Annotated in this window: 42 protein-coding genes and 2 riboswitches (2 of these 44 running past the window's edge); of the genes, 12 read left to right on the top strand and 30 right to left on the bottom strand. The window is 38.7% G+C overall.

Features of this window, described 5'->3' with window-relative positions; all coding sequences use genetic code 11:
* The 4 genes from hutH to ACFSFW_RS12160 all read right to left on the bottom strand — a co-directional run.
* Positions 1–1,005: the 5' portion of a histidine ammonia-lyase gene (gene hutH / locus ACFSFW_RS12175; RefSeq protein WP_388038605.1), read on the bottom strand. Its footprint begins 501 nt before the window's first position; 1,005 of the gene's 1,506 nt are visible here — the first part of the coding sequence; its start codon is at positions 1,003–1,005; the stop codon falls past the left edge of the window.
* Positions 1,006–1,356: 351 nt separating this feature from the next.
* Positions 1,357–2,511, bottom strand: a complete 1,155-nt coding sequence (locus ACFSFW_RS12170; protein WP_388038603.1) for a M20/M25/M40 family metallo-hydrolase — start codon at positions 2,509–2,511, stop codon at positions 1,357–1,359.
* Positions 2,512–2,527: 16 nt separating this feature from the next.
* Positions 2,528–3,781, bottom strand: coding sequence for an imidazolonepropionase (gene hutI / locus ACFSFW_RS12165; protein ID WP_388038600.1), 1,254 nt, complete (start codon positions 3,779–3,781; stop codon positions 2,528–2,530).
* Between the two features lie 90 nt (positions 3,782–3,871).
* Positions 3,872–5,596, bottom strand: a complete 1,725-nt coding sequence (locus ACFSFW_RS12160; protein ID WP_388038597.1) for an N-tau-methylurocanate hydratase — start codon at positions 5,594–5,596, stop codon at positions 3,872–3,874.
* 242 nt (positions 5,597–5,838) lie between these two features.
* Here ACFSFW_RS12160 and ACFSFW_RS12155 point away from each other — a divergent pair, with 242 nt between their 5' ends.
* The 3 genes from ACFSFW_RS12155 (at position 5,839) to menC (ending at position 8,827) form a co-directional block, all read left to right on the top strand.
* Positions 5,839–6,732 carry a LysR family transcriptional regulator gene (locus ACFSFW_RS12155; RefSeq protein WP_388038595.1) on the top strand — a complete coding sequence of 298 codons (894 nt, stop codon included), beginning with the start codon at positions 5,839–5,841 and terminating at the stop codon, positions 6,730–6,732.
* A 151-nt stretch (positions 6,733–6,883) separates the two neighbouring features.
* Positions 6,884–7,690 carry a GNAT family N-acetyltransferase gene (locus tag ACFSFW_RS12150; protein ID WP_388038592.1) on the top strand — a complete coding sequence of 269 codons (807 nt, stop codon included), beginning with the start codon at positions 6,884–6,886 and terminating at the stop codon, positions 7,688–7,690.
* A 21-nt stretch (positions 7,691–7,711) separates the two neighbouring features.
* On the top strand, positions 7,712–8,827 hold the full coding sequence (menC, locus tag ACFSFW_RS12145; RefSeq protein WP_388038590.1) for an o-succinylbenzoate synthase: 1,116 nt from the start codon (positions 7,712–7,714) through the stop codon (positions 8,825–8,827).
* A 389-nt stretch (positions 8,828–9,216) separates the two neighbouring features.
* On the opposite strand, the gene ACFSFW_RS12140 is transcribed toward menC, so the two are convergent.
* Positions 9,217–11,274, bottom strand: a complete 2,058-nt coding sequence (locus ACFSFW_RS12140; RefSeq protein WP_388038588.1) for a catalase — start codon at positions 11,272–11,274, stop codon at positions 9,217–9,219.
* A gap of 331 nt (positions 11,275–11,605) precedes the next feature.
* On the bottom strand, positions 11,606–17,020 hold the full coding sequence (locus ACFSFW_RS12135; RefSeq protein WP_388038585.1) for a pectinesterase family protein: 5,415 nt from the start codon (positions 17,018–17,020) through the stop codon (positions 11,606–11,608).
* Between the two features lie 564 nt (positions 17,021–17,584).
* Between ACFSFW_RS12135 and ACFSFW_RS12130 the strand changes: the two genes are divergently transcribed.
* The gene (locus ACFSFW_RS12130) at positions 17,585–19,249 is read left to right on the top strand and encodes a BCCT family transporter (protein ID WP_388038582.1); all 1,665 of its coding nucleotides are present in this window, start codon (positions 17,585–17,587) and stop codon (positions 19,247–19,249) included.
* 128 nt (positions 19,250–19,377) lie between these two features.
* On the opposite strand, the gene ACFSFW_RS12125 is transcribed toward ACFSFW_RS12130, so the two are convergent.
* The 6 genes from ACFSFW_RS12125 to ACFSFW_RS12100 form a co-directional block, all read right to left on the bottom strand.
* On the bottom strand, positions 19,378–19,920 hold the full coding sequence (locus tag ACFSFW_RS12125; RefSeq protein WP_388038579.1) for a cupin domain-containing protein: 543 nt from the start codon (positions 19,918–19,920) through the stop codon (positions 19,378–19,380).
* A 158-nt stretch (positions 19,921–20,078) separates the two neighbouring features.
* Positions 20,079–21,848: a putative bifunctional diguanylate cyclase/phosphodiesterase gene (locus ACFSFW_RS12120; protein WP_388038576.1), complete on the bottom strand. Its 1,770-nt coding sequence runs from the start codon at positions 21,846–21,848 to the stop codon at positions 20,079–20,081.
* 33 nt (positions 21,849–21,881) lie between these two features.
* A complete protein-coding gene (locus ACFSFW_RS12115; RefSeq protein ID WP_388038573.1) occupies positions 21,882–23,579 on the bottom strand; it encodes a methyl-accepting chemotaxis protein in 1,698 nt (565 codons plus the stop codon).
* Positions 23,580–23,883: 304 nt separating this feature from the next.
* Positions 23,884–24,372: a hypothetical protein gene (locus ACFSFW_RS12110; RefSeq protein WP_099364011.1), complete on the bottom strand. Its 489-nt coding sequence runs from the start codon at positions 24,370–24,372 to the stop codon at positions 23,884–23,886.
* A complete protein-coding gene (locus ACFSFW_RS12105; RefSeq protein ID WP_388038569.1) occupies positions 24,353–25,159 on the bottom strand; it encodes a DUF3100 domain-containing protein in 807 nt (268 codons plus the stop codon). Before ACFSFW_RS12105 ends, ACFSFW_RS12110 begins: the two co-directional genes overlap by 20 nt.
* A 1-nt stretch (position 25,160) precedes the next feature.
* Entirely contained in the window at positions 25,161–26,435 is a 1,275-nt protein-coding gene (locus tag ACFSFW_RS12100; RefSeq protein ID WP_388038566.1) for a M20/M25/M40 family metallo-hydrolase, read from the bottom strand.
* 286 nt (positions 26,436–26,721) lie between these two features.
* Between ACFSFW_RS12100 and ACFSFW_RS12095 the strand changes: the two genes are divergently transcribed.
* Complete coding sequence (locus ACFSFW_RS12095; RefSeq protein WP_388038563.1) at positions 26,722–27,918, top strand: DUF4085 family protein; 1,197 nt, start codon at positions 26,722–26,724, stop codon at positions 27,916–27,918.
* Between the two features lie 55 nt (positions 27,919–27,973).
* Here ACFSFW_RS12095 and ACFSFW_RS12090 read toward each other — a convergent pair whose 3' ends face one another.
* From ACFSFW_RS12090 to ACFSFW_RS12030, 13 genes are all read right to left on the bottom strand, one after another.
* Complete coding sequence (locus tag ACFSFW_RS12090) at positions 27,974–29,242, bottom strand: hypothetical protein (protein ID WP_388038560.1); 1,269 nt, start codon at positions 29,240–29,242, stop codon at positions 27,974–27,976.
* Positions 29,243–29,389: 147 nt separating this feature from the next.
* Positions 29,390–29,767 carry a permease gene (locus ACFSFW_RS12085; protein WP_388038557.1) on the bottom strand — a complete coding sequence of 126 codons (378 nt, stop codon included), beginning with the start codon at positions 29,765–29,767 and terminating at the stop codon, positions 29,390–29,392.
* Between the two features lie 40 nt (positions 29,768–29,807).
* A complete protein-coding gene (locus ACFSFW_RS12080; RefSeq protein ID WP_304218180.1) occupies positions 29,808–30,014 on the bottom strand; it encodes a helix-turn-helix transcriptional regulator in 207 nt (68 codons plus the stop codon).
* A gap of 163 nt (positions 30,015–30,177) precedes the next feature.
* A complete protein-coding gene (nagZ, locus tag ACFSFW_RS12075; protein ID WP_388038555.1) occupies positions 30,178–31,896 on the bottom strand; it encodes a beta-N-acetylhexosaminidase in 1,719 nt (572 codons plus the stop codon).
* A 136-nt stretch (positions 31,897–32,032) separates the two neighbouring features.
* On the bottom strand, positions 32,033–32,887 hold the full coding sequence (gene speE / locus ACFSFW_RS12070) for a polyamine aminopropyltransferase (protein WP_388038551.1): 855 nt from the start codon (positions 32,885–32,887) through the stop codon (positions 32,033–32,035).
* 312 nt (positions 32,888–33,199) lie between these two features.
* Positions 33,200–34,123 (bottom strand): type I pantothenate kinase, encoded by a 924-nt coding sequence (coaA, locus tag ACFSFW_RS12065; RefSeq protein WP_388038548.1) that lies wholly within the window; start codon positions 34,121–34,123, stop codon positions 33,200–33,202.
* 63 nt (positions 34,124–34,186) lie between these two features.
* Entirely contained in the window at positions 34,187–34,804 is a 618-nt protein-coding gene (locus ACFSFW_RS12060) for a YczE/YyaS/YitT family protein (RefSeq protein WP_388038545.1), read from the bottom strand.
* Between the two features lie 172 nt (positions 34,805–34,976).
* On the bottom strand, positions 34,977–36,143 hold the full coding sequence (locus tag ACFSFW_RS12055; protein ID WP_388038542.1) for an acetyl-CoA C-acyltransferase: 1,167 nt from the start codon (positions 36,141–36,143) through the stop codon (positions 34,977–34,979).
* A gap of 36 nt (positions 36,144–36,179) precedes the next feature.
* Positions 36,180–37,508 (bottom strand): MFS transporter, encoded by a 1,329-nt coding sequence (locus ACFSFW_RS12050; RefSeq protein ID WP_304220344.1) that lies wholly within the window; start codon positions 37,506–37,508, stop codon positions 36,180–36,182.
* 49 nt (positions 37,509–37,557) lie between these two features.
* Positions 37,558–37,977: a Zn-ribbon domain-containing OB-fold protein gene (locus tag ACFSFW_RS12045; protein ID WP_388038538.1), complete on the bottom strand. Its 420-nt coding sequence runs from the start codon at positions 37,975–37,977 to the stop codon at positions 37,558–37,560.
* Positions 37,974–39,140, bottom strand: a complete 1,167-nt coding sequence (locus tag ACFSFW_RS12040; protein ID WP_388038535.1) for a thiolase family protein — start codon at positions 39,138–39,140, stop codon at positions 37,974–37,976. The genes ACFSFW_RS12045 and ACFSFW_RS12040 overlap by 4 nt, the downstream gene beginning before the upstream one ends.
* Entirely contained in the window at positions 39,140–41,104 is a 1,965-nt protein-coding gene (locus ACFSFW_RS12035; protein ID WP_388038532.1) for an acetoacetate--CoA ligase, read from the bottom strand. The genes ACFSFW_RS12040 and ACFSFW_RS12035 overlap by 1 nt, the downstream gene beginning before the upstream one ends.
* 314 nt (positions 41,105–41,418) lie before the next feature.
* Complete coding sequence (locus ACFSFW_RS12030) at positions 41,419–43,218, bottom strand: PLP-dependent aspartate aminotransferase family protein (RefSeq protein ID WP_388038530.1); 1,800 nt, start codon at positions 43,216–43,218, stop codon at positions 41,419–41,421.
* Positions 43,219–43,315: 97 nt separating this feature from the next.
* Positions 43,316–43,427: riboswitch (SAM riboswitch) on the bottom strand.
* Positions 43,428–43,670: 243 nt separating this feature from the next.
* Positions 43,671–43,776, bottom strand: a riboswitch (SAM riboswitch).
* Positions 43,777–44,064: 288 nt separating this feature from the next.
* On the opposite strand from ACFSFW_RS12030, the gene ACFSFW_RS12025 reads away from it, so the two are divergent.
* The 6 genes from ACFSFW_RS12025 (at position 44,065) to ACFSFW_RS12000 (ending at position 50,356) form a co-directional block, all read left to right on the top strand.
* Positions 44,065–45,789 (top strand): sensor histidine kinase, encoded by a 1,725-nt coding sequence (locus tag ACFSFW_RS12025; protein WP_388038527.1) that lies wholly within the window; start codon positions 44,065–44,067, stop codon positions 45,787–45,789.
* A gap of 1 nt (position 45,790) precedes the next feature.
* Positions 45,791–46,576, top strand: a complete 786-nt coding sequence (locus ACFSFW_RS12020) for a response regulator transcription factor (protein WP_388038524.1) — start codon at positions 45,791–45,793, stop codon at positions 46,574–46,576.
* 110 nt (positions 46,577–46,686) lie between these two features.
* Entirely contained in the window at positions 46,687–47,994 is a 1,308-nt protein-coding gene (locus tag ACFSFW_RS12015) for an extracellular solute-binding protein (protein ID WP_304220357.1), read from the top strand.
* 226 nt (positions 47,995–48,220) lie between these two features.
* Positions 48,221–49,099 (top strand): carbohydrate ABC transporter permease, encoded by an 879-nt coding sequence (locus ACFSFW_RS12010; RefSeq protein ID WP_388038521.1) that lies wholly within the window; start codon positions 48,221–48,223, stop codon positions 49,097–49,099.
* A gap of 16 nt (positions 49,100–49,115) precedes the next feature.
* Positions 49,116–50,006 (top strand): carbohydrate ABC transporter permease, encoded by an 891-nt coding sequence (locus ACFSFW_RS12005; RefSeq protein ID WP_388038518.1) that lies wholly within the window; start codon positions 49,116–49,118, stop codon positions 50,004–50,006.
* A gap of 218 nt (positions 50,007–50,224) precedes the next feature.
* Entirely contained in the window at positions 50,225–50,356 is a 132-nt protein-coding gene (locus ACFSFW_RS12000) for a hypothetical protein (RefSeq protein WP_388038515.1), read from the top strand.
* A gap of 529 nt (positions 50,357–50,885) precedes the next feature.
* Here ACFSFW_RS12000 and ACFSFW_RS11995 read toward each other — a convergent pair.
* The 5 genes from ACFSFW_RS11995 to xylA form a co-directional block, all read right to left on the bottom strand.
* Positions 50,886–51,509 carry a YesL family protein gene (locus ACFSFW_RS11995; protein WP_388038512.1) on the bottom strand — a complete coding sequence of 208 codons (624 nt, stop codon included), beginning with the start codon at positions 51,507–51,509 and terminating at the stop codon, positions 50,886–50,888.
* Between the two features lie 215 nt (positions 51,510–51,724).
* Entirely contained in the window at positions 51,725–52,708 is a 984-nt protein-coding gene (locus ACFSFW_RS11990) for an aldo/keto reductase (RefSeq protein ID WP_388038511.1), read from the bottom strand.
* 91 nt (positions 52,709–52,799) lie between these two features.
* Complete coding sequence (locus tag ACFSFW_RS11985) at positions 52,800–53,855, bottom strand: aldose epimerase family protein (protein WP_388038509.1); 1,056 nt, start codon at positions 53,853–53,855, stop codon at positions 52,800–52,802.
* 135 nt (positions 53,856–53,990) lie between these two features.
* A complete protein-coding gene (xylB, locus tag ACFSFW_RS11980) occupies positions 53,991–55,490 on the bottom strand; it encodes a xylulokinase (RefSeq protein WP_388038506.1) in 1,500 nt (499 codons plus the stop codon).
* Between the two features lie 68 nt (positions 55,491–55,558).
* Positions 55,559–56,881 carry a xylose isomerase gene (gene xylA, locus ACFSFW_RS11975; RefSeq protein ID WP_304220371.1) on the bottom strand — a complete coding sequence of 441 codons (1,323 nt, stop codon included), beginning with the start codon at positions 56,879–56,881 and terminating at the stop codon, positions 55,559–55,561.
* A gap of 288 nt (positions 56,882–57,169) precedes the next feature.
* On the opposite strand from xylA, the gene ACFSFW_RS11970 reads away from it, so the two are divergent.
* Positions 57,170–57,671, top strand: the 5' portion of a protein-coding gene (locus tag ACFSFW_RS11970; RefSeq protein WP_388038885.1) for an ROK family protein. It continues 635 nt past the right edge of the window; 502 of the gene's 1,137 nt are visible here — the first part of the coding sequence; it begins with the start codon at positions 57,170–57,172; the stop codon falls past the right edge of the window.

Here is a 57,671-nt window from a genome sequence, read left to right as displayed (position 1 = left end):
AATCGGTTGACCATGAAAATGACCACCTGAAAGGACCCTTCCATCTTCCAAAACGATAGGATTATCCGTGGTTGAGTTAAACTCAATCGCCAATATTTTATCCACATGTTTGAATGTTTGCCACGATGCCCCATGTACCTGTGGAATACAACGGATAGAGTAGGCATCTTGCATTCTAATTTCTCCCTGAACGGTAGTACGCTTACTCCCCTCTAGCCATGAACGTATCCTAGAAGCTACGTTTTCAAGTTCTGGATGAGGACGAACTGCTATTAGAGCAGGATCAAAAGCTGAAATAACCCCTTGTAAAGCTTCAATCGTTAAGCATGCTGACATATCTGCAGCCATACCTAAACGTTCTGCTTCATTAAGAGCAATTGCTCCAACACCAGTCATCACCTGGGTCCCATTAATTAAAGCAAGACCTTCCTTAGCCTGAAGACTAACAGGTTCTAGGCCAGCCATTTTTAATGCTTCTGCACCCGGATACACTTTTCCCTCATATTCAGCTTTTCCTTCTCCGATTAACACGATTGCCATATGTGCTAATGGAGCCAGATCTCCACTTGCACCAACTGAACCTTTACAAGGTATAACTGGGTGAACACCTTTGTTTATCATGTTGATTAATAAATTTAATGTTTCCACCCTTATTCCTGAAAATCCCTTAATTAATGCATTTGATCGCAAGGTCATTATGGCTCTTACCACTTCTGTAGGTAAAGGCTCACCAACACCTACTGCATCTGCACGAAGAAGATTCAATTGTAACTTTTCAATATCACTCTTTTTAATTTCAATATCACTTAGTTTACCGAACCCTGTGTTTACTCCATATATAACCTTACCTTCATTAATCTGTTTTTCAATTCGAGAGCGACTTGCTATTACTTTTTCTAAGCTCTTTTCTGCAATTTCAACCTTAGCATTTCTATTAGCAATCTGTTCAATTTCTGTACGACCTAAGGTTTCCCCATCTAAGTAAATTACGTGATCTAATGACATTATGTCTCCTCCCTCAAGCTAGTAATAGACTTACAAATATAAGTACGAATGCGAATTTTAGAGATATCATATCCTTTGAGTTAAATAGACTCTACCATTAACTATCCGATAGATATATCTAATTTTTCATACTTTTCAATCATAACAGATAACTCTGGATAGAGGCCTAGGATTTTGGCTAACTTTAAAACAAACCAAAATCCTAGTTTATGCTGGTAGTAGTTTGTTCAAGGGGTTTGGAAGTTTGTGAAAAGACCAAGTCCCTAATTAATTCTATTAACATAAACTGTTATCAGAAAAATGTTGACTTGCGGAAATTTATAATTAACGTTTTGAACACACACCAATGTTTTATTTGTGTGATTCATACCATTCTTTTATAAGAGCTGCAGCATATCTTCCACCATTCATTAGGTTTTCCACACTAATATGTTCTTGGAAAGTATGAAGATTCTTAAACCCGTTACCTAATGTTAGACATTCCAATCCATTTTCGTTTAGAACATTTGTATCTGCCCCGCCAAGTGTTTGAGTGGTATATTTACTAACCCCAATTTCATCTGCTGCAACTAGAGCTGTTTTTGCTATTTCATGTTCTAGTGGAATATTAAAACCTAAATACTTCTTTTCAAATCTAACCGTTGCACTTCCCTTATATTGTTCTGCTGCCATTTCAACAGCTTCCTTCATGTGCTCCAACTGATTTTCTAGTCCTTCTTTATCAAAACTTCTAACTTCTCCAATTAGTTCTACTTCACCTGGAATGATAGAAGACATCGTTCCGCCCTTAATAACTCCAATGTTCGCTAAAACTTGATCATTAACCTTGCCAAGTTTCATATTTTTCAATGCATCTGCTGCAATAAGAAAGGCATTGATTCCATCTTCCGGATTTAAGCCGATATGAGAGTCTCTTCCTTTAATTTCACAGTAAATTCTACTGCTATATGGGCCTTGCAAAATAATCTGACCAATATCACCGGTACTATCAAAAATGAAGCCTTTCTTACTTTTCACCAACGAATAATCCATATATTTTGCACCGACTAGACCAGGTTGTTCATTTACCGTTAATATCAACTCAACTGGGCCGCATGGGGTACCAGTCTCTTGAATAACCCTTATACCTTCAATGTAAGCCGCTAGTGCTGCACGGTCGTCCGCTCCAAGTATAGTGGTTCCATCTGAATAAATAACCCCATCTTTTATGATTGGTTTTAACCCTTCTGTCGGCAACACTGTATCCATATGTGTCGATAAAAATAGTGGCTCAACACTAGAATCTGTACCTTCCCACCAAGCTATTAAGTTTCCACAGTTTCCGCCAAACTCCTTATGTGCCTCATCGAATTTTATAGAAAAGCCCAATTCCTCTAGTAATGGAACTAAGTATTGAGCCATTGGTTCTTCATTTCCACTAGGAGCATTGATTTTTGCTAATTCTAGGAAACTATCTAATAGACGTTTTTCATTTATCATGATGGCCGTTTTATTTCCGCTTGCCAATGTCTTCACCCTTCCCTCAATAATTTCGACTTACGACAGTCTTTCCTTTTTTTATAACTCGTTCTACTACATTACTTCCAAGACGATAAATTACATGCTCATATGTTGGAATATCCCATATTTGAATATCTGCTAGTTTTCCTTTTTCGATGGATCCACGATCATTATCAAGTAATAATGATTTTGCACCATTAATAGTAGCCGCGCGAATAGCTTCCTCTGGAGACATACCATATAATCTACATGCGAGGACCATTACAAATTGCATGGAATCAGTCCAGTTACCCGGATTTAGGTTCGTAGCTAATGCCACTGTTAAACCAGAATCTATCATTGTTCTTGCATCAAAAGGGCGTTTGTGAGCAACTGCAAAATCCAATGTAGGCATTAGAACACCAATTACGCCGGCTTCGGCCATTTTTTTCATTACATGGGGTGGCGTGTAATTAAGGTGATCTGCTGAGACAACTTTCATTTCTGCTGCAAGATCTGAACCACCAATATAAGAGTAGGCATCTGTATGAACTTTTGATTTGAGCCCAGCTTTTTCCCCAGCTTCAAGTAAACGGATCGTATCTTCCACATCAAAATGAGAATCTTCAATCCAAACATCATGAAAAGTTGCAAGATTACGCCTTTGTACTTCAGGAATCATTTCTTCTATTATCAAGTCAATATACTGCTCTTTTGTCATATCCGTCGGCCATCCATGAGCGCCCAAAAACGTATTTACAATATCAATATCTGAGTTTGCATTCACTTCTGCAGCGACTTCTAAGATTCTTAATTCATCTTTTGTACTTAAACCGTATCCACTTTTCACCTCAACTGTAGTAGTCCCTGCTTCAAGCATGCGTCTAACTTTTTGTTGGGTAGTTTCATAGAGTTCTTCTCTAGTTGCATTCCTCGTTTTATTGACAGAAACCATAACCCCAGTTTCTATTCCTCTTCGCTTCAACTCTGCTGGATCTGAAGTGGTCATTTTTGCTGCATATTCTTTCACACGTGAACCACCAAATACAGTATGAGTATGACTATCAACGAATCCAGGTGCGACCACTTTACCAGTCGCATCAATTATCTCTGCTTGCTCGAAATCAATATGTTGATTCACTTCTTCTTTTGAACCTACAGCAATAATTTTTTCTCCACGGATTGCGACCCAACCATTTGTTATTATTCCAATTGAATCTGCTTGATCACCTGTACAGGTTAAAACTTCATTTGCGTTAATAATCACTAAATCTGCTTTTTCTTTATGTTTTACCAATCGTTTTACCTCCTGTACGAAAAATACAATAATCTTTTAAAAGGAAAGGGGATATGCATTCATTGCTAACCCCCTTCTTTTTGTAATATTTTATTTATTTAAATCATCTGGACCAAATGTTGCTGTTGGTGTCCACCAAAGTGGGACTTTGATACTCTCATTAGTAAGCTTACCTTTACCATTAGCAACATCTTTCGCACTCTGATAACCAGCCTGTGCATGACGAATGACACCAATACCGGAGTCTACTGTCATACAAACTTCTAGTCGCATATCTGCTTCATCAGTACCATCAGCAATCATTGTAACCCCTGTATGAACAGCTTCTCCCATAGAGTAGTTTGCTTGTAATGCGATTAGATCACACATCCCTACAGCATTAAGTAGTCCATTTAGTACAGGCCAATCAGAGATTAAATCTCCGCCATCAGGCATGTTTTCAGATTCAAATGTCGGGTTAACGATTGAACCTGAGTCAAGGTTGTCACGAGAGAACGCAACAGGACCTTTCAACTCGCCACTCTTAACCATTCTATTAACTTCAAGCGCGAACTCTTTACGTTGTCCGAAACCTAAGTAACAAATACGAGCTGGTAAACCTTCAATTGGAATATGCTTCTTTGCTAGGTTAATCCATCTTGTTACTAGTAGGTCATCTTTGAACTTTTCCAGTACCATGTTGTCAATCTTCTCTAAGTCAGTTGGATCACCTGACATACAAATCCAACGGAATGGTCCACGGCCTTCACAGAATAGAGGTCGAATATACTCTGCAACAAAACCTGGAATTCTCATTGCTTCTTCTTCTGGCATCCCAGCATCACGACACTCCTTACGTAAGCTAGTTCCATATTCAAAAGCATGAACTCCATCATCAAAGAATTTATTTGTTACACGTAATTCACGAATCATTGTTTCTTGTGCCTTTTTCAAATAAAGCTGACGGTCATTCTTTCGTAACTCTTCAGCCTCGTCAACTGTATATCCAGATGGCAAGTATGAAATAGGATCATGTGCTGGAGTCATGGAAGTAAGAATATCAGGTCTGAATCCTTTTTCATATGCTTCCTCAAAAATATCTGCAGAGTTTCCTACAACTGCAATTCCAATGGATGTACCTTCAGTTGCATGCTTTTCTGCCAAAGCAATTGCCTCATCAAGACTATCAGCTAACACATCAATGTAACCAACTTCCATACGGCGTTTTATAATTTCAATATTGGAATCACATAAAATTGCAACACCGCCATGCATTGCCATTGCTCTTGTTTGGTTACCACCCATACCACCTGCTCCAGCTGTAAGCATGATTTTACCAACTAGAGAATCATTGTAATGCTTACGTGCAATAGCTGATAGTGTTTCAAATGTACCTTGGATAACTCCTTGTGTACCAATATATTCCCATGGTGCTGCAGTATATTGAGCAAAGATTGTTAGGTTCTTATCTTGTAAATCATAGAATGTTTCCCAAGAAGGTTTCATAATGTTTGTTGTTGCCATTACTACTACCGGTGCGTATTTATGAGTTTTAAATACTGCTACAGGCATACCTGACTGAACAACTAGTGTTTCATCGTCTTCTAATTCCATTAAGGATTTAACAATAGCATGATAGGACTCCCAGTTACGCGCTGCCTTACCAATCCCACCATAAATAACAAGTTCTTCTGGCTTCTCAGCATTTTCCATGTTATTTTCTAGCATTCTAAGAATTGTTTCTTGTCTCCATCCTTTACACCGTAGAGTATCTCCTCTTTGCGCCTTTACAGAATAAAGAATTTCTGGTTTTTCTTTAATGTTTTGCTGGATCATTGTAAAATCCTCCTTTGTTATAATTAGTATTTTTTAAGATGATATAAAATTTACAGTGTATCCGTTTTCAATTCTTAGTGGATAAACTGCACATCTAGCACATCATCCTCAAGAATTCATTCAGATTTACTTTTTTCTGAATTGTATTACTTTAATTAATATTCTAACCAACGTGTGCTATAATTTCTAATACATAATTACAATAAGTCTATAGTTTTAAACTATAGCCGATGGAGGAGTCTATGAAATTACAGCGTTTACTCTACTTCACAACAGTTATTGACTGTTCTACTTTTACTGCTGCAGCACAAAAATTACATATTTCACAACCATCTTTAAGTACTTCTATTAAATTATTAGAACAGGAGTTAGGGTTCAATTTATTAGATCGTGGCAAAGGGGAAATAAAATTAACTAAGGAAGGTAAAATTCTTTACCAAGAAGCCAAAAGATTATTAATCCATTATGAACGTGTTTCTGATGAGATGGAGCGATTAAAAAATAATGGACCTTTGGAACTATCAATCGGAATCATAGAGTCTTCTAAATTTTGGGTTTCAAAGGTTTTAGCTGAATTTAAAAAACATTTTCCTGATGTTTTTATAAGACTTTTGGAAGCACCCAGTTTAGAGGATGTAGAAAAAGCATTAGACTCCTTTGAAATACACCTTGCCATTACAAATCAATTCATTCACAAACAATACATCCAGTCAATTCCTTTATATGACGAACGATTAGTTGCACTTCTTCCACTTCAACATCCATTAGGATATAAAAACTTTATCACTATAAACGACTTAAAAGATGAAGATTTTATTATAGCTAAGGAGGGCTTTCAAACACGGACCGATATTTTAAATGCCTTTCAAAAAGCAGGCATAAAACCCAAAATACAATTTGAGATTGAAAGGTTTGAAACAGCTTGTAATTTAGTAGAGGAAGGACTTGGAGTTACCGTAGCACCTGAAAACTATATTAAATACATTAACAATCCAAATTTCCATTTCAAAAGAATTCACGATGGACTTACCTCAAGAACCGTTTATCTTGCAATTGATAACAATCGATACTTACCACCAATTGCGAATACGTTTATCTCACTCGTTAAGAAAAATTTCAATAAATTCGGCGTATAGAATATTAGCATATATTTTTACTTGTCACAGGCGATATTGGATAGAGAAAATTAGAGGGCACTCTTCTTCCAAAAAATTCGATAATTCTTTCTAAACATTTTATAATGATATACATGAGTTTAAATAGCTGAGTCGAAACAGGAGGCAAATGATGCAACAAGATATTTTATCTTCCATAATAATTAAAAACATAAAATCAATTGAAGAATTACATCAAGTTCATAAATTAGAATCGAGCGTTTGGAGTCCGGAGGATACGGTTCCTATTAGTCATACTGCAGCAACGATTAAGAATGGTGGGTTTATTTTAGGTGCTTTCTACGAGGAGCAACTGATTGGTTTTCAATATAGTTTCCCAGGTTTTGATGGGATAAAGCCCTACCTCGTTTCTCATAGTTTAGGGATTCACCCTGATTATCGCAAGTTAGGTATCGGTGAAAAACTAAAGTATGAACAACGGGAGTTGGCCGAGAAGATGGGGTATGATTTAATTTCGTGGACCTATGATCCTCTTGAAACAGTGAATGGTAATTTGAACCTACATAAATTAGGCGCCACGTGTACTGCCTATATTGAAAATGCATATGGAGAAATGACGGATGGCATGAATGACGGTCTTTCCACAGATCGTTTCGTTGTTGAATGGGCTGTAAAAAAGATAGAACGTGAAAGTGTAAACTATGAAATAAGCAAGTTACCGCTCTTAATTAATGTGGAATTTGAAGATGGCTCACTAGTTCCCGGGGATATTAATTTAGAAGAAAACAGCGATACTTTGTTAGTACCAGTACCCGGCAATTTTCAAGAAATTAAAAGTAAGAACTTCAATGCCGCCCTATTGTGGAGAGAAAAAACAAAACAGGTGTTTACACATTATTTAAAACACGGATGGGTTGTAACAGATTTAGTAAAGGATCCCGAGAAGAGAAATCAGTATATGTACCTTTTGGAAAAATAATATTTTATGAGGAGAATTGGCTTGGAAATTAAGAGTATTATTTTACGATATATGAGAATGCGATTGCTCCACCCTTTTAAAACGAGTGTTGGAACTATTACAGATAAAGACTTTATTTTAGTTGAAGTGAAGTCAAAAAGTGGCTTGTCTGGTTGGGCGGAAACGGTCTCTGATGCAATCCCCATTTACCACGAAGAAACAGTTAAAACGAATTGGCATATGCTTAAGGATATTTTAATTCCAACGCTCATGAAAACGGAGCTTAAACACCCGGATGATGTGTCAGAAGCTTTCAAAGACTTACGTGGAAACTACAATGCGAAGGCGGCCCTTGATGGTGCTATCTGGGATTTATATGCGAAGGAAAATGGTATTTCATTAGCCAAAGCCATTGGCGGCGTTAAGGATAAAATTGAAGTTGGAGTAAGTGTCGGAATACAAAAGACTGAAAAGGAGCTTCTCCAAAAAATCGAAGGCTTTGTTACAGATGGCTACAAGCGTATTAAGGTAAAAATTAAGCCAGGTTGGGATATGAATATTTTAAAAGCGATTCGCAAGGAGTTTCCGGAGATTCCGCTTATGGCGGATGCGAACTGTGCATATACCATAAATGATATTCCTTACCTCAAACAATTGGACGAGTTCAATTTAATGATGGTCGAGCAGCCCTTAAGCTATGACGATCTCATCGATCATGCTAGACTGCAACAAGAGTTGAATACCCCAATCTGTCTGGATGAGTGCATTCACACAGCCGAAGATGTTCGAAAAGCAATTGAGATTGGAAGTGGAAAAATCATCAATCTTAAAATCGGACGTGTAGGCGGAATCACAGAATCTTTAAAGATACATAAGCTTTGTGAGGATAAAAACATTCCGATGTGGTGTGGCGGAATGCTAGAAGCCGGAATTGGTCGGGCACATAATATCGCAATTACAAGTCTAGCAAACTTTACTTTACCAGGTGATACAGCCCCTTCTTCCCACTACTGGAAAGAGGATATTATTTCTCCTGAAGTTACGATGAAAGATGGATATATTGAGGTTCCTACTGGTCCCGGAATTGGCTTTGAACCTAACAAGGAAAAAATAGAGGATTTCATGCTCTATAGCGAAACATTTCATAATTACGAATAAGATCATTCAAAAGAGACAATTAGTGTAAATATTATCCACTTGTGTATCGTTTTTTAGTAAATAAGAGTTAAAAGCATACGTAAAAAAGAATTACGTATGCTTTTTTAAAGATTATCAGTTTAAATGCATTCGAAAAATCCAGATAATGGTAGAAATGATTTCAAAAGAGACGATATATGTAAAAATCATCCACTTGTGTATCGTTTTTTAGTAAATAAGAGTTAAAAGCATACGTAACAAAGAATTGCGTATGCTTTTATTTAGATTAGCAGTATAAATGCATTCACAAAATCCAAATAAAGGTAAACGCGATTTCAAAAACGAATAAATAGGGAAGAATGCTTCCACATTAGGAGGCATTCTTCCCTTTTGATGTTCTTTTGAATGGACTAAACTAGTTTACGATGCCAGAACCGATGCCCTTTCACCGCGTTAATAAACTCCCTCGTAAACTGCCCATTATCATTTGCCGTCACTACACCCGGTGCGTTTTCAATCCCATTCACTTCTAGCCACTTTTTCCCTTCGCCTGTTGCCCCAATCGGCTTATAATGTGTAAATGCTTCATGAATAAAGTGGGCTGCATCTTTATTAAATTTCTTGCTCGTTCTGCTTCCCCGCACCATATAAACCGCATCAAATAATACCGATTCAGTCGTTAAAAAGGTATGGTTAACCTTTAGCATCGTTCCGTCCGATCCTCTAACCATGCCTAGTTTTTCACTAATGATTTCAGGTTGTAATCCATTTTCCTTCATTTGCTCGAGTACAAAATTTACATTTGGCCCATTAAAATTGTCGGTTAGGATTACCGCAACTTTTCTAGTCTTAGGGCTAAACTTTGTGTTGAGTTGACTTAGTGCCGGAGAAGACTTGGTTACGTTTGACCCTCCGCTTTTTGGCGGATTCACACCTAGATAGTTCGCTATTTCTCTTGCCAGTTCAAGGTTAACATTCGCAAACATATCTACAACTTGCTGCTGGACAGATTGGCTCTCGACCTTGCCCAATTCAAACTGAAAGGCATGAGTAATATGTTCTTTTTCAGGTTTGCTCATGCTGTTCCAGAAAAGTGTTGCTTGTGAAAAGTGATCTTTAAAACTATCACTTCTAGCTTGAATTTTCCGACCTTCTACCTTCTCTTGATAGTGAGCAAACCCACCTTCTTCAACACTAGCCGGTGCTGGTGTGTTACCCGCTAAAGAATTTTTATGGTAACTTACTTTCCCCACATTAATTGTTTGGCGGTGAAATCCATCCCGCTGATTATTATGAAATGGACAAACTGGGCGGTTAATTGGAATTTCATGAAAATTAGGACCACCAAGGCGAATTAACTGGGTATCTGTATAGGAAAATAAACGTCCCTGTAATAATGGATCGTTTGTAAAATCAATACCTGGCACTACGTGTCCGGGGTGAAAAGCAACTTGCTCAATTTCAGCAAATGCATTATCTACATTTCGAAATAAAACCATTTTTCCAATGATTTTTACTGGAACATCTTCTTCAGGCCAAATCTTGGTTGCATCTAAAATATCAAAATCAAATTTAAATTCATCTTCCTCATTAATGATTTGGACACCCAATTCATACTCTGGGAAGTTCCCTTTTTCAATATTTTCCCATAAATCACGACGATGGAAATCAGGGTCCTCTCCTGAAATCTTTTGAGCTTCGTCCCAGACGAGGGAATGTGCCCCAAGTGTGGATCTCCAATGAAACTTAACAAAATGAGATTTACCGTTCTCGTTGACTAGTCGGAAAGTGTGAACACCAAACCCATCCATCATCCGGAAGCTTCTTGGAATCGCTCGGTCTGACATCAACCACATAATCATATGTGCGGTTTCTTGATTATTTGCGACAAAGTCCCAAAACGTATCATGGGCAGAGCTAGCTTGTGGAATCTCATTGTGAGGTTCAGGTTTGATGGCGTGTACCATGTCCGGAAATTTTATTGCGTCTTGAATAAAAAAGATTGGGATATTGTTACCCACCAAATCATAATTACCCTCATCCGTATAAAACTTGGTTGCAAAGCCACGTACATCACGCACCGTATCAGCAGATCCCCGCGAGCCAACAACCGTAGAAAATCTCACAAAAACCGGTGTTTTCACAGTTGGGTCCTGCAAGAACTTTGCTCTTGTGTACTGCTTCATGCTGTCATCGTATACTTGGAATTCACCATGCGCTGCAAACCCTCGGGCATGAACGACCCGCTCAGGAATCCGTTCATGGTCAAAATGGGTCATTTTTTCACGAAAATGAAAATCCTCCATTATGGTAGGACCTCGTACACCCGCTTTTAAAGAAAATTCATCATTTGACACCTTTAGCCCTTGGTTGGTCGTAAGTTTTTTTCCTCGGTCATCGACACGGAACTGTTCTAACTGCTCATCTTTACTGTTACTTTTCCCATTCAGCTTTCGCTCATCACTCAATTTAATACCCCTCCTCTCTCGTACCATCATATGAGTAGCCGAAACGGGTTATTCTTTATTACAACTACTGCCTGATGGAGATCGGATAAGGGTAGATATTCATAAACACTTTAAGGTGTCAGAAGCCACAAGTATTCCCGATAAACCTTACAGGATATAAACGAGGATATTATCAAAATCGAGGGTAACAAAAAAAGTGAAATGCCTGATTCATTTTGAGGCATTTCACTAAAAGTTTAAGAAAGAATTAGGTATCTTTACTCTTTATAGGCAACGTCTTGTTTAACTATCTTAGAAAGTATTTTTACAAATCAGTTGTCGACTCATATTATTAATTCAATCGTTTTCTTCTTTGGTACAAGTAGATTGCTACACCTGCAAGAAGAAATGCACCACCCAGCATCAGCCAATTATAGATAGAAGTTGCTGTTTTTGGAAGTTCCTTACCGTCTGAAGAATTGTTGGAATCTTTATCTTGCTTTTCTTGGCCGTCCTCGTGCGTACCGTCTTTGTCTTTGTCTTTATCTTTTTCCTTGTCTGAACCTTCTTGTTGCTTTCCCTCTTCACCATTATCATTTTCACCTGTTTCTGGTGTTTCTCCTGGTGTTTCTTCACTATCATCGTTGTAGACCACTTTCTCCCATTGCACTGGGGTCATCTGTATCTTTCCGGCACCTACATACGGGTACACCAAAGTGTATAGCGAATCTGCTTCATACAATTGATAATCGTTGTATGGTAAAGAGTTTCGAAATTCACTTACATTTAAAGTTAGTCCAGATCCAGTGTAATCAATGACCGATAACTCCTCCTTAACATCATCCAGTGTGTATAAAGAATTAACAGCATCGATATAACCCGCTGGGCTTGAACCATTTCCACTTAATAATGGTCTCATAACACCACTAATAGTAGAATTTTCAACTAAAACAGAAGCGCCTAAAGTAGAAATCGCACCATTACTTACGATTTTCTCTGCAACTGCTTCATCTGCTAAACTCTTTCTAAGTTCATATAACTCGGACGAGTCAATAATTGTATTGTATACATGACCGTATCCTCCACGAAGTCTTGGTATGCGATCCATAGAGTTCTTGTAAAAGTTGTTTGCTAGTGTAACCCTTAAATTAGATGTGTTTTCTTCTGTATCAGAAGCACCTACAAGATGAAGTTTCTTTTGACCAAATGAATACTCTCGAATCTGTTCCTTCGTCATACCATGTGTTGTAAGAAGCTCGTTATAATAAGGATATTGCTCTGGATTTGTCTCTAATTTCTCCATCATAACATCAAAGAAAGAGCCTTCACTTCCTGGTAAGAATTCACTCCAAGATATCGTAACATCGGTCGTATTTGAGTTACCGGCTTTCTTCACATCGATGATACCATCATATGCCTTATAGAAGGTTGAATGATCGATCCAAATTCCCGTACTTCCCTCTTGAACGGTGATATAATCCCAATCGTTTCGATCGTAGTCTCCCTTGCTAAATTCATCCCATTCCCAAAGTTCGTCAAAAACAAGGTTTCGAATAATAATATTACTTGAATTTGCGATATTGAAAGTGACATGGTTAAGTTTTGCACCATTTTGTGAGAAAATCGTTAGGTTGCTCATTCCATCAATATCGATTGTTGAAACACCTGCTTCCAATAGGGTCGGATGTAATAATGGCTGATGATTTGCCGGCTTAATGATGCCACTGTAATCCTTCATTACATCTCCAATTTCTATAGAGCCTAATCCAATATCTTTTGTCAGCTCGATTACACTTGCTTTTCCATTTGACTTAATTGTAAATAATGCATTTAGGAATTCTTCAGCTGATGATACTTTGTAATAATTTGTAGATGTTTCTAAAAGTAAACCTCCACCCGTAACACCTTGAGCTTGAGCATATCCTTCGAGTTCAAACTTACCTAATCCTGTATCATCTGTTGAATCAGGCTCAGCTGCGTCATTGACATACTCTTTTTCAACGAATTTTTCTTCCGTTTGAGTCTGGACATTTCCTACATATTCATTCTTAGAAGTAGCAGTGATTACGGAATGAGGATCCCATCCTAAGTAAGAAGGTGTTACCATCTCCTCAGCCTGACTCTTTGAAATTTGAGGTCTACCACTATGAATTGCAAACCCTCCACCATAAGAATAATATTCATAGAATCGAGCATTCACTGCAAGGTTCCCGCTCATATCCGCATACGGAGTTTCTTTATTTATGATATCACTCATATAGGTGTTAATAAATGTGGCTGCGCCATCTGGGCCCCATGGACGAGCTAACAAATATTTTGAACCCGATGCTCCTTCTTCTGCTGTGATTCTACTATTATAAAAAATATAGCCATATTTTTCGGCTTTATCTGTTCGAGGGGCAGAGACATACCCACTATTTTTATTTGCATTATAACGAAAGACAATATCTGTATCCTCAAATAGTGCTTGCGCCGAGCCATAGATAAAGTCTACGTTTCCAAGAATATGACTTTTATAGTAATACTGATGATTCGAATTCGCCATTAATGTATCTTGATAGCCTACTAGCTTCACATTAACAAAAGTACTTTCATCCGCATCTACCCGTAATGCATCTGCAGATTCATTTGATTTTGTGCCATCACCTAGATACTTATACGTATTTTCAAAGGTAAGATTTTCCGCTGAAAAGCCAGTTGCTGTTGACTGAATATAGGTCGCATTACGATCAGACGTACTACCTCCCTCAGGTGATAACACCGGATCATAGAATTGGAGATTCACCTTCTCTTGATCCTCACCTATTAAACTGATATATGGTGATGACACCCGTAAATGCTCAAAATATGTTCCTTCCTTAATTAATATTACAACCCTTTCTTTGTTATCGCTTGGTACTGAATTGACGGCTGCTTGTACAGTACTGAAAACTTTTACTCCAGGGATTTCTGTGGATTCTGCTCCTTCAATACCTGAATAGGCGGCATTAACCACCATATCGTAGTTTGTTAAATAGACAAAGTTAAAGGTTTTTCTTGTAACCCCTCCATCAGTATCTCTAAAGTAAAAATTCACATCATTTCGTCCTTCTTCCAATGAAACTAGGAAATCAAAGGACTCTTTAGCTTTTAAGCTGACTTCTTCAATTTCAACATCGTTAACCACTACTTTCATCTTACCTTTATTACCGACGACACCCTGAATGGTGGCCTTGTTCGTAAAGACCGTATCGTATGATTTTTTTGTAATAAAGATTTCAGTGGCCTTGTCTTCATATACGTATTGACCAGTACGTCCTGCAGTAGGTACTGATAATACAGGAACAGATGGATTACTCGAGTTAGAATCTGATTTTGCGATTACATAATAATAATACGGCGTCTCGTTGACTACATTTCTGTCAATATAACTGGGATCTGAAATTTCATCTATTAGAGAATACTCCGTCTGTTCTGATGTCTTTCTGTAGACCTCATAGCTATTTGCTTCTCCAATTCGGTCCCATTTTACTGTAAGTACCCTATCCCCACTCTCAATTGTGACAATAGGTTGGGTAAGTGGTTTTAAAATATCGATTGAAGCTGATACAACTGCAGGAGTCTTTTCATCTCCACAGATTCCAGAAATTCTAAACTGATAGTTACCACTTTCTTCAACATCAACCGTATAGCTTTTCTCAGTGACTCTGCTTGATAAAGTGGTATACGTTTTACCTCCATCAGTGGATAACTCTACAACATAGGCTCCATCACCGTCAGGGGTTTCACCACTCCAATTAACAGTAACCTTTGTTCTATCGGAAGAAACTACAGGACTTTCAACACTTGATACAGTTGGTGCAGTCCCAATCGGTTCATAGGCTTTATTTTGGTTATACAGCTCATTTCCATTATCATCTTTTAATGTCAAATTCGTTATTGCGGCATTAACATTGGCAAACCCAAATCCATATTTCACACTTGTATTTGCGTCTATATCAGCAATTTTAGAATAGTCTATGTCTACCTTAGTTGTTTCGGAATTTACAGTTGCTTCTGTATGCCAACCGTTTTCATCCTTCTTCGATAAAAGGTGAATAACATCACCAACACTGTATTTTATATCCATGCTTCCTGCGCTTGGATTTGACGGAGTTGTGGTTTTACTATAGACATTTCTAATTCTCCCATCTCCTCTAATTCCTACAGTGGCAATCTTAGAAATTTCGCTTGCATCCTCCATCATCCCAAAAAATAGACCATTATTACTTGAACTACCAATAGCACTTATTTTTATGTCCGCCTCAATAGTCGTTACTTTCTCTCTGCCATTAAATACATAGTAAGAAATTTTTTGTGGCTCACTGATAGTAGCTTCTGAATCTGAATGACCAACATATAATCTATGGCCTTGGGCTGTTACGTTTAATGTCCCATTTGGGTCGATTTCAGAAGGCATTGACGGTTGTTCGTTTGCTACTGGTGAACTTTCCACTGTTCCTTTATTTTTTACGGTTATGCTATGAAGATAGCTCTCTCCAGATGCAGCAACAGTGAATCTCAATGTTGTAGCATCACCGGTATAAGAATATGTAATGGCATCGTCATCCGTTTCCGATACAAATACATTTTTATCAAAAGAACCAGTTCCTCCTGGTGCTAAGTTTGTCACTTCAAGCTTTTCACCACTTCCATATCGACAAATATAAAAGATGATATCTGCGTCTCCAGCTACTTTTACATCAAAGTAATTTCCGTCATAGGCAGCAATACCGTGAGAATTATCATGCCAGTATGGATTATTTGACGAGCTTCCTTTAGCAATCTTTAAGAGCCCATTATCTGTTGTAAAAGACTCAATTGGTGAAGCTTTTGTAAACTCTGTTGGCACTGCCCCACCTGCTAAATCAAAAGTATATACATCACTTACACCCGGCGTAACAAAAGCACTCGTATCCTGAACCTTTATCTTGAATTCCTTTGGATTTGTAGTTTGATCTGCAAAAGTTGCAATAATTTCGTTCGTTTGATGATCAACTGCTACATTTTGCACCACATCTGGAGTTACATTCGTTAAGATAGATGTACCCAGACTTCTTCCTGCCAAATCCGTACTTATATAGGAATTTGCATTTGAAGAATAATATACGCTTCCAGAACTAATGCTTACAGTTGCATTCTCAGACTTTTTTGAAGCACCTGCTACATCTAAGGTTGTATCCCCAATTTTCATTGTGAAATCTTTTTTGCTCCAAGGCGTTATTTCTACTTCTTTAGATGTATTTTCAACGGTTATCGCATGGACATAACCACTTCCGTTAATTTTAAAATTCAACATGGTTGCATCTCCTGAATAGATAAAACTAGCTTGGTCACCGTCTGATGGGACCAGTAAATCCACACTCTCTGTAGAAAAAGCACTACCGGAAGCACCACCTGAAACATCTATCGAGCCTGAGTTACCATACTGACATAAAGTAAAAGTGATAATTGCATTTCCGGCAACCTTAATATCAAAACTGCTCCCATCATTTACAACAAGCCCATGCTTATCTCCATGATGGTACATTTTACCGGCCCCATTGTACCTTACTAACCCATCTGAAGACCAGACGGTATCTATTGGATTACTACTTGTGTATGACAGCAACTCACTAAAATCATAATGATAGGTTGTATCATTCATTGGAACATTTTCCGCTTTTACTACCATTGGTAAAGGAAAAGATCCAATAAGTAAAATTAAAGAAAGCATTATTGCAGTCAAGCGAGATGATTTCTTTTTCATATTTTTCCCCCATTACAGGCCTGTCCTACTCGCTCTCTTGAGATTAGGTACTAGCCTTAGTCCTTTAGATATTGTTTTGAACTCCTACCATAGAAAACGTTTACATTTCACCTTCATATTCACCCCCTATTAAAAATTTTATCATGATAGGTGCTAGGTAATTAGTCTTATAAACAAGGGATAATCATCTTCTCACATCAATATATGAAAACAAATATTCTATTAAAATAAAGAGTATGTTAGGTTCCCTTTCAAAAAGTTAAGTATAAAGCTATAACCCTCTACAACATTTATTATCTTTGAAAAATGAATTCAATCTACAATTATTGCTTTCAATTTAAAAATTGTGAGTATAATGCGTATTTATATTCGAGCGTGAATATTGGGGTTGATACTATTTCTAAAATTACTCATAGGTCTTTCAACCTATTCGTAATCCAGAAAGAGAGACAAATTCATCGTCCCATCTGAAACAATGAAACTGTCCCTTTATCCCTATCTGAGTATATTTCTTTTTTTGTTGCAAAAACTACCAAAAACAGTTTATTAAGGGGAGGGTTATGAATGAAAAACAGGATGATTGATTGGCCAACTTTTATTGGCGCATTTTCATTATTGTTGTTGGTTACGATTCCTCTCGTCCTTTTTCCTGAAAAAGGACAAGATGTGGTTAATGCTGCAAATACGTATGTGACTACTAACTTCGGTGTTCTCTATTTGCTAGTTGGAATCGTGATTTTCTTTTTTCTAATCTATGTTTCGTTTAGTGCAAACGGTCAGATTTTGCTTGGGGATAAAGGAGAAAAGCCCGAATTTAATGATTTCTCTTGGGCGGGCATGCTTTTTTGTGCCGGGATTGGCTCTAGTATTTTATATTGGGGAACAATCGAATGGGCTTATTACCTGCAAGGTCCTCCCTTCGGAGTAGAACCTGGCACAAAGCAAGCCATTGCATGGGCTACCACCTATGGGATTTTTCATTGGGGACCGATCGCATGGGCCATTTATACACTCCCAGCCTTACCAATTGCATACTTTTATTATGTAAGAAAAAAACCTGTCTTAAAAATTAGTGAAGCGACTCGGCCATTAATTGGAAGACTAGCCGACGGTCCTATTGGTACCATAATCGATATCTTATTTATGTTTGGTCTTATCGGTGGTGCTGGAACGACGCTTGCTCTAGGCACTCCGATGATTGCTGAAGGTATCTATCGTCTAACCGGCATAGATGTGAACATGACTGTTAAGACGATTATCTTATTATTTGTGACTGTCATTTTTGCGATTAGCTCTTATACGGGATTAAAAAAGGGAATTAAGGTTCTTTCTGATGTAAACCTATATCTTGCTTTCTTTCTTTTAGCTTTTATCTTTGTATTTGGTCCAACCCGTTTCATGTTAGAAACAACAGTAAATAGTATCGGACTTTTATTGGATAACTTCTTTCATATGAGTACATGGACAGAGCCGTTTAATTCATTAGGTCCATTTGAGTCGACTTCGTTCCCTGAAACTTGGACGGTGTTCTATTGGGCATGGTGGCTTGTCTATGCTCCATTTGTCGGTCTTTTTGTTGCTAAAATTTCTCGTGGACGTACCATCAAACAAATGATACTCGGAACAATGATCTATGGAACTATCGGAAGTATTTTATTCTTTGGTGTATTAGGAAATTATGCGATGCACCTGCAGCTTACAGGAGAAATGGATATTATTCATACATTGAATACAGAAGGAGCTTCTCCTGCTATTCTAGATGTAATCGAGAGCCTTCCGTTTTCGTGGTTTATGATTTTAGTCTTCACCGTTCTAGCAATCGTATTTCTCGCTACAACTTTCGATTCAAGTTCGTACGTGTTAGCGTCTGTTGTACAAAAGGAAGTTGAGGATGAGCCAATAAGGTGGAATCGATTATTTTGGGCATTTGCTCTTTGTATAATGCCTTTAACGTTGATGTTTATTGGCGGACTCGGTACCTTGCAAACCGCTAGTATCGTGGGTGGGTTCCCTCTTCTTTTTATCATGATCATGCTTGGTTGGTCATTTCTGAAAGCATCCACCCGGGATATCATGGCATCCGATTATTATGAGCCGAAGACGATTGAGCTGAATTACCGTAAAATTCTTGAGCGCTTGCGTCGAAAGAAAAAAGCAAAAGGGCAAGCATCTGGCGAACAAGAACAAAAGGGGCCAATCGATGCCCATTTTGAAGATGACAAAAAATAAATCTAGGGCAGAGCCCATTCCAGCTCTGCCCCGTTTTTAGTGGGACGGAGGGACAGGTCCCTCGACCCACTTTGTCCATCATTCGAGTCAATCGCTTAGGTGTGCCTAAACCGACAGAATCATTGATGCTAGTGTTCAGCTTCCATTGCATCTGCTTTTGTTTTATGGACGGTTCCAAATGGATGATTTGGTGGTGCATAAATTGAATATAGTTTTAATGGGATATTTCCTGTATTCGTTAGGTTGTGCCAATACCCTGCTGGTATAATAATGGCTGAATCGTCACTAATTTGTCTTACAAAGTCTAACTGATTTTTGTTTTTCCCCATTTGAACAATTCCATTACCTTGTTCAACCCGAAGGAATTGGTCCACATCAGGATGCATTTCTAAGCCGATATCTTCTCCAGGTTGTAAGCTCATTAATGTTAACTGCAGGTGAGTACCCGTCCAAATTGCCGTGCGATACGTATTGTTCTGCTTTGTAGCTTCATCGATATTAACTACAAACGGCTTCTTACCTTGGTCAGTGAACTGGCGCATTTCCCTTCCCATATGTGGGTGATGGTATCCCCAATAGTTCCAGTAATGCATAGGAACATGCGTGTAATATGGGTGGTGATGATGATGGTGATAATAATGATATGGGTGTCCATATGTTACATAACTCATTTTACTCAATATCCCTCCTCAAATTGCTAAAATATCCTATGCAAGAGAGATAGTGAATGTAACCCAAATTTATAGGATTCTCTTATCTTTCCATTTGGGACAATGTACCTGCGTCCCTAATACAAAAAGACACCTGCATTAGGTGTCTTTTTAGATAACTATATATTTGGTACTGGATTTTTTAAATATTGTTCGATTTCCTGAGAGGATAGGGGTTTGCTATAGAGGTATCCCTGCCCTTGGTTGCAGCCTTCGTCTAGTAAAGCCTGGAGCTGTGCCTGGTTTTCAATGCCTTCCGCAATAACTTCTAAATTAAATGCTTCCGCAAACGTGATAATTGCTTTCACGATCGCACGGCTACCTTTATCAGTTGAAATATCTTTAATGAAGGAAGCGTCAATCTTTATGATGTCTACTCGTAGCCTCTTAAGATAGCTCAACGAACTATACCCTGTTCCAAAATCATCGATTGAGATTTGAACGCCAAGGTCTCTAATTCTTCTTAATACAGGAGCAACATAGTCGATGTCTGCAAAAATACTCTCTGTTAGTTCTAACTCCAACCATTTCGGTTCGATATCGGTTTCTGTTAATATTTCCTTGATTTTTTCTACCAAGTTGGGCTGCTTGAGTTGCTGCACAGAAATATTGACAGATACCCTTAATGGGGAGAAGCCTTTTTGTTGCCAGTGTTTATTTTGCTCACATGCGCGACGGAGAATCCACTCACCAAGTGGGATAATAAGCCCTGTCTCCTCCGCGACGGGAATAAACTTAGCCGGAGAGATCACTCCCATTTCAGGATGATTCCATCTCATTAATGCCTCTAGTCCTACTGTCGTTCCTGTTATTAAGTCGATTTTAGGCTGATAATCGATTGTGAATTCCTCTAATTTAATCGACTTTCTTAATGCATTCTCAAACTCTATTCTTTCGAATGATCTTCTTTCCATTTCCTCGTCAAAAAATAGATAACCATTTCCGCCTCTTTCTTTTAAGGAATATAACGCAATAGCGGCTCGTTTTAAAAGGGTATCAGAATCGTGACCATGAAATGGGGACATTGCAATTCCCATACTACAAGAAATCGTAAACGAACGCTCCCCCAAAATGACTGTTTTTTTCAGGCTCTCGTTGATCTTCTCAGCTATTCGTTGAACCTCAGATTTACCAGAAACATTCTTGACCAATATTGTAAATTCATCCCCACCAAATCGTGAAAGTACATCAGATTCACGAAGGCACTGATTGATTCGATGAGGTATCTCCATTAAGATTAAATCCCCAATTTCATGTCCACACAATTCATTAATATTTTTGAGTCGGTCAATATCTAAAAAGATCACCCCATTTTGTGACTCGTGCACCCCATCATCTTGAGTGCCCTTTTTTAAATAATCTATAAACAGCCTGCGATTTGGCAAATCAGTTAATGTATCGTAGTAGGCTAGTTTGTAAATCATTTGTTCTGTTTTTTCCCGCTCCGCTTCAATTTCCTTACGACATGTTATATCATTCCGAATTGAAACATATTGATATGGTTTTCCTTTTTCATTTAAAAATGGAACAATAGTTGTTTCTACCCAATAATAGCTACCATCTTTTGCACGGTTCTTCACTTCGCCTCGCCAAATATTTCCCTTACCAATTGTGGCCCACATGTTTTTAAAAAATTCACGTGGATGATGGCCAGAGTTTACGATTTTGTGGTCTTGTCCTAATAGTTCTTCTCGTGAATATTGCGAAATAGTGCAGAATTGATCATTTGTATATGTTATTCTTCCTCTATTATCCGTTATCACCACAATCGAAGATTGATCAATGGCGAACTTTACGTCAGAAAGTTTTTTCATAATCTCTTTTATTTTTTGTTTTTCTTCTAGAGTTAATTTCTCTATGATCTCATTTTTCTCTAGATTCAGCTCCATGCCAGCATTCTCCCCCATTACATGTTTATCATCCTATAATTTGAACTTATTGACGATATCCTGTAATTCTTCAGCCATGTGTGCCAAAGATCCTGCGGATGTTGAAATTTCATCCATTGACGCCATTTGTTCCTCAGTTGATGCTGAAACTTCCTGTGTTCCAGCTTCTGATTCTTCGGCGATTTCTGAGATTAAGCGCATGGACTGTACCATTTGTTCAGCTCCTGCTGCCATTTGCTGAACGGCTGCTGACACTTCTTGGATTTGGTAAGTAACCTCATGTATGGATTCCTCAATTTGAGAAAAATTTGATCCCGCTGTATCAACAATTCCAATTCCTGATACAACTTCTTCTGTAGCTAATTCCATGGCTGCCACTGCTTTTTTTGTTTCTTTTTGAATATCCAGAATGAGTTCAGATATTTGGTTTGATGATTCAGCAGACTGCTCTGCTAGCTTTCGGACCTCATCTGCTACTACTGCAAATCCACGTCCATGTTCGCCTGCTCTAGCAGCTTCAATTGCGGCGTTTAGGGCTAACAGATTGGTTTGACTTGCAATACTAGTGATGACTTCAATAATTTTCCCAATTTCTTTTGATCGATTACCTAACCCTTTGATTACCTCAGATAATTCACTAAATGTATGATTAATTGAATTCATTTGATCTACTGCGGTTCTAATGGACTCCCCACCTTCTGAAGCCTTTTCAGCAGTATCTATGACAGAAGCCGAAACCTTTTGCGCATTACCAGCAATTTGACCGACCCCGATTGACATTTCATTTACAGTACGAGATGTCTCCTCTACGCTTTGAACTTGCTTATCAACGCCACTCGCTACCTGTTGCATCGTTGCTGCGATTTGTCTCGTTGCATCCTTTGTTTGTTCAGAACTGGCCGTAAGTTGCTCTGCTGAAGCTGCTAAATTATTGGTTGTAAAACTTACTTGATTAATAAGGTTGCGAAGATTATTGGTCATTATATTAAATGCAGCCGCCAAGTCTCCGATTTCATCTTTGTTTTTTATTTCAATTTGATCTCCTGTGAGATCGCCCTCAGCCACTTTTTTGGCATTGTTAATTAAAAGGGTAAGAGGTTTGGTTTTTCTTCTAATGATTAAAATCGTAATGACACACGCAAGTAACATCGGTAATAACCCGAGAATAAAACTATCAATGACAGAATCCAATGTCCGCTCTTGCACAATTTTCGCATCGAAGTCAATCGCGTTAATGGCGATGATTTCTTTAGTTGGATCATGGTCCTTAAAGATTGGCGCATAGCCAGTAATTCTTTCCATCCCACCAAACTCATAAATTTCTGAGTAATGAGGGTGTTTTGATTCTACTATCATTTTCACAATATCAGGATCCATGTGAAAAGGATCTCCGGCCTTGAATCCTTGCTGTTGCATATTACCATCAAGGGCCAAGATGTCTCCATCAAGGGACAAGATATATTGACCTTCAAAAATAGATTTATGAGCCGTTGTCCAGTTTAATTCTTCATTCAATTTTTCTGGATCCTTATCCCCTGCAATAATGGCTTCAATTTCAATTGGATTAATTAAACCAGTCGTTATATTTGCACAACCAACCGCTTCAATCCCGGCTGCCTCATATGTTTTTTCGTAACTTACAAGATAAGTAGAAACCGAGGTAATAATCATGGATAGTAAGATAACCACTACAATAATTACACCAAGCTGTCTAGTAAACGTTCTTTTCACTCGTATTACCTCCTTGATAATGTGATAAGTGCAATAGTTAAATCGTAAAGAATAATGAAAGGTCATATAATTGCTATGAGGTACTGCCGATTATAAAAGGAGGAAAGCCTCATACGATTACTATTTTATAAATAATATAAAAAATATCACAGCTATAATGTGACAAAAGTCACACTTCCATCCAACATTATGACCATCCTGTGAAAATTCCGGGACAGAGGGACAGGTCCATTGTCCCAAAATAAAAAAACTGCCTTTTTAGGCAGTTTTTGTTTATTTATTCTATTACTCTTCGAACTTTATATTACTTTCCAGCTAGTAATAAGCCAATTTCGGCTACTATTGTACTACCAATATACGTTCCACTAAAAACGAAAACAGCAACAATCGCAACTTTCCAAGAAGTATTTTTTAATTCTACTAAACGGTTTGCTACTGAAATTCCAGCAAAAGTAAGAATCGGTGTTGTGATGGAGAGGAAATCCACCGCTTGAATCGCTTGTACAAAGAAGTCAGAAATTAAGCACATCACAAGAGATGTAATTGAAACCCACCCCAATACCGGAAACTCCTTTAGAAATTTAATCGAACATGTATTTAACTTATTCGAAATAAAAATACCGATCATCGAGAAAACCCATAGAGTAAGCAATCCCACAATTGTCATCCCAGTAACAGCCATTGATTCAGGATTTTTTAAGTGTTTTATAAATTGTGTAAACATAATAAGTGCAAGACTTAATAAAACGATTAAACCGTACTTCACATATGAATTACGCAGCGCGTTTTGCATTTTTATCACCTCGTACAAATAGTTTATACATAAATTGCTGCAACGGAGCCGCAAGGAATACCATTGTAAAGGTTCCTAAGAAACTAGTAAGCAACTGACTCGCAGATGCATATGCTAAAATCGTGCTCTCCATATCCGGAACTTGTGCAACTAGAGAAGCAGAAGATGCACTCATCATACTTCCAGAGCCCATGCCAGATGCCATTGCTAAGGCCTCAACACGGAAACCCAGTTGTAACATGATCGGTGCGAATATACTGAAGAAAATTGTTCCAAATAATGTACCGATGATATATAAGGATAAAACGCCTCTTCCTTCATCAGAATTCAACGTATACTTTTCTGAGATATAAGCGAGTTCGCCTTCACGACCTATACCTAGAGTTGCTCCAATCGCTTCACGTCGTAATCCAAGCAGAAGTGCCACAGGCAGACCTAACAGAACTGTTCCAAGGTTCCCGATTTCCTGAAATAGGAATACCCAGCCAACTTGAAGAATTTCACCAATTTTTGGAGCAACATCTGCACCATATCTCGCCATAAGTGGAAGCATGATAAGAATCAAGTATTTTCCGGCAAAGTCTACATTCTCTTTACTGTAGACTTTTTTCCAAAAACCTTTGCGGAATAGATTCAAACCTAAAATCATCGTGATGATAATTGCAAATACTAGTGGTAATAAGCCAATTGAAAAGGATCCAAGTTTAACACTTTGAAATCCGATCATTTCAGCAGCCGTAATGACTATTAGTGCAAAAATAATGAGATAAATAAAATTTTTCTTCATATTAGTTTCCTTTCTTATCCATAATGATTTCATTAATTAACTTGATATAGTCTTCATAACTTCTTTTGTATAATTTTGAAGCATCAATGTTTCCATTCATTTGTTCAAAAACTTGAGCTATGAATCTAGGAAAAATCTCATAAATAAATTCAGGATCTATATCGATAAAGTCATCTCCATGAATCGTTCCTTTAAAGCCACTGTAACCAATCTGAATACTTGGAATCATGTAAGATAAATCGCCGATATCTCCTGCCGCACTAATTGGATCATCATTATACAGTACGTCAATTTCATTATTTTCTTCAAAAGCTTTCCATACAAAATCGGATAGATAACGGTCTTGTTTAAAAGGTAAATAGCCCATCTGTGTAGAAATTTCCACATCTCCTTGCAAGGCTAAAGCACTTCCTTTTGCTGCGTCATCGAGCTTCACTGCAGCTTCTTTCATGTATTCTGTTGATAGAGTCCGCAGGTCCGTCCCAACAGTAATAGCATTCGGTATCACATTTGTAGACATATCTGATTCCATCACAATCGGATTGATCCGTACCTTCTCCGAATCTTTAAGTTGTTGTCTGCTTAAGCCGACTGCTACGTTAAACAAGGTAGACATGTTATAAGCATTTTTCGAGGAAAAGGGATCAAATCCAGCATGCGTTGCTTTACCTATAAATTTATATTTTTTATACAAGAATCCAGCTAAATCACAGTTGGTGTTAATCGTACGCTTTTCAAATTCACCGCCAATTGCATGAACACAGATAGATAAATCTATATCATCAAAAACACCAAGTCTCATCGCTTCTGGCTTACCGCCATAATGAGTTATCTTATTTTGTTGAATGAGCTCATCACGATAAGCTAGATCCAAGTATTCCTCTGCAGGGACAAAGATAAAGGATATTTTATAATCAAATTCTTTGTACCTATTTGACTTCATAAAATAATTGTATAAAGCAAGTGCAATCCCAACTTGAGTATAGTGACCACAGTTGTGTGCAGCCCCTGTCTCTTTGTTCGCATACATGTGTGATGGTGCATAAACCGCGTCTAATTCTGCAATGAACGCTACGTGTAATTCCTTATCCTGGTCACCCAATGTTGTCTTAAAACCGGTAGTACTGAATTCCTCTATTTGAATATCAGGATTCATCTGTTTTAGACCATTAATAACCTTGCCTTTCGTTCTTTCTTCTTTATACCCTAGTTCCGGATGAAAATAGATGTCTTCAGCCAACTCTTTTATTGTTTTATATTGTTTTTTGAAAATCATAGATGATTCTCCTTTTTTTAACTGATTATTTACAGTTTATCTCACAACACTTCACAATCGTTTGTCCATTGTGTAATTTCCGAATGATGAGTATGTTGTTTTTTGTCGAAATTTAAGTTAAACACGAACATTTATTATTTTATTATAAACATTGTTCGATATCAACTGTTTTCAAGATTTATTTTTATGGTTAAAAGTGGATGATTTATGAGGGAATCATATATTTGACTCTCAAAACAGGAAAATCCTGTTATACTATTTTCATCAACTACCATGAGGTGAGACTATGTGGAACCTAACCAAGCAGGCGAAAGAGAAATTTTCAAAGTGTACGATCTTACCGATTCCTGAAACTGACGAAGAATGGGAAATTACTTTACGAGAGGCAAAAGAAGAAGGTGAAGATCTCATTAGTCATTTAAAGGAAGAGCTTGAGGAAATGAAAGAGGAATTGCTGCAAATCTTGCCAAGTCGCTTCATATCATATGTGGAAAACGGAACGTTAAATCAACCAACATTGCCAAAGTCTGTTCGTGAGGATTACTTGCAATGGATGCAAGAAGCGAGCAAGGAATTTGAGCAAGTATTAGATGCTGCGCATTCCAAAACGGAAAAGGCTGTTACTTATTTATCAGAATCGGTTCAAGATGTCTTTGAGGAAAGCTTGCATGATTCAACCATCGAGCGTATTGAACGTGAAAGGGATACACTTCATCTCTACATCAATACAGATGGTGGTTTTTCATCCAAAGCGCTGATTCATTTTACTTTTGAAAATGTGATGACTGAGGTATCCGATGTGCCGCTAGATGTCGGTCATTGGATCGTCTATTACGAACTTCAGAAAACAATTGATGGGTTTGCGCTCCGCGTGTTGTTTGAATGCCCAGATGCCGAATGGACGATTTCAATGAAGAATCTGGATGCTGAATATTACTATCGTCCAGCCCTATATACATTATTGAATAACGAAGAAAAAATGGCAGAGACTTCTTTTGAGGGTTATGTTGCACAACTAAATCCAGACCATCGCTATTGGCTGAACACACCAAATGTGACGTGCGCCATCCAGTCAATCTCAGAGTCTATCATACTAGAAAACGGAGAACTTGAATTTGCGCAAAATGAAATGGTCGTTACTGTAGGAAAGGATCGTTTTACGTATGACTTGGAAGAGTACAACCCAATTCAGTTTATTTATACGGACGTAAACGAGGATCCATATGCTCACTTAAGCGAACCTATAGCAGCGGAAGAAATTGAAGCAGCGGTACTAGGCAAGGATTTGGAACTACAAGTCCGGGCGTGGAATACGATGTATGCAAATCCTCACGAGTTTACTGAAATCATTAATCATGTTATGGCAAAAATGGAGATAACCGAGGAAAACGAAATGTTGGCAAGCGTTTATGCGAACTACTTTTTTGAATTAGATATTTTAACGGAAGACGTTATTGAAAAGTATCGCTCACTGATAAATTAAGAGACACAGGTTCCTCGTCCCAGTTTGGGACAAGGGACCTGTGTCCCACACTGTCTTATAATTCATCTAACGGGAGAACTTTTCCTGTTGATGCATGGACTGCAAATTGGCAATCTATTTTTCCACACAGGACATATTGGTTATGGTCAAAGTCATACACGTAGTATGGCTCTAATTCGAACTTTTCTTTGATTTTTTCATAGGCCTCATTCTTGCTTATAACCACTTTCTCGGGTTCTTCAAATTCATCAAACATCTCCAACATCATCTGGTTATCCTTATAATTCACAGCCTCAATATTTTCAGATTCAATCATGACATTTATTTTTCGCTGAAATACGCGTTGATCCTGCTTGTTCGCTCTTACTATCGCATGAATATACCCTGAATCGCGATGAAGTGATTTTAACATCCAAACTCCAGAATCACTAGGATATACCCTTCGTAAAAAATCTCGGACCTCTGTCATACATTTTTTTTGCTCTGCCTCTGTGATTGGTAGTGAATCAGGTGAGGGCTCGCCTAAAAATGCTTGTTCAGCCGTAACCTCCTCATGCCAAGTTATCTCTTTTCTTTCAAATGAAGAGTCCTCAATTGGCTCATCCCAATCCAAGGTTTTTTCTATTTTCATATATCCTCTAACATCCACGATAACTTCAAAAGGGATTGTGTCCTTTTGGTCGTTTCTTACATAGATTTCTTCTACCGCATAAGCAGAGATCAGTCGTTGTTGTTCCATTAACGGAGATTCAATCAACTTCACTTGTTCCTTCGCGATGTCCTCAATTTTTTCAAAGGCCAATGTAAATGGTTCTATTTTCACCATTTCCTTCGCTGGAAAATGACCATGCGCAGAAAACAAAGTTAGCCTACCATCTTGATCAAAGTTGACCTGAATCATTCCAGAAGGTGAAACAGCAATCCCATCAATGCATTCTTTAAAATGTAGCTCTCCCTCTTCTTCCTTATGTAACTGGAATTGCTGCTCAAACGCTAATCCTGTTTCCTGCTCAATCCATTTTATAATGTCATTTTTATCTGTGAATGTTACCCCGTTTGTGGCAAAGGTCTGACCCATCACAAAAATAACACTTTCAAAGTTACGACTCTTCACATCTATTGTAATTACTGCCGTTCCATCTGGATTTTCATCCTCGTACTCTTGTCCCACACAATGATTAGGAAACCATTCCATTGATAATGTATAAATCGTCTCATTAAAAATACTTACACTACGATTGAAACTATAAGTCTCTAAATAATAGTCCGATAATCCAAACTTCTCTCTTGTAAAATCAACTAACTCCTGAGTTCTTTCATCCATACTTATCACCTCCAACATATTGCGTTTCTATTTACTACGAATTACTCACCCATCGGTTTCACATTTTTCCAATTTAAGGTTAATAAAAAACTGCACTTGTTTAAGTGCAGTTAATAATGTTGAGTCGAGGCACCTGTCCATCTGACCCTAGTAAATTTTTGAATAAATGACAAAGGAGATAAACATCGTAGAGATTAGTAATGTTGTGAGGATGTTGATCAGTTGAGCAGCAGTTAACGCAATCATCTCAAATTGCAAACCAATGTTAAACGCAATAAGAAAAATCATCATCGCAAAAAACGATGCGAAAATACCTTTCTGCCGGATAAGTTTCATGCGTTCATCCTTTTGCTTAAATTGTGGATACAAGTATGCCAAACAAAAACTCATGACTGCCATAGCCAATGTCATATAAGCCATAGGTGCCGGAGAAGATTTGGCCATGATTCCAACAAATAGTAAAAAAACCGACATCACAGTAAACAAAATACCCAAAACAACAAATGGAACTCGCGAATTCCCCATTTTTTTCCTCCTTTAAAATGACTTCATCTAGCATAATTCCTTATTTATAGTCTTCTTCCTCTAAAAGAAAAATGTCTTCAACCTTCGTCTCAAAAACTTCAGCCATTATCAATGCTAAAGGAAGAGATGGGTTGTATTTTCCCTTTTCAATCGAAATAATTGTTTGCCTGGAAACACCCAATTTTTCAGCCAGTCGATCCTGCGAAAAACCGTGTTTTTTCCTAAACTCTGATACTTTATTTTGCAACCCATTCACCACCTCTTATATTTCCATCGTAATGTAAAGTTTCCTTTACATCAAGTAACCTTTACATATTTTTAGACATAAAAAAAGAAGGTTAGTCACTTGGACTAACTCATTCGCAAAATCACAATATAGATGCTCACTTTGGGACAAGTGAGCTGTCCCACTATGAAAGTTTGTCGAGTACTTTTTGTATTGATTGATTCAGTTTATTTATATTTACTTGTGTAGCCTTGGAATGGTCTAATTGATACTTTTCTTTCAATTGTAGGATTCTAATCACACTTTCATCGATTCTCTTTTCGGGTATTTCACCGTTTTCGACTGCTTTTTTAATTGCATTATGGACCTGAACCACACTGTTGTAGTCATGTGCCACCATGATAATATCACTACCGGCCTTAATTGATTGAACCGCTGCCTCACCAATATCGTAATCATTGGTGATTGCCTTCATGAAAAAATCATCAGTGATGACTACACCATTAAAGCCTAGGTCATTCCGTAAAATGTCCGTGATTATCGTTTTTGACATGGAGGACGGATAGGTCTTATCAAGTGCCGGTACTAAAATATGGCCAACCATCACCATATCTGCTCCTTCTTTTATGGCCTTGTGAAATGGAATAAATTCCAGACTCTCTAGCTCTTCACGCGTCTTTTCAACCTTGGGTAGCTCCAGATGTGAATCAACATGTGTATCCCCGTGCCCCGGAAAATGCTTGACTGCGGAAATAATAGACTGCGACTGCAGCCCTTTCATTGTTTGAATTCCTAGACTACTCACAATCTCAGGATTACTGCTAAAAGAACGATTACCAATTACCGGGTTATCCGGATTGCTATTAACATCGAGCACAGGTGCAAAATCCACATTAAACCCAAATGCATTGAGCTCATTACCAAGGGTTTTGCCAATTTCATACGAGAGTGTTGGATCATTTATCTCTCCGATTTCTAGATTTGTCGGAAAGTTGATTAATCCACCTGGCAGTTTCGAAATTCGGCCACCTTCCTGGTCCACTCCAAAAAACAAAGGTATATTACCTTCATTAGCCTGTTTGATTTGGTTCAAATAGTTCACGGTTTGTTTCGGAGATACTAAATTATCACCGTTAAAAATGATGCCTCCGACTTGGTATTTAATAATTAATTGGTTCATATTTTGGCTCATCTTTGTACCAGAAATCCCTGCAAAAATCAGTTGACCAATTTTTTTATCTAAACTTAGGCTTTCATTATCATCAACCGATTGTTGAAGGTTTGTCACGACAGAAATATGATGAACAGTTGGGTTAGGCTCTTGCTCCGTCTGCTTCGGTAAAATCCACTTTAACTGATAAGTAGGATTGACTTGATAAATGAAAATAACTTGGTTTACATTTTCATCCTGATAATATTTAACCTCATCTGGCGCACCTATCGCTTTTTGAATATTTTCTAATTGAATACCCATTAAATTCGGATCGTAGTAGCGGATATCGAAAGCAATCTTATTCTTAATTCCAATTGTTACTTCATGGTCAGGATACACTGCGAAGTCGCCAATCGGGCTTTTATCAATAGTTGGCGGTTCCCCCCATTGATTGTGTATTTCTTGGATGTTTGTCTGTCCTGCTATAAAAGGAGTATGCGGAACCTTCCCTGTTTTCGAAAGTGAAAAAATTTCCTTAACCTGTTCTAAGGAATCTGGTTTTTCTTCAGCCGTTCCCTCTGGCTGCGTCTCAGCTTCATTGTTTTCTGATTGCTGAGCCGCCTCCTCACTTGGAGCACTTCGTTCACTTTTCTGTTCGTTATCTTTTTCAAAAAACATATAAACGAAAGCAACCACTACAGCAACGGAAAGTATACCAATCAAACTCGTTAACATTCCTTTTTTAAACATAGGCTACCTCCCAGCTATTTTTTCTTCTATATAAATAGACTCTTTGAGCAGCAGAAACGTTACATGGGTCACAGGGACAGGTCCCGTGTCCCAAAACTGAATTAAAGAGGCAAGGATTCAGGCCCTTGCCTCTTTTTTATAGTTGTTCCCCAAGAAACTGCGGCAATGAAAAACAGCTTTCCACCATTTGCTCGTTCACATACTTTGTTTCTTTATTGCTGACTCTGCTTGGGTTTACATCAATATGCTTCTTAGATCCAATCGTGAAGCTCCACATTCCACCAGGGTAGGTCGGTACAACTGCCGTATACAATTTGGTCTCTTTGAAAAGTTCTGAGATTCGAGTATAGGACTGTTTCATTACGTCAGAATGGAAAATTGGTGATTGGCTTTGACAAACCATGATTCCATCATCTTTTAAAGCTTCATGTAAGCTTTGATAGAAGCTTTTTTCGAATAAAGCCTCTGCAGGTCCAATTGGATCTGATGAATCCACGATAATTAGGTCATACTCATTTTTCTTACTAGCCGCGAATTTTACACCATCATCAAAAATAAAATGAACACGTGGATCTGCTAGGCGACCTGATACCTCAGGTAAATGTTCGATACTAGCTTTTACCACAAGTTCATCAATTTCAACCATATCAATATGTTCGATTTCTACGTATTTAGCTACTTCCTTTGCAACACCACAGTCGCCACCACCAACGATTAATACCTTTTTCGGATTAGGGTGAATCGACAAGGGCACATGTGAAATCATTTCATTATAGATATGTCCATCAACCGAGGTCGTTTGGACAATACCATCTAACACTAACATTCTTCCAAAATCATATGAATTCAGTATCATGACATCTTGGAAAGATGATTGTTGTTCAAAAATAATATCTTTAATCCGATAGCTGATTTTTAAGTTGTCGTACTCATTTTCGGTGAGCCATAAATCTCCGTTTTCCTTAGATAAATAAGGTTTATTCAGTTCCATCATCATCCCCCACTCTACTCTTATTCTTCCAATATAAGAATAAGAAAGAACAATGTGCATGTCCAGCGAAGTGGGTCGGAGGTTCCGTGTCCCAGTCAACTTCACATAGGTTATCAGCCATAAAAATAGTTTATCAGCCGTATTTTTTCTTTATCGGCCATAAATTTTCAGTAACAGCCGTATTTTGAAATTAGCAGCCACAAATCTAAAAAACGCCGCGAGTGTCTATGCACTACTGCGGCGTAATATAGCGAAGCACCTGGGACAAGGGACCTGTCCCCGTGTCCCATGCGGCGATCCGTTGTGTCCCATTTAAAATTTCTTAAGGTGAACTTTTTCCATTATGTGGTCAGGGCCTTTTTTGAAGACGATGTCTGCACGACGACGTGTAGGGAGAATGTTTTCTCGTAAGTTTTTGGCGTTGATTTCCTCCCAGATGTCGGTTGCCTTCTTGATCGCTTCGTCTTTCGTTAACGAAGTATAGCGATGAAAATAAGACATCGGGTTCTGGAACGCCGTCTTTTGCAGTGTCAAAAATCTCTCAATGTACCATTTTTTGATATTTCTTACGTCCGCATCAATATAAATTGAGAAATCAAAAAAGTCGCTGACGAAAACCGAATGTGACTTGCTGACTTGAAGGACATTAATTCCTTCAACAATTAAAATATCCGGCTGCTTAATAACCTCTACCTTGTCGGATAGCACATCATACGTTAAATGGGAGTAAAGTGGAGCCTCCACTCTTGATTTACCAGACTTCACCTTCATCATAAACTCAATTAATCTTTGAGTATCATAGCTTTCGGGAAATCCTTTTCGACTCATCAAGCCCTTACTCTCCAAGGTTGCGTTTGGATATAAGAATCCATCTGTCGTAACTAACCCTACTTCTTTATGCTCGTCCCACCGTGATAATAGAGTTTGAATTACCCTTGCTGCGGTGCTTTTCCCTACTGCCACGCTACCTGCAATTCCAATAATATATGGAATTTTCTTAGCTTTATAGTCTAAAAATGAATTCGTTGCTCCCTGTAGCTGTTGTGATGCCTTTACCTTTAGATTGATTAAACGGGTCAATGGCAAATAAATTTCTTTTACTTCCTGAAGAGAGATTTCTTCGTTTATACCGCGAATGCTCTCGAGTTCTTCTTCTGATAGTAACAAAGGAGTTTTATTGCGCAATTCTGCCCATTTTTCTCTATTAAATTCAATATAGTTTGTTAACGGATTCATAGTTTTTACCTCTATTTTAGATTCATGTTCATTTTATCAGATTGTTACTTGAATTAATACGTTTTATAAAGAATGACTTGCGTTCGACACTTGCAAGATTTTCTTCATTCTATTATTAACCACTTGAATGATTTTACCTAAAAACAACGCAATCACTAGAGTCCCAAGCCCAACCGGTCCTCCTAAAAGAAATCCGAGAACAGCTCCTGTAGCTTCAATGCCCATTCTTACAATATTAAAACTCAACTCAAACCGATTGCAGAATGCCACCATCATTCCATCAATGGGTGTCTTCGGTAAACTCGCCTCCATATAAATGCCGATTCCAATTCCAGCGATAACAAGACCCACAACGAAACTGACAATTTGTAATTCCCAAGACGATGTAAAGTCTACATTCGCTAATACAATATAAAACCAGAAATCAACAAAAACACTTCGGATAAAAATGGGGATAACCGATTCGATACGCAATCTCTTTTTTTCTAGAATCCAGGTAATCAATATAAATGTCAACTGTGTCAAAATTGACCACGTACCAATCGTCAAACCTAAATGCTCTGTAAGCCCTACAGCTACGGTATCCCATGGCCCCGCTCCTATTAATGATCGAATAATAAATGCCATGCCTAGCGCGGTAAGAGTGAGTCCTCCAAAATAAATGCCTATACGTATTCCCATGCTGCACCTCGATATTAATGGATATTTCAAAATAATTATTCAATTATAACACTTTCATGAAAAATTGCACCCAAAAAAATAGGCATCTGCCCACCAAAAGGACAGAAGCCTTAAATCATTTCCTAGACTCTTATTTTTACATATTGAGTATTTTTGATATATAATGAAATACTTATTCTACTTCTATTAAAACGGCTGCTCCTTGGCCTCCACCGCCACACATAGATGCAATGCCTCGACCGCCACCGCGTCGTTTAAGTTCACGAGCAAGTGTTAACACAAGCCGGAATCCGCTAGCACCTAGAGGATGACCAAGAGCGATTGCTCCTCCGTTCACGTTAACGACATCTGAAGGAAGACCAAGCTCTTGCTGACTTGCAATCACAACACTTGCAAAAGCTTCATTAATCTCAAACAAATCAATATCTGAAAGGCGTAAATTTCTACGATCCAATAAAGCCCGTATTGCATTTGCCGGCTGGAGGTGCAAGGATGGGTCTGGCCCTGCCACAAATGACCAATCAACAATCGTTGCTAGCGGTGACTTCCCTATTTTTTCACATGTATCTAAACTAGAAATTAGACCTGCACTCGCACCATCTGACATCGGACTAGCGTTTCCAGGAGTAATCGTTCCCCCTTCTTCAAATGCTGGGGAAAGTTTTTGTAGCTTGTCAATGGAGGTTTGTGGTCGAATACATTCATCCTCGGTTAAATGCAGACCGGAAACATGAACTCCAACTATTTCATCCTTAAAAAATCCATTACTTTGTGCCCTAGCTGCCCGTAGTTGTGAGTGTAGTGCAAATTCGTCTTGTTCTTCTCGGCTAATATGTAATTCTCGATTTGTACGTTCAGATAACCCGCCCATTGATTGATCAGAAAGTGCACACCACAAACCGTCATTCAACGTATCATAGAATTCGACAGCACCCATCTTAACTTCTCGTCTAAGGTTAGATACATGAGGTGCATTTGTCATTGATTCAAATCCTCCAACAACAAATAGATCCCCTTCTCCTCTTTCTACACGGCGAGCAGCATCAGATACCGCTGCTAAACTAGCAATACAAACGCTATTTAATGTTAAGGCAGGGGTATGTATCCCAACACCAGCTTGATAGGCAACTTGACGCGCAGGGTTTTGACCTTGCCCAGCCTGTATGACTTGACCTAGTATAACGCCATCTGCATTAGCAGTTTCAGGAACACGGCGAATGAGCTCCGAAACTGCCGCAACACCTAGTTCAGTTGCTGTATTCTTGCTTAAACTTCCCTTAAACCGTCCAATAGGAGTACGAACTCCATCAATTAATACAGTTTTTTTCAACCAAATCACCCATCCTTTTAGTAGATTAATTGAAACTAAACTAAATTACTGGGTTAGTGAATCACGGTATGTTTCCCGTGCGAATAATGTTGCAACAATGCTTATCACACCTAGTGCGGTTAAATATAGAATGATCGGTAAGCTATGCCCATCATATTTTGCTAGTAACCAAGTCGCAATTAGCGGTGAAAATCCACCTGCTAGGATAGCTCCAATTTGGTAACCAATAGAAGCACCACTTAAACGAACCTTCGACCCAAAAAGCTCAGAGTAGTATACTGCCTGAGGGCCATAGACAGAGTCATGTATGACATTCAATCCAAGCACGATTCCTATTGTGATCCAAATGACCGATCCTGTATCCATCAGTGCGAAAAACGGAAAAATGAATAGCGTCGTTGCTATTGTTCCACCCAAATAAACAGGTTTACGGCCAATCTTATCTGATAAGTAGGACCACAGTGGCATGGTCACTAAACCTACTACAGAGGAGATCATGACTGCATTTAGACCAATGGAGCGATCGACATTAACTGTACCTACGAGATACGTTAGTACAAATACAGAATAGATATAAAATGTTGCGTTTTGAACTAATTTCATTCCAATCGTTAAGAATAATGGTTTCTTTTGGCTGCGTAGAACGGTAAGCACAGGCTTTTCCTCTATCTGCTTCTTTTCAGCCAGTTCCTCAAATACAGGCGATTCACTCACTCTTAAACGAATCCAAAGTCCAATGATGACAAGTATCGCACTTAGTAAAAATGGAATACGCCAACCCCAAGCAAGGAAAGCTTCATTTGACATATTGTTATTTACCATTGAGAAAACGAAGGTGGATAAGAGAAGACCAGCAGGAACTCCCATTTGCGGAAAGCTACCGTATAATCCTCGTTTTCCTTTTGGAGCATGCTCGACAGCCATTACCACCGCTGAGCCCCACTCACCTCCAACGGCAAATCCCTGTACAATGCGTAGAAGACTAATTAATAGTGGTGCCATCAATCCGATTGTTTGATAGGATGGGATCAGCCCCATTAAGAATGTTGCGATTCCCATTAATAATAATGAAAGGGTAAGCATTTTTTTTCGACCAATTTTATCACCAAAATGCCCAAATACCGCGCTTCCTAATGGTCGTGCTATAAATCCTGCAGCATATGATCCAAAGGCTGCTAGTGTACCATATAGAGGGTCGAACGTTGGAAAAAACAATGCGGGAAATACTAAAGCAGCAGCTGTACCGTATAAGTAGAAATCATACCATTCAATTGTTGTACCAATAAAGCTAGCCAAACCGACCTTACGATGTTCTTTAGAAAAACCTTTTTTCTCGGTGTTTATATCCTCCTGAATTACTGGAGCTGTAGACATCGACTTTCCTCCCTTTTTACGATGGTGTAATATGTCTTAAGGCCATTTTTCATTCCTTACTTTCGAAAAATGGCAACCAAACATCATTGCATTTTATATATTTAACCTTTAGTGGCTGCCCAATTTTTAATTCTTGATCAGAATCAACGAATAGATGTGTCAGCATCGATGGACCTTCTTCTAATTCAACAACCCCTAATACATAAGGTGTAACTGCTGCCCACCCTGGATGACCAGGTCTATGTACAATGCTCCACGTCTTTAACGTTCCTTCCCCTGAAGCTGGTTTCCATTCTAACTGGTTACTCCAGCAATGCGGGCAATGGGAACGAGGATAAAATACCCACTCACCACAATCACAGCATTTCTGTAAAATAAATTCCATACGAGCTACTGCATCCCAGAACGGCTTAGTGATAGGAGTTATAGTCGGACCTGGGACCATTAAATTTTCAAAATTCTCTATCATGATTCCACCCCCAAGATCAGAGCAGCTGCTTCACTCAATGTAGCTCCATTTCCAGTTATCAAAGCATGTCGTGCATTTGGAATTTGTCGCAAATCAGCTTCATGTCGTAATTGATGAACAGCTTCAATAATATGTGACATTCCACCTGCAAGATCAGCCTGACCAAATCCTAATTGTCCCCCGTGCGTGTTAAGTGGCCAATCGCCATCATGACCGAATGAATGCTCCTTCATCCAGGAACCAAATCTTCCAGGTGCACATAGACCAGCATTTTCTAATGTTTGTGCAACTACACTCGTATAGCAATCATAGATAGAAAGTAAATCCATGTCTTTTACCGATAATCCTGCTTGATCCAATGCTCTTGGAATCGCATAGCTTAGTGGAGCATTTTCCAATGCAGGGGCTTGGCTGACGGCTCTATGAGTGATTTTCTCTCCCGCCCCTAGCAAATAAACTGGAGGGTGTCCTCCCTTAGAGGCATTTTTAATGGAGGTAACAACGACCGCTGCGCCACCTGCTACAGGCATAACGATTTCAAATAAATGCAAGGGATCCACAATTAGCGGAGAATTCAATACGTCCTCAACTGAGGCTGGTTTTCCGTATGTAATGGCTTTTGGGTTGAGCTGCGCATTTTTTCGTGCCCAATGAGCAATGAGTGCAAAATCTTCTTGTTTCGATCCATACTCGGCCATGTGCCGTTGCTTTAACAGCGCATAAGAAGTGTTTGCGCCAGAAGCACCAAATGGAACGTCAAATTCACGAATTGGATTACGGTTTGGTGAACGTAGGGCTTTACCCTTTTCGTTGATATTTGCAAGCACGCATACAACTGTTTCACACATTCCCGCTTCTATTGCAGCTACCGCTCTCCATATCATTCCCGCACCTGTGGCACCTCCAAGATCAACTACATTTGACATTGTCGGCTCAAGACCAAGGTATTCCGCAACAGTAGCTGGCACATGCTGCGGAGTTTCGCCTACTTGAGGGCCAATTAATAAACCATCTATCTCGGCTTTGTCAATTCCGGCATCTTGAATGGCCAGTCTTACTGACTCGGCAATTAATGCAAGAGTTGTCACACCCTCGCTATAGCGGACTGGAGTAAGCTCTCCAATCCCTATAATTGCACCTTTTGGAACTCGGCGGTTAACCATTATACGAAACTCCTTTCAGACAAGCTGCTGTATTCTTCTAGGCATGCTGGGTTGGCAAGTGAGCCCCTGTTCTTTATTGGCTGTCCAAGAACAGTTGAACGGACTGCCCCTTCAACCTTCTTGCCGTTAATTGTATAAGGAATCTCTTTGACACTGTAAATACGTCTTGGCACATGCCGCGGTGAAGCTTTTTCCCTTACTTCCTTACGAATATGGTCTACTAATGTAGGGTCAAGTTTTCCGTCTTCAGTAACGACGCATAGCGCGATTTCCTCATCATTATCAACAGGGTAACCAAAAACGATTGAGTCCTGTACCTGAGGAAGTTGTTCCACAACTCGATAGATTTCAGCAGTTCCAATCCGGACACCGCCAGGATTAAGCGTAGTATCAGCTCTTCCATAAATGACCAATGTTTGCTCTATTGTTTGTTCAGCGAAGTCACCATGTGACCATATACCCGGACGCTCAGCAAAATAGGCTTTAAAATAGCGCTCATCTCCGTCCTCTCCCCAGAATGTAATTGGCATACTAGGAAAAGCCTTTGTACACACTAACTCCCCTTTTTCATTGATGACAGATACTCCTCTTTCATCGAGGACATCTACTGCCATACCAAGTGCTTTACAGGTAATTTCCCCTCGTCTTACTGGATGTACAGGAGAACCCATCACAAAGCATCCGATGATTTCGGTACCACCTGAAATCGAAGCCAACATAATATCCTGCTTAATGTCGCTATAAATCCAGTCATATTGTTCCGCCGATAAAGGTGCTCCACAAGAAAGAACACTGCGTAAAGAAGAAAGATCATGCTTCTGCCCCACCTGATAACCTGACTTCATCAAGGTGTCTAAATACTTCGGGCTCGTTCCGAAATGCGTAAGCCCAATTTCTTCTGAAATTTCCCAAAGGATTCCTATATTCGCCTTAGGGATTGGTGACCCATCATAGAGAAGAATAGCAGCACCGCTTGCTAATCCAGAAAGCAGCCAAGGATACATCATCCATGCCGTATTTGTGTACCAAAACAAGACATCTCCAACTTTTAAATCACAATGTAACTGATGTTCCTTTAAGTGTTGAATTAATGTACCACCGACTGAATGAACAATAGCCTTTGGCAGCCCAGTAGTCCCTGAAGTATAAAGGATGTAAAGCGGATGATTGAAGGGAACTCGGGTAAATTCCAGATGAGATGATTCATTTTGACATAGCTCCTGCCAGCTCATCACTTTCGTTTCTTGATTAATCGATATATCTGCATTCTCAGATAAAGTCACGATAGCGGAAACATCGTTCAGTACCTCACATACAACTGATATGTTATCTCGAATATCATAAAACTTTCCGTTATATTGATAATCCAAAGTTGCAATTAATACCTTTGGATGAACTTGCCCAATCCGATCGATAATCCCTTTTGGACCAAAGTCAGGTGAGCAAGATGTCCAAACAGCACCTAATGAAGCGGTTGCCAATAAGGCTACGAACGCTTCAATTCTATTTGTTACAACTCCTGCAACACGATCACCAGCACTTACTCCCAAACTCTTTAACCCAGACTGGGCCCGTGCCACTCTATTACGTAGTTCTCCCATGGTGATCGTTTGAGAGACGCCGTTTTCATCTGATTCAATAACCGCGGTTTGCCGATCGTCACCACGTAAAATATTTTCTGCAAAGTTAATTCTAGAATCCGGAAACCATTGTGTTCCTAGCATGCCACCATCGCTTGGAGGAACTACGACTCTTTCTCCCTTATCTCCAATAACATTTGCAAAGTCCCATACTGCTGACCAGAATGACTCTGGTTGAGCGACTGACCAGCGATGAAAGCGTTCATAGGGTAGGAGTGGAAAACCGACCTCTTGTGAAAACTTCATCAAATTTGACTGTGAGACCCAAGAGTCACTTGGCTCCCATAGAACCTTGGATTCTAGTAAGCTGTGTTGTGTTGTCATTATCTATTCCTCCCTCGTACTAAGAGAAGCATCATTCTTAGCACACGCCCATCCCTTAGTTCATGTTTTAATAGACTCTCTTTACAATCATCCCCTACCTATAGAGGTAGGGGAATTCTTCACAAATCAAATGCGCCTTGGCGTATTTGCGCCCGATTTTTTTCGAGCTTGCTCGAAAAGCTACCTCTGAAAAATCGTGGCATCCGCCGGAGGCTTTAACTTTATTCAGTCGGGGTTTGAACCCCCACTGAATTGGTTTCACATATTGCATTCATCCCCCACTTATCGAAGTAGGGGATGAATGCTGAATAAAGTTAAATTTCACAAGCATACGTCACAATTGCACCTCTGAGACGTTGTGCCTCCTTATAGGTACATCTGTTTTGAACAACCTCAAGACCTGCTTCTTTCGCAACTTCCACTGCCCTTGGGGAGATAACCCCTTCTTGTAGCCAGAATACTTTTGGTTGAATTTGTGCTGCTTCTGCCGCAACTCCAATCGCTGCCTCAGGACTACGGAATACTTGAACGATATCTACCTTAACCGGAATAGATGTTAAATCCGGATATGCCTGTTCACCGAGTACTTCTGTTTCCCTTGGATTAACTGGGATAATTTTATAACCTAGACGCTGCATTTTCCGTGCAAGTCGGTAGCTTGGACGAGCTGGATTACCACTTAGACCAACAACGGCAATTGTTTTTGCACGCTGAACTTCTTTTCCATCGACTTCTTCACGAATAAATGTTGATTGAAGTGCCCAACGTATGACTCCCTCATCATTAACCGCTGTTTCTCCTTTTTGCTCACCCTTTGACGAAATGCCTGTCGCTTCATAAAAAGCCTGGTCCAAGTCATTCACTAAATCACGGTATGATTCAATACCAACTGATAGACGGATCAGCTCTTCACTTACTCCTGTTTTGACTAACTCTTCCGCACTTAACTGCTGATGAGTTGTTGATGCAGGGTGTATAATAAGGGACTTGGCATCTCCAACATTGGCCACATGCGACCATAACGCAATGTTATTTATTACTTTCTTACCAGTTTCCCTACCACCCTTAATGCCAAAGTTTACGATAGAACCATATCCAGAACGCAAATATTTAGTAGCTAGTTCATGTGCTGGATGCTCTTCAAGACCAGGGTATGAAACCCAATCAACTGCAGGATGGTCTTTTAAGAACTTTGCAACTTTCAGTGCATTTTCATTATGCTTTTCGATTCTTAGGTGTAATGTTTCAAGACCCTGTATCAATAGGAACGCACTATGTGGGCTTAATGAAGAACCAAAATCTCTTAAAAGCTGAACTCTCAGTTTCGTACTGAACGCTAATGTTCCAAATTCATTTGCATACTTAATTCCGTTATAACTTTGATCTGGCTCTGTAAATCCTGGAAACTTTTCACTGTTCCAATTAAAACGGCCTCCATCAACGACTAACCCACCAATTGTGGTTCCATGTCCACCTATCCACTTTGTTGCGGAGTGAACCACTATATCAGCACCATATTGGATTGGTTTACAAACATATGGTGAAGCAAATGTATTATCAATAATGAGCGGTACTCCATTTTCATGTGCAATCGCTGATACTGCTTCAATATCTAATACATGCAAGCTTGGGTTTCCAATCGTTTCAGCAAAGACGGCCTTTGTTTGCGGCGTAATCGCTTTTCTAAAATTCTCAGGATCTGTTGGATCAACGAAATGAGTCTTGATTCCATATTTCGGAAGAGTAACAGCGAAAAGATTGTAAGTTCCGCCATATAAATTCGAAGCTGCTACAATTTCGTCTCCTGCTTGCGCGACGTTCATAATAGATAGAGCAATAGCGGCCATTCCTGAAGAAGTTGCTACAGCTGCGACACCATCCTCCAACAACGCGATCCGTTTCTCAAGCACATCAACAGTCGGGTTACCGATTCGAGAATAAATATTACCTGACTCATCAAGGCTAAATAGGCTTTGAGCATGATCTGTATTATGAAATACGAAAGAACTTGTTTGATAAATCGGCACTGCACGTGAACCAGTTGTCGGATCTGGGGATTGACCACCATGTAAAAGTATCGTTTCATCATCATAAGTATCATATTGTTTTGTCATTGTTTAAACCTCCAAGTTTAATTTTCTACAAGTTTGCTAGATAAGTACTGACTTTATGTAAATAAAAAGCCCCCTCAACATAAGAAGAGGGGGCCTCAACTTATCTTTCAGATGCATATGCACCTGCAGGAATTAGCACCTTTTCAAGCTTTCACTTGAAGGTTGCTGGACTTCATCGGGCCTGTTCCCTCTGTCTCTCTGGATAAGATTTTATATTCAAATGGCGTATTAACGCGTTAATCCTTCAATCATATAAAGTATTATAGAATACTTTATTTTTTCAGTCAATAAGTATTTTTAGAAAAATATATCTATTGCTAAGATTTTTTCTATTCTTTTTTCATTAATTATTGAATAATAAATGCTACTTCTTTCACTCTAAAATAAAAACCCCTTCTGAGAAATCAGAAGGGGCTCATGAATATACGGAAATAAATTCGCATTCGTCCACCTTCTCATCTCCGGAATAAAAATACTCCTCTGAACTTGGCACCGGGCATTTAAATGCTGGTTGCCGAGGCTTCGTAGGGTCAGTCCCTCCACCTCTCTTGATAAGAAGAATTGCTTTATTTAACTTATTAGTAATATTAAACAGTTTAGATAATTTAGTCAATGTTTTTTTGATGATAAAAAATTCTTTAATTACAATACATCAATAGAGTACCCTAGAATGCAGCCCTCTAACTTAGTCTAACCGATAAACAAATGTTTTCAATTCCTATAACAAATGATAAAATGGCACTAGTTCTTAGTTCCTGCATTTGCAACTTTAACATACCTTTTGATGATAGCGATTACAAATAAATACAAGATAATTAAACGAACGGAAAAAGAAAGGCGAAGCCCATGATCAAAAAATTGAAAAAGTGGAACACATTACGCAATCAGATCTTATTTATCTTCTTATTTGTCATGATTATCGTTCTTTTGATCGTCGGTCTATTAACATTAAGACAGGTCTCCACTCTTTTAAAAAGCAATGCTGAAAAACAAATCCACCAGGTTGCGATTGAAGCAAACGGTAGAATGGAATCTTTATACGAACAAATTAATATGTCATCAAAGCTCGTCATTACGGACGAGGGCGTCCAAACAATCCTAACGAAAATTTTTGATGGTAAAGAAATCTCATTCCAGGAACGTCAACAGTTAATGGGACATGTAAACCGAATTATGGGGAATACAGATGGCATCTTTTCGTTTCAAGTCTTTTCTGGGGAACAACAACGTGTTATTCCTCTTGATGATGACTTATTAAAAAATCGGGTAGAGAAAAAATGGATTGAAAAAGCTAGACTTGCAAAAGGTGGATTGGTTTGGATTGGAGATGATCCTCAGGATAAAAACAATTTCCTAGCCATCCGGAGGATTAGTCTAATCGAGCGCAGATATGTAAATGGCGGTTACCTTTTAATAAGCATAAACCGTGACCATTTTCAGTTTCCGACATCAAACAACCAATACTCCATTCTTTTGGACGAAAACGATGAGCCTATTGTTCAAAATTACGATGGAGATATCTCAGAAATCCTTTCAACTCCTAAGGGTACAGTTAAGCTCGAAAAAGGGGACTATATCGTAACAAAGAAAACTTCCAATCTTACAGGCTGGACCGTCCTTATTTTAACGCCCATTAGTGAACTTACAAAGGGGCTAGCTGGAATACGGACAGGCATCATTTTATCGGGTGTAGCTGGTGGTATCATTTTTATGATTTTTTCCTTATTTCTATCAACTGTTATCACAAGACCGATTGTTCATTTAACAAAAACAATGCAGCGCGCTGGCCAAGGTGCCCTAACCTTGAATCCAGATGTTTCATCTGTTAATGAAATCAATGAGCTAAACAGTACGTACAATCAATTAGTGAAGGAAACGAATCACCTAATCCGAATGGTCTATCAAAAGGAAATTTTACGAAGCAGAAGCGAATTAAAAGCTCTACAAGCACAAATCAATCCGCATTTTCTCTTCAATACCTTGGATGCACTTCATTGGTCACTTGAAGAAAAAAATGAAGATGAACTGTCTGAAGTCGTCATTGCAATGTCTGATTTGTTTCGATACACCATTACAAAAGAAACAGATGATGATTGGGTATTTTTAAAGGAAGAACTCAAACATATCGGTGACTACATGGAAATTATGAAAATGCGTTTTGGTGATCGATTGAAATGGAAGGTCTCTGTTCCACAGCAATTTGAACACACTCGAATACCAAAACTCATCATTCAACCACTTGTTGAAAATGCAATCTTACACGGGGCTGGAAATAAGGTCGGTGATAGTCTTGTTACTGTATCCATTGAATCAGTTAAAACGGATAGAATTCGAATATCCGTTCAGGATGACGGTCCAGGAATGGATCAAGATCGAATCAATCAAATAACAGAATCTATGAAAACTGGCGGTGTCGCTTCTACAAGAGGAAAGGGCATTGCCATTTCAAATGTATATAAACGATTAAAACTCTATTACAACGAGAATTTGCATCCCGAACTTTTAATAGAAAGTGAGCCAGATAAAGGAACACGAATTTCATTTGAAATTCCAATAAATGGGGGAAATTAGAATGTTTATCAAAAATATCGTGATTGTTGATGATGAACCAAGAACTAGGCAGGGCTTGCAAAGGACGTTGGAAAGTTGGAATAATGGTGAATTTCATATCCTCACTGCGCAAAGTGGTGAGGAAGTGTTACAAATTGCAGAAGAGCAAAAGATTCATATATTGCTTTCCGATATACGTATGCCAGAGATGACAGGACTTCAGCTATTAAAAACGATTAAAGAAAAGGGAATGTCTCCTGTCGTTATTGTTATATCCGCTTACTCGGAGTTTGAGTATGCCCAAGAGGCGCTTCGTCTTGGAGTCGTGAACTATCTTTTAAAGCCAATAAGCAAAACTAAATTAATTGAGGCGGTTGAAGAAGCGCTTCAGATTTTGGAAAATCAGTTCAGAGTAGGAATGATCGAAAAAGTTGTCGATAAAAAAATCATCGAAGCCTCAACGAAAATTGATACAACAACAGATACAATTCGCGAGGCCATTACCTACATTGATCGTCACATCAAGGATGATATTAACCAAAAAGACGTTGCAGCTCATGTCCATTTAAACCCTAGTTACTTTAGCGTGTTATTTAAAGAAGAAGTAAAATTGAATTTTAGTGAATATGTAACAAGACGCAGAATTCAACGCGCAAAAGAACTTCTCCTTTCCACCAATCACACCATCAATGAAATTACTGAAGAAGTTGGCTATAAAACTGCTAAGTATTTTATTAAGATTTTTAAAGAGTATGAAGGTATGACACCAACCACATACCGAAAAACAAGGAATGAAAGGGCTTTCTAAAAATAGTAGTATTTTTCCCAATCATCGTTCCCTTTTTTGATAATTCCCGTGATGGTAGACTTTAAGAGTAAGGCAAAGAGGGTAAGACAAATTAAGGGGGTTTTTGATCAATGAAAAAGAAAGCGTTTGCTACTGTGATGTCGATGGCATTAGCTGGTGGATTAATCTTAGGAGGATGTTCTTCATCAGATGATACTGCTAAAGATTCCAGTGGATCTAGTAGTGATAAAACCGTTGTGAAAATGATGCACTTATGGCCTGAAGGTAGCTCCAATGCGCAGTTTACAATAGTAGATGATATTATCAAAGCTTATGAGGAAGAGAACCCAGATGTAGACATTCAAACTGAAATTTTAGGTAACGAGCAATACAAAGAGAAAGTAAAAGTATTATCTGCTTCAAATGAACTTCCTGACGTAGGTATTACGTGGGCTGCTGGTTATATGAAGCCTTTTGTTGATGGAAACATGTTCGCTCCACTCGATGATATCGTTGAAAAAGATAAGTTCGTAGCTGGCACATTGGATGCCTTCTCAGTTGAAGAAAAAACATATGCTTTACCTTTAGAATTAAACATTACTCCAGTTTACTACAATAAGGAAATCTTTGAAAAATATAATTTAGAAGCTCCAAAGACATATGATGAGTTCTTAAACGTTGTTGAAACACTTGTTGATAACGGCGTTACTCCTATCACTTTAGGTAACAAAGACCGTTGGACTGGCTCTATGTGGTACATGTACCTTGCAGATAGAATCGGAGGGCCTGAAAGCTTAAACAATGCAATCAATCGTACAGGTAGCTTTGAAGATCCAGCACTTGTAAAAGCGGCTGAGGAAATCGAAAACCTTGTAAATATGGATGCCTTTGTTAAAGGATTTAATGGTCTTTCAAATGATGAAGCAAAAGGATATTTCATGAATGAACAAGCAGCTATGTACTTAATGGCAACTTGGGAATTACCAAACTATACAACAACACCTGATGTCGATCAAGAATTCAAAGATAAAGTTGGATACTTTAAGTTCCCGACCTATGAAGGTGGCAAAGGTGACATTGATAGCTACGTAGGTGGTCCTGGTGTTGGTTTATTCGTTTCTGAACAATCAAAAGTAAAAGATGAAGCAAAAGAATTTGTTTCTTACCTTGTTGATGAGTGGGGTAAGCGCTCAGTTGTTGATGCTGGTGTAATCCCTGCAACAGTTGTTGATACATCTAATGGCGACCTTCACCCAATGTACATTGACATTCTTAACGATTTAGGAAAAGCTTCAAACTTAACACTTTATGCTGATGTTCAAATGTCCGCTGGTGTGGCTGATGTTCACTTAAATCAAATTCAAGCATTATTTGGCGGTCAAACAACTCCAGAAGAATTTGCAAAAACACAAGAGGAAGCTCTTGCTGCCGAAAAATAATTGTGGCTTAAAAGAGAGGGCATATTGCTTGTAATATGCCCTCTTCTTTATCCCGCATTAACGGGCAGTATGAACCTCATTCGAAGCTTTAGTAGAGAACCAAGACGGTTCGGTGAGGATAACTGCCCGTAAAAGCCCGATTGGTTCAACTAACAATTAGCGGGGGATGAAGAAAACCCCCGCTAATTGAAGTTTCACTTTATAGAAAGAAAGGGGCAAAACCATTATGAAAACTGTGATGTCGAATAAGTTCGTTATCGCCCTTTATACACTCCCGGCTTTACTTCTCATTCTAGTCCTTATTTATATTCCAATTGCTTTATCAGGTTACTACGGTCTCATGGATTGGGACGGAATTGGGGAAATGACATTTATCGGATTAGATAACTACATTACTTTAATTCAGGATAAATTATTCTGGTCGAGTACCTGGCACTCATTTTTACTAGCAATCTTTTCAACAGCCAGCTTACTTTTATATTTAGCTATTTCACTTGTTTTAGCTAGCAAAATCAAAGGTTCTGACCTTTTACGAAAAGTTTATTTAATACCCATGCTATTATCTTCTGTTGCGATTGCCCAACTATGGATGAAAATTTTTGACCCAACAAACGGTATGGCAAACAAATTGCTTGAGTTCTTCGGCGTTGAAAACACACCCATCTGGTTAGCAGATCCTAAGGTAGCACTGTATGCAATCTTCATCCCAATCATTTGGCAGTACGCAGGATTTTACATCTTGATCTATTATGCAGCTTTGAAAAATGTTCCTGACGAAGTCATCGAAGCAGCAAAAATCGATGGGGCTAGCCCATTTCAAATTGCCTATAAAATCAAACTTCCACTCATCTCTGGCGTTTTCAAGGTAACAATCATGCTAGCAGTTGTGGGTTCATTGAAATATTTCGATCTAATCTATGTTATGACCGGAGGAGGACCAAACGGAGCAAGTGAAGTTATGGCCTCATATATGTACAAAGAAGCATTCAAACTAAACAACTTTGGATACGGTAGTGCCATTGGCTTTGGCCTATTAGTGATCTGTCTTGTCATGACATGGGTAACATCACAATTAACGAAATCTAAAGACGATGTTCAATTTTAAGGGGGAGTGAATCAAAATGAGTGAGGTTCGTACACAACAAGTAACACCAAACCTTTCCACACAAAAGCCAAGGAAATCCTTCTTGAACAAAATTGTATTTGGATTTCTATATCTCTTACTAGGTACTTTTGCTATTATTCAAATCTATCCATTGGTTTGGTTGGTGTTCTTTTCCCTAAAAACCAATAAAGAAGTTTTCGGCATGTCTCCCTTCTCTTTACCACAAAGCCCTCAATGGGAAAACTATACGAAAGCTTGGACTTCCGGAAATATCGGTGTCTACTTCTTTAATAGTGTTTGGATTACTGTGCTATCAGTTGTCCTAACAATCATTCTTGCTAGCTTTGTAACATTTGCAGTAACACGAATGCACTGGAAACTAAGCGGCCCTGTTCTTGGATTATTCTTAGTCGCCTATATGATTCCGTTACATTCTACTATAATTCCACTGTTTAAAATGTACAACAGTGCGAACTTAATTGACAATCCAATATCAATCGTATTATCCTATACGGCATTTAACTTGCCATTGACTATCATGATTTTACTAGGGTTTTATAAAACATTCCCTCGCGAAATTGAAGAAGCTGCGGTTATGGACGGATGCTCAGTACATCGAATCTTCTTCCAAATTACGCTGCCAATGACGGTTCCTGTATTATCAACAACCGCCATTATCAACATGATCTACAACTGGAATGAATTTGTGTTTGTAAATACTTTTATCAGTTCTGATAAGTGGAAGACACTAACAGTGGGAATCAACAACTTCGTTGGTCAGTATTTAACAGACTGGGGCGCAATCGGTGCAACACTCGTTATCAGTATCGTGCCGATTCTACTAGCATTCTTGTTCTTAAGTGATAAGATCGTTGAAGGCATGGCAGCTGGGTCTGTGAAAGGGTAAGGTTATGAGTAAGGACAAGGATTGGGCTTGCGGCCTTCGTAAGGGATATGCCGCAAGCCTGCCTGAAATATGGATGCAAATAGGCTTGGAGATTCAAATAATAAAAGACAGATAGGAAAGGTTGTACCAGAATCCTCCTATCTGTCTTTTTGTTATTGGGGGACTTTGCGTTTGGAGTTAATACGGTAGGAATTAGGCGGATGAAGGAGTTTACGCTATTGAGCAATCTTAATTGGGCGTTCATGGGCTCTATGAAGAACTCTTTCTTAGGTAACTCCATGCGTTCAGGCTTTCATGGGCTCTATGAAGACGTTTTTGCTATCATTCTAGTTACGGTGGGTCCTTCATAACCTTGATGAAGGACTTTAGCTTAGACAACCTCATTCGTTTGGGACTTCATGACCCTTATGAAGTCCTTTTTCTATCAATCTATTCACTTTCGGTCCTTCATAACCTTTATGAAGGACTTTAGCTTAGACAACCTCATTCGTTGGGGACTTCATGACCCTTATGAAGACCTTTTTTCTATTAATCTACTCTCATTTGGTCCTTCATAGACGCCATGAAAGGGATTCAGCATCGGCTTCTTGCCTCTTTTCCTCTTCATCGAAACTATGAAGAGGATTCAACATCAATCTACCGCTTCTTTTCCCCTTCATAGACACCATGAAGAGGATTCAACATCAATCCAACGCCTCTTTTCCTCTTCATCGAAACTATGATGAGGATTCAACATCAATCTACCGCTTCTTTTCCCCTTCATAGACGCCATGAAAGGGATTCAGCATCTGGCCAACACTGCTTTTCCCCTTCATCGACACTATGAAGAGGATTCAGTAATCTTCAACTACTTTCTTACCCACAATAAGACTTCTTCCATCATCCTAACTGTTCCTTCTTCCGTTCCGTCTTTTGAAAAGTACGGTAGCATGCGGCCATGATGATTGCTGCGGATAGGCTTCCCCCGAAGAAAAAGCCCAATCCAGGGATATATTTTACGACAAAGAACACCATTACCAAACTAATAACCATCACAACGTTTTCAAGTGGATTAATTAGCATTAACAAAAATGAGTTTTTAATCATATGGACAATCTTAAGTTCATAGTGGACAAACACTGGGAATATGTACAACAACGTCATTACTGCGGCAAAAATAAACAAATAAATTGGGATTTGAATGGCACGAACAAAACTTCCACTTAAATTCCTTATAAAAAACAAGTCCAGTACAATCAAGACTCCAACTACTACGAGGATCAACCCTAGACCGTTACTTTTTATAAACTCAGCTTTATAGGTACTCCAAAATGTACCAAAGACTGGAATATCAGTATCTCCCAATAACCATTTGCGAACTACCGCGAACATGGCCACCGTTGCTGGAAAGAATCCCAAAACAACCAGACCCACTAACGAGAAACCAATCCAAAGTACATTTAGATACGCGAATTTTGAAATCCACAATGTAGCCGCATAGGCTCGGTTTGCTGTTTTACTCATCAAATCCCTCCGACGTCGACAAACACAAAATTATTTCAATAAAATTTTATCACAATCTACTCTTAAAATCCTTTAATAGCTCACTAACAGTAACAAATCGATAGCCTTGTTTTTTCAATTCCTGAACCAGCAACCGAATTGCTTCAACAGTTTGAAATCGATCACTTTATCGTTCAACCTCTCTCTAAAAAAAGAACGAGGCTAAGCTCGTCCTTTTAATATGCGCCTCTGATGAACTCTTTTACATGTTCATGATAATAACGCTGAATCTTTTCTATTTCTTCTTTTGTAAATGGCTTTTCTTCAAGCGCTGACAGGTTATTTTGAACTTGTTTTACATTTTTAAAGCCAGGAATTATACTTGTTATTTCTCTTTGGTCTAATATCCAACGTAGCGCTGCACTTGCCATCGAGTTACGTCCAGTTGCAATCCACTTTAACTGGTCCGCAAGTTCAACACCCTTTTTAAAACCAAGACCGGCAAATGTTTCCCCAACATTAAATGCTTCCCCATTTTCATTAAAACGCCGGTGGTCATCCTCTTCAAAGACATGATCAGCGGTAAATTTACCAGTGAGCAGCCCGCTAGCAAGTGGCAATCTTACAAGTAGTCCGACTCCTTTTTTGTAGGCCTCCGGAATTAACTCTTCCAATGGCTTTTGACGGAACATATTAAAAATAATTTGCAGGCTCTTCACATTTGGATTCTCCAAACAAATAAGCCCTTCCTCAACTGTTTCTACACTTACTCCATAGTGACGAATTTTCCCTTCACGTTGCAAGCGGTCGAGTACTTCAAAAACACTTCCATCTCGTAAAATATCTGTAGCCGGGCAATGAATTTGATACAGATCAATCGCCTCTCGATTTAAACGTCGAAGGCTGTCTTCACAATATTTACTTACTTGTTCATAACTGTAATTTTGGGGATCAAAGATGTCACCTTGACGGCAGAACTTAGTAGCAATATGAATCTTATCTTCCTTGCCTTTCGTTGCCTTGGCCAACAGCACTTCACTGTGCCCGTCACCATACACATCGGCTGTATCAAAAAAGTTTACACCTTGATCCATTGCAAATTCCAAAGACTTAAGTGCTTCAGTATCACTCGTTTTCCCCCAAGCTCCGCCGATCGCCCAAGTACCAAAGCTAACTTCACTAATTTTTATTCCAGTGTTACCTAATTCACGGTAATTCATTTTTACATCCCCTTTCATTATTGTTTATCCTTTAATATCATCTTATTGACCATTATTTGATGGTTAAAACATGCCCTATTCGTATCAGAGATCACTTATTAAAACTCTCTTTTCCCGCTACTCCGAACTTATATTTAGTGACCGAAGAATAAGACTGACCTTTTTCGAGAGTAATGGATGGAAAGTGAGAATGATGAATGGCATCAGGAAATGCCTGTGTCTCTAAGCATATCCCTAAGTATTGTCTGGAAGGAACACCTCGGAAATTCCCTTCAGATTGCAGGGAATTGCCTGAGTAAACAACAACAGCAGGTTCATCTGTTTCTATCGTTAAAATTCGGCCACTTTCTGGATCCTTTAATAGAACTTCGTTTTCATGGTTATTATCGAGAATGAACGGATCGTCATAGCCATTTCCTACAAGAACGTTTTGCGGATGCTGAGAATTTGTCCCCGATTTAATAACGTTTTCATTTCTAAAATCAAATGGTGTATTTTCGACATTTAAATAGTGACCTGTTGGAATAAATTCATGATCCAGTTCAAGAAATTGATTGCTTTTTATGGTTAAGGTATGGTCTAATACATCCCTTTTCAAATCCCCGCTTAGGTTAAAATAAGAATGGTTGGTAAGAGTTAATAGCGTTTTTTGATCGGATTGAGCGCCATAATGAATCGTCAGCTCGTTTTCGTTGTTTAGCGTATATATCACTTCTACGGTTACATTTCCTGGATACCCTTCTTCACCATCTGGGCTTACATACGAAAAACGAACTCCGTCTTCAAGAGTTTCCGCATTCCATACAACCTTGTTAAACCCGTTTATGCCTCCATGAAGATGATTGGAATTGTCATTTTTCGCTAGATTATATGTATTTCCATCAAGTTCGAAAGAGCCATCTTTTATTCGACCTGCCACACGTCCACAGATAGCACCCAAAAATGAGGAATCCTGTATATAATCGTTGAGTGTGTCATGGCCGAGAACGATATTTTCAAGAACTCCATTTTTGTCCGGAACGTTGATTTTCGTGATTATACCGCCATAATTTATGGCCGAAACTTCTATGCCGTGATCATTAAGCAGTGTAAATGAAAAGATAGGTTGGTTATCAATTTGACCAAAACTTTCTTTTTTAACTTTCATTTTCAACTTCCTTCCTACTACTAGAAAAGTTATGGTTGGTCCTGTCGATTTCCAGTTTTTAGATTGGTAGTCAATACACTTCAATAGGTTTCATTTAATTGGGAAGTGGGACAAGGGACCTGTCCCACTGTCCCATTATTTTCTAAAGGCTCTTAGTTGTTCGTTGAGTGCTTTTGTTTGGGTATAAACTTGTTGATAGATGGCAAATAGTTTTTGATACGCTTCCACATTTTCTGGAATTGGTTCATACGTTTTTGAAGTTTGCAGGAATGTATCTGCACATTCTTTTAATGATTCAAACCATCCACTGCCATATGCAGCAAGCATGGCTGCTCCCATTCCAGGACCTTGTTCAGATGTTAATTTCTCTATTTTCGCGTTAAAAATGTCCGCCTGCATTTGTAGCCAAGTTTCGTTTTTCGCACCGCCGCCAATTGAAATAATTGTATCTATCGTTTTGCCACTATTTCTGAAAATCTCAATCGACTCGTTTAAAGAAAATGTAATTCCTTCAAGGACTGCACGAGCAAAATGCTTTCGTTCATGGGCTGTATCAATGCCAATGAAACTACCGCGGATATTTGAATCAGCATGTGGTGTTCTTTCGCCCACAATATACGGCGTAAATAGTAGACCGTTGCTGCCTGCAGGCACTTGATCGACACCCTCTAAAAATTGATCAAAAGCCTCTTCTTTTGCAAACGTATCCTTGAACCAACTTAGGCTGTAACCTGCCGCAAGAGTGACACCCATTGTATAATACGTGTTTTCTTCACCATGATTAAAATAGTGAACCTTACCTTCAAAATCAAGGTCATTTCGTTCTTCATAAGACAACACCACACCTGAAGTTCCGATACTACAGAGAGTTTTGCCTTCTGATAAAATTCCTGAACCAATGGCACCACAAGCATTATCCGCACCGCCAGCAAACACCTTAGTGGCCTTAGATAGACCTGTTACTTCAGCAAATTCAGGGATTACCGTGCCAACAAAGTCGTGTGACTCCACTAAAGGTGGACAAAATTCTGGCACAAGTCCAAATGCCTCTAATACTTCCTGACTCCATTCACGTTTTGCCACATCTAACATCAATGTCCCGGCCGCATCTGAGTACTCCATGTGAATGGCACCTGTAATATGATAACGTAAATAATCCTTTGGAAGCATGAACAGATTAGAGCGTTCGAATATTTGCGGCTCATTTTCTTTAACCCATAGAATTTTCGGCAAAGTAAAACCTTCTAATGCAGGGTTCTTTGTTACTTCCAATAGTTTTTCCTTACCAAAAGTCTCATAGATTTTCTCACATTGCTTTGTCGTTCTTGTATCATTCCATAAAATTGCGTTTCTCAACACCTGATTTTCTTTATCTAGTAAAACGAGTCCATGCATTTGTCCAGAGAAACTAATTCCTTCAATATCATTTACGTCTCCATCGAACCCAGCAACAAGTTCTTTTAGACCTGCAGTTGTCTTTTCAACCCATTCTTCCGGATTTTGTTCACTATAACCTGATTTTTCAATAATAAGAGGATATGATTTCGATACCTCACCAGCCACTTCACCGTTTTGATTTACTAGTAAAATTTTCACAGCGCTTGTTCCGAGGTCCACACCGATTACATATTTCATCCGTATCATCCTTTTCTACAAAAATGTGCTGGAGTAGCATACATCCAGCACATCTTGGTTTCTATTCATTAAGCATTTAAAGTTTCTAGTAGATATTGGTTGATTAACGCTTTTAAGCGTTCTGTTCTACCTGATGTATTTTTAATTTCAGTTAATCCAAGTGCATATGCTTCTAGCTCACGGAAGTTGGTTTTTCCTTCTACGATATCTAAGCCAATGCCTTTCGTATAACTGCTATAGCGCTCTTCTACAAAGTTATCAAGCACTTTATCTTCGATTAGTTTGTTAGCCACTTTTAAGCCCACTGCAAAAGCATCCATACCTGCAATATGTGCGTGGAAAAGATCATCTGTATCAAATGAACCTCTTCTTACTTTTGCATCAAAGTTTAATCCACCTTTGCCAAGTCCGCCATTTTGAAGAATTTCATACATGGCTAATGTGTTTGTATAGAGGTCTGTTGGGAATTCATCTGTATCCCAGCCAAGCAATGTATCCCCTTGGTTTGCATCAACTGAACCAAGCATACCATTAATACGAGCTGTTCTTAACTCATGCTCAAATGTATGACCAGCAAGTGTTGCATGGTTTGCTTCAATATTGAACTTGAAGTAATCTGTTAGGTCATATTTTTGTAAGAATGCTAGACCTGTAGCTACGTCAAAATCATATTGGTGCTTAGTAGGCTCTTTTGGTTTTGGCTCAATTAAGAATGGAACATTTAATCCGATTTCCTTCGAATAGTCAACGGCCATGTGGAAGAAACGAGCTAAGTTGTCCATTTCAAGCTTCATATCTGTGTTTAAAAGTGTTTCGTAACCTTCACGGCCACCCCAGAATACATAGTTTTCTGCGCCAAGTTCTTTAGCAACTTCTAATCCTTTTTTCACTTTCGCTGCAGAGTAAGCAAATACATCTGCATTTGGAGAAGTTGCAGCACCATGTGTATAGCGTGGGTTTGTGAACATATTAGCTGTGTTCCAGAGTAATTTTACTTTGCTAGTCTTCATGTAATCTTTAATCATTGCAACAATGACATCAAGATTTTCATTTGTTTCCTTTAATGTGCTTCCTTCTGGAGAAACATCAACATCATGGAACGCAAAGAAAGGAACATCTAATTTATCAAAAAGTTCAAATGATGCTTCAACACGAGCTTTTGCTAAGTCTAACCCCTTAAGGTGATCCCAAGGACGTATTGCAGTCCCTACACCAAATGGGTCTGTTCCATCAGCGGTAAATGTATGCCAGTATGCAACAGAATAACGAAGAATTTCCTCCATTGTCTTGCCATTAATTTTTTCTTCTGGGTTGTAATATTTAAATGAAAAAGGATTCGTTGATTTAGCGCCTTCATATTTAATTTTGTTAACTGAATCGAAATAAGCCATCGGGTTATTCCTCCTAGTATTTTAATATTTCAATAGAGTTTTTTAAATGCGATCAAAAGCTCGTCATCTTTAAGCAAGCTTTTATAATCAGATTATAGCACCGCTTACATAGTTTGTCTATACGATAAACTAAGTATGTCGAAAATTATTTTATTTTTTGTTTAAGTTAGCATATTTTAGTCTCTAATCCCCTATTTATACTAAGTTTTACATTCGTATATTCACCATACTAAGTTTTATGATAAAATAAATACAATACAACATAAGGAGTTATAATCATTGAGAACGATGACATGGAATCAACAGGTTGTTAAAAAAAATAATAAAGCACTCGTCTTACAATTAATTATGGAAAATGAGCCAATCTCACGTGCGGACATTGCTCAGATTTCAGGCTTAAATAAAACAACAGTTTCAACTTTGGTTACTGAACTATTAGAGGAAGATTTACTTTTTGAATCAGGACCAGGTGTCTCTAGTGGAGGACGCCGTCCCGTTATCCTTCACTTCAATAAGGACGCCGGTTATGCAATTGGAATCGATATCGGAGTGAACTATGTGCTATCTGTCCTTACCGATTTAAAAGGGACTATTTTAATTGAAAAAAGTCAAACATTGAGCCGTACTACTTATGCGTCAATCATGGATATTTTACAAAACATGATTCAGTCGTTAATGGATGAAATGCCAAAGAGCAGGTACGGAATTGTCGGCATCGGAGTTGGTGTACCGGGAATTGTTAATAATGAGGGGGCCGTCCTGCTAGCACCGAATCTTGGATGGAGTAATA

It is taken from the genome of Ferdinandcohnia salidurans, assembly GCF_042680725.1.
Lineage (GTDB): Bacteria > Bacillota > Bacilli > Bacillales > Bacillaceae_L > Ferdinandcohnia > Ferdinandcohnia salidurans.
The sequence above is the reverse complement of the archived record's forward strand: the minus strand, read 5'-3'. Positions and strand labels throughout refer to the sequence as shown.

Coding starts and splice junctions, on each gene's coding strand:
- ACFSFW_RS12160 (WP_388038597.1), bottom strand. CDS start 5,596: ATGATCCAGCAAAACATTAAAGAAAAACCAGAAATTCTTTATTCTGTA.
- ACFSFW_RS12155 (WP_388038595.1), top strand. CDS start 5,839: ATGAAATTACAGCGTTTACTCTACTTCACAACAGTTATTGACTGTTCT.
- ACFSFW_RS12150 (WP_388038592.1), top strand. CDS start 6,884: ATGCAACAAGATATTTTATCTTCCATAATAATTAAAAACATAAAATCA.
- ACFSFW_RS12135 (WP_388038585.1), bottom strand. CDS start 17,020: ATGAAAAAGAAATCATCTCGCTTGACTGCAATAATGCTTTCTTTAATT.
- ACFSFW_RS12130 (WP_388038582.1), top strand. CDS start 17,585: ATGAAAAACAGGATGATTGATTGGCCAACTTTTATTGGCGCATTTTCA.
- ACFSFW_RS12125 (WP_388038579.1), bottom strand. CDS start 19,920: ATGAGTTATGTAACATATGGACACCCATATCATTATTATCACCATCAT.
- ACFSFW_RS12120 (WP_388038576.1), bottom strand. CDS start 21,848: ATGGAGCTGAATCTAGAGAAAAATGAGATCATAGAGAAATTAACTCTA.
- ACFSFW_RS12110 (WP_099364011.1), bottom strand. CDS start 24,372: ATGCAAAACGCGCTGCGTAATTCATATGTGAAGTACGGTTTAATCGTT.
- ACFSFW_RS12105 (WP_388038569.1), bottom strand. CDS start 25,159: ATGAAGAAAAATTTTATTTATCTCATTATTTTTGCACTAATAGTCATT.
- ACFSFW_RS12100 (WP_388038566.1), bottom strand. CDS start 26,435: ATGATTTTCAAAAAACAATATAAAACAATAAAAGAGTTGGCTGAAGAC.
- ACFSFW_RS12095 (WP_388038563.1), top strand. CDS start 26,722: ATGTGGAACCTAACCAAGCAGGCGAAAGAGAAATTTTCAAAGTGTACG.
- ACFSFW_RS12090 (WP_388038560.1), bottom strand. CDS start 29,242: ATGGATGAAAGAACTCAGGAGTTAGTTGATTTTACAAGAGAGAAGTTT.
- ACFSFW_RS12085 (WP_388038557.1), bottom strand. CDS start 29,767: ATGGGGAATTCGCGAGTTCCATTTGTTGTTTTGGGTATTTTGTTTACT.
- nagZ (WP_388038555.1), bottom strand. CDS start 31,896: ATGTTTAAAAAAGGAATGTTAACGAGTTTGATTGGTATACTTTCCGTT.
- speE (WP_388038551.1), bottom strand. CDS start 32,887: ATGGAACTGAATAAACCTTATTTATCTAAGGAAAACGGAGATTTATGG.
- coaA (WP_388038548.1), bottom strand. CDS start 34,123: ATGAATCCGTTAACAAACTATATTGAATTTAATAGAGAAAAATGGGCA.
- ACFSFW_RS12060 (WP_388038545.1), bottom strand. CDS start 34,804: ATGGGAATACGTATAGGCATTTATTTTGGAGGACTCACTCTTACCGCG.
- ACFSFW_RS12050 (WP_304220344.1), bottom strand. CDS start 37,508: ATGTCTACAGCTCCAGTAATTCAGGAGGATATAAACACCGAGAAAAAA.
- ACFSFW_RS12045 (WP_388038538.1), bottom strand. CDS start 37,977: ATGATAGAGAATTTTGAAAATTTAATGGTCCCAGGTCCGACTATAACT.
- ACFSFW_RS12040 (WP_388038535.1), bottom strand. CDS start 39,140: ATGGTTAACCGCCGAGTTCCAAAAGGTGCAATTATAGGGATTGGAGAG.
- ACFSFW_RS12035 (WP_388038532.1), bottom strand. CDS start 41,104: ATGACAACACAACACAGCTTACTAGAATCCAAGGTTCTATGGGAGCCA.
- ACFSFW_RS12030 (WP_388038530.1), bottom strand. CDS start 43,218: ATGACAAAACAATATGATACTTATGATGATGAAACGATACTTTTACAT.
- ACFSFW_RS12025 (WP_388038527.1), top strand. CDS start 44,065: ATGATCAAAAAATTGAAAAAGTGGAACACATTACGCAATCAGATCTTA.
- ACFSFW_RS12020 (WP_388038524.1), top strand. CDS start 45,791: ATGTTTATCAAAAATATCGTGATTGTTGATGATGAACCAAGAACTAGG.
- ACFSFW_RS12015 (WP_304220357.1), top strand. CDS start 46,687: ATGAAAAAGAAAGCGTTTGCTACTGTGATGTCGATGGCATTAGCTGGT.
- ACFSFW_RS12010 (WP_388038521.1), top strand. CDS start 48,221: ATGAAAACTGTGATGTCGAATAAGTTCGTTATCGCCCTTTATACACTC.
- ACFSFW_RS12005 (WP_388038518.1), top strand. CDS start 49,116: ATGAGTGAGGTTCGTACACAACAAGTAACACCAAACCTTTCCACACAA.
- ACFSFW_RS11995 (WP_388038512.1), bottom strand. CDS start 51,509: ATGAGTAAAACAGCAAACCGAGCCTATGCGGCTACATTGTGGATTTCA.
- ACFSFW_RS11990 (WP_388038511.1), bottom strand. CDS start 52,708: ATGAATTACCGTGAATTAGGTAACACTGGAATAAAAATTAGTGAAGTT.
- ACFSFW_RS11985 (WP_388038509.1), bottom strand. CDS start 53,855: ATGAAAGTTAAAAAAGAAAGTTTTGGTCAAATTGATAACCAACCTATC.
- xylB (WP_388038506.1), bottom strand. CDS start 55,490: ATGAAATATGTAATCGGTGTGGACCTCGGAACAAGCGCTGTGAAAATT.
- xylA (WP_304220371.1), bottom strand. CDS start 56,881: ATGGCTTATTTCGATTCAGTTAACAAAATTAAATATGAAGGCGCTAAA.